This is a genomic window from Zoogloea sp. (assembly GCF_041904905.1).
Taxonomy (GTDB): domain Bacteria; phylum Pseudomonadota; class Gammaproteobacteria; order Burkholderiales; family Rhodocyclaceae; genus Zoogloea.
The window spans coordinates 57,122-97,840 of record NZ_JAYRMI010000005.1 but is presented as its reverse complement, the minus strand read 5'-3'; the positions used below and the strand labels follow the sequence as shown (position 1 = coordinate 97,840).

General features: G+C 67.2%; 24 protein-coding genes and 1 pseudogene (1 of these 25 running past the window's edge). 6 read left to right on the top strand and 19 right to left on the bottom strand.

The features are described from left to right. The coding region (locus tag ACE3N6_RS02840) for a bifunctional heptose 7-phosphate kinase/heptose 1-phosphate adenyltransferase (protein ID WP_374243654.1) at positions 1-539 on the bottom strand (539 nt) is incomplete at its 3' end. A gap of 390 nt (positions 540-929) precedes the next feature. On the opposite strand from ACE3N6_RS02840, the pseudogene ACE3N6_RS02835 reads away from it, so the two are divergent. After that, positions 930-1,025: pseudogene (locus ACE3N6_RS02835) on the top strand (IS481 family transposase); the annotation flags it as partial. Positions 1,026-1,067: 42 nt separating this feature from the next. On the opposite strand, the gene ACE3N6_RS02830 reads toward ACE3N6_RS02835, so the two are convergent. The 8 genes from ACE3N6_RS02830 to ACE3N6_RS02795 form a co-directional block, all read right to left on the bottom strand. Next, the gene (locus ACE3N6_RS02830; RefSeq protein WP_374243653.1) at positions 1,068-2,006 is read right to left on the bottom strand and encodes an NAD-dependent epimerase/dehydratase family protein; all 939 of its coding nucleotides are present in this window, start codon (positions 2,004-2,006) and stop codon (positions 1,068-1,070) included. Continuing rightward, positions 1,994-3,511, bottom strand: coding sequence for a glycosyltransferase family 4 protein (locus ACE3N6_RS02825; RefSeq protein WP_374243652.1), 1,518 nt, complete (start codon positions 3,509-3,511; stop codon positions 1,994-1,996). The genes ACE3N6_RS02830 and ACE3N6_RS02825 overlap by 13 nt, the downstream gene beginning before the upstream one ends. After that, entirely contained in the window at positions 3,508-4,287 is a 780-nt protein-coding gene (locus ACE3N6_RS02820; RefSeq protein ID WP_374243651.1) for a glycosyltransferase family 2 protein, read from the bottom strand. Before ACE3N6_RS02820 ends, ACE3N6_RS02825 begins: the two co-directional genes overlap by 4 nt. Positions 4,288-4,331: 44 nt before the next feature. Continuing rightward, entirely contained in the window at positions 4,332-4,916 is a 585-nt protein-coding gene (locus tag ACE3N6_RS02815; RefSeq protein WP_374243650.1) for an ankyrin repeat domain-containing protein, read from the bottom strand. Between the two features lie 16 nt (positions 4,917-4,932). Further along, entirely contained in the window at positions 4,933-7,914 is a 2,982-nt protein-coding gene (locus ACE3N6_RS02810; RefSeq protein WP_374243649.1) for a methyltransferase domain-containing protein, read from the bottom strand. A 149-nt stretch (positions 7,915-8,063) separates the two neighbouring features. Continuing rightward, a complete protein-coding gene (locus ACE3N6_RS02805) occupies positions 8,064-9,434 on the bottom strand; it encodes an ABC transporter ATP-binding protein (protein ID WP_374243648.1) in 1,371 nt (456 codons plus the stop codon). Continuing rightward, positions 9,424-10,329, bottom strand: a complete 906-nt coding sequence (locus tag ACE3N6_RS02800) for an ABC transporter permease (RefSeq protein WP_374243646.1) — start codon at positions 10,327-10,329, stop codon at positions 9,424-9,426. The genes ACE3N6_RS02805 and ACE3N6_RS02800 overlap by 11 nt, the downstream gene beginning before the upstream one ends. A gap of 24 nt (positions 10,330-10,353) precedes the next feature. Beyond that, positions 10,354-11,256: a glycosyltransferase gene (locus ACE3N6_RS02795; RefSeq protein ID WP_374243645.1), complete on the bottom strand. Its 903-nt coding sequence runs from the start codon at positions 11,254-11,256 to the stop codon at positions 10,354-10,356. A gap of 540 nt (positions 11,257-11,796) precedes the next feature. Between ACE3N6_RS02795 and mnmC the strand changes: the two genes are divergently transcribed. Continuing rightward, on the top strand, positions 11,797-13,710 hold the full coding sequence (mnmC, locus tag ACE3N6_RS02790; protein WP_374243644.1) for a bifunctional tRNA (5-methylaminomethyl-2-thiouridine)(34)-methyltransferase MnmD/FAD-dependent 5-carboxymethylaminomethyl-2-thiouridine(34) oxidoreductase MnmC: 1,914 nt from the start codon (positions 11,797-11,799) through the stop codon (positions 13,708-13,710). A gap of 100 nt (positions 13,711-13,810) precedes the next feature. After that, positions 13,811-14,605, top strand: a complete 795-nt coding sequence (locus tag ACE3N6_RS02785; RefSeq protein WP_374243643.1) for a glycine zipper 2TM domain-containing protein — start codon at positions 13,811-13,813, stop codon at positions 14,603-14,605. 95 nt (positions 14,606-14,700) lie between these two features. On the opposite strand, the gene gltX is transcribed toward ACE3N6_RS02785, so the two are convergent. The 3 genes from gltX to ACE3N6_RS02770 form a co-directional block, all read right to left on the bottom strand. Continuing rightward, positions 14,701-16,098, bottom strand: a complete 1,398-nt coding sequence (gene gltX / locus ACE3N6_RS02780) for a glutamate--tRNA ligase (RefSeq protein ID WP_374243642.1) — start codon at positions 16,096-16,098, stop codon at positions 14,701-14,703. Between the two features lie 125 nt (positions 16,099-16,223). Further along, positions 16,224-16,562: a P-II family nitrogen regulator gene (locus tag ACE3N6_RS02775; protein WP_284187328.1), complete on the bottom strand. Its 339-nt coding sequence runs from the start codon at positions 16,560-16,562 to the stop codon at positions 16,224-16,226. Between the two features lie 90 nt (positions 16,563-16,652). Beyond that, on the bottom strand, positions 16,653-18,272 hold the full coding sequence (locus tag ACE3N6_RS02770; RefSeq protein ID WP_374243641.1) for an NAD+ synthase: 1,620 nt from the start codon (positions 18,270-18,272) through the stop codon (positions 16,653-16,655). Between the two features lie 59 nt (positions 18,273-18,331). On the opposite strand from ACE3N6_RS02770, the gene ACE3N6_RS02765 reads away from it, so the two are divergent. Then, positions 18,332-19,450, top strand: coding sequence for a GNAT family N-acetyltransferase (locus ACE3N6_RS02765; RefSeq protein ID WP_374243640.1), 1,119 nt, complete (start codon positions 18,332-18,334; stop codon positions 19,448-19,450). 9 nt (positions 19,451-19,459) lie between these two features. Here ACE3N6_RS02765 and ACE3N6_RS02760 read toward each other — a convergent pair whose 3' ends face one another. Further along, positions 19,460-20,686, bottom strand: coding sequence for an MFS transporter (locus ACE3N6_RS02760; RefSeq protein WP_374243639.1), 1,227 nt, complete (start codon positions 20,684-20,686; stop codon positions 19,460-19,462). 64 nt (positions 20,687-20,750) lie between these two features. Further along, on the bottom strand, positions 20,751-25,460 hold the full coding sequence (locus ACE3N6_RS02755) for a PAS domain S-box protein (protein WP_374243638.1): 4,710 nt from the start codon (positions 25,458-25,460) through the stop codon (positions 20,751-20,753). Positions 25,461-25,751: 291 nt separating this feature from the next. On the opposite strand from ACE3N6_RS02755, the gene ACE3N6_RS02750 reads away from it, so the two are divergent. Both ACE3N6_RS02750 and fusA read left to right on the top strand, forming a co-directional pair. After that, the gene (locus ACE3N6_RS02750) at positions 25,752-27,491 is read left to right on the top strand and encodes a SulP family inorganic anion transporter (protein WP_374243637.1); all 1,740 of its coding nucleotides are present in this window, start codon (positions 25,752-25,754) and stop codon (positions 27,489-27,491) included. 102 nt (positions 27,492-27,593) lie between these two features. Next, positions 27,594-29,645 carry an elongation factor G gene (gene fusA / locus ACE3N6_RS02745; protein ID WP_374243636.1) on the top strand — a complete coding sequence of 684 codons (2,052 nt, stop codon included), beginning with the start codon at positions 27,594-27,596 and terminating at the stop codon, positions 29,643-29,645. Positions 29,646-29,690: 45 nt separating this feature from the next. Here the strand turns inward: fusA and ACE3N6_RS02740 are convergent, their stop codons facing one another. From ACE3N6_RS02740 to hrpA, 5 genes are all read right to left on the bottom strand, one after another. Continuing rightward, on the bottom strand, positions 29,691-30,902 hold the full coding sequence (locus ACE3N6_RS02740; RefSeq protein ID WP_374243635.1) for a glycosyltransferase: 1,212 nt from the start codon (positions 30,900-30,902) through the stop codon (positions 29,691-29,693). A gap of 78 nt (positions 30,903-30,980) precedes the next feature. Continuing rightward, on the bottom strand, positions 30,981-31,892 hold the full coding sequence (locus ACE3N6_RS02735; protein WP_374243634.1) for a PEP-CTERM sorting domain-containing protein: 912 nt from the start codon (positions 31,890-31,892) through the stop codon (positions 30,981-30,983). Positions 31,893-32,046: 154 nt separating this feature from the next. After that, positions 32,047-33,774, bottom strand: coding sequence for a putative bifunctional diguanylate cyclase/phosphodiesterase (locus ACE3N6_RS02730; protein ID WP_374243633.1), 1,728 nt, complete (start codon positions 33,772-33,774; stop codon positions 32,047-32,049). Next, the gene (locus tag ACE3N6_RS02725) at positions 33,767-36,400 is read right to left on the bottom strand and encodes a GAF domain-containing protein (protein ID WP_374243632.1); all 2,634 of its coding nucleotides are present in this window, start codon (positions 36,398-36,400) and stop codon (positions 33,767-33,769) included. The genes ACE3N6_RS02730 and ACE3N6_RS02725 overlap by 8 nt, the downstream gene beginning before the upstream one ends. A 494-nt stretch (positions 36,401-36,894) precedes the next feature. Further along, on the bottom strand, positions 36,895-40,719 hold the 3' portion of the coding sequence (gene hrpA, locus ACE3N6_RS02720; protein WP_374243631.1) for an ATP-dependent RNA helicase HrpA. 249 nt of this gene lie beyond the right edge of the window; 3,825 of the gene's 4,074 nt are visible here — the last part of the coding sequence; its start codon lies beyond the right edge, outside the window; its stop codon occupies positions 36,895-36,897.

The following is a 40,719-nucleotide window of genomic DNA, read 5'->3' as shown; positions in this document are numbered from 1 at the left end:
AGCTCGGCCCGGTTCGGGGTGATGACCGTAGCCCCCGCGTACTTGCTGAAATCGTCGCCTTTCGGGTCCACCAGAACCGGCTTGCCGGCAGCCCGGGCCAGCCGGATCATCTCGCCGATGTGCGCCAGCCCACCCTTGCCGTAGTCGGACAGGATCACCGCGTCGCAATCCGCCACCCGCTCGGCAAACTCGGCCAGCTTGGCGGCGAGCACCTCGTGGGACGGCGCCGTCTCGAAGTCGATGCGCAGCAGCTGCTGCTGCCGGCTGATGACCCGCAGCTTGACGATGGTGTCGAAGGCCTCGTCCTCGTGGAGCGACGCGTCGATGCCGCCCTCGGCCATCAGGCGCCGCAGGCTCGCCCCCGCCTCGTCGCGGCCGACCACCGACAGCAGCGTCATCCGGGCACCCAGCGCAGCGGCGTTGCGGGCAACGTTGGACGCCCCGCCGGGTCGCTCTTCGGTGCGCGACACGCGAACGACCGGCACCGGCGCCTCGGGGGAGATCCGATCGACATCGCCGAACCAGTAGCGGTCCAGCATTACATCGCCCACGACGAGAACGCGCGGGCCACCTACATTAAGATTAGAAGCGCTTTGCACGCACATCCTTTCACAGTGTCATGTGGCTTGTCGCCCCTTCGGCCTCGACTACCGACGCGCCATTTTAGCGTCGTGAGCATCGCTCCAGCTTTTCAATTACCCAGAATTGTGCCCCTGAGCATACGCAAGGGAGGATTTCCGCACATTTAGCGCCCAAACCCGAGCGTCTGCAGCAAAATCACCGAGTGAATCGCCCCTGGCTTCCTAAATGTGAAGGTTCAATAGGATTTTTCGGTGTATCACCCGGTGCGGGCAGGTGGCTGCACAGCTATCTTGCTACGGGTACTGCCGGCCTGCACTACAGGCTTTTGCGTCGGACCGGGCTCTCGTGACCCACAACCGAAGCAACCCGTCCAGCGCCATGAGCGCAAGACGCCCGGCAAGTTGCTCCACATAGATATCAAGAAACTGGGGCACTTTGATCGATCAGCTACCCACTCAACGTCTTGACTGTTCAAACGAGGCGATTCATAGATCGGGACCACTCGCGACACAGTCGCGCATCCAGTCGAGCGTCTGGGTGAGCCCTTCGTGCAGATCGACGCGGGGGGACCAGCCCAGCTCTGCCCGCGCACGGGAAATGTCGAGCACGCTTTTAGGAATGTCGAACCCCCGCGGCGGATGAACGATCACATCCGCCTTCTTGCCAGTCAGGGATTCTAGCGAGGTAAGGATTTCACGCACAGAGTAACCCTGGCCCGAGCCGATGTTGAACACAGTACGGCGGCCACCATACGCAGCAGCCGCACGCATCGCTGCGGCCACATCCTTGACGAAGACGTAGTCACGCACGACCGAGCCGTCGCCCCACATATCGACGGCATGGTCCCGAAGGATTCGCCCCGAAAACACGGCAATCACTCCCTGAATGGAGTCCGGGCGCTGACCTGGACCATAGGGGTTGGCGATGCGCAAGACCACAGAACTCACACCGTAAAGCTCTCGGTAGAGCTGCAGGTACTTCTCGATGGCCAGCTTGGTGATGCCATACGAGCACAGTGGCTCGGTGGGATGATCCTCACCGACCAATTCTCCCCTTAGCGTTCCGTAGACGGTGCCACCCGACGACGTGAAGACGATCCGCACGTTATGGCGCCGAACAGCCTCAAGCAGATGCAGCGTCCCTACCACGTTTCCCATCACGTCACCGATCGGATCATCGTTGGAGGATTTTGGAACACTGGTGGAAATCAGGTGGTAGCAGACCCTAACCCCTTTTAGAATCGCCCCCCAGTTGGTCTCCTGCTGGAAGTCGCCAGGAATGCACATGACCTGGGGATAATCCTGCGCTATCGCGTGCAACGATTCCGCTCGATCGTAAGCCACGACATCCTGACCACTGGCCAAAAGTTCACCGACCAAATGCCGGCCAATGAAACCACAAGCACCAAGCACTAGGCAGCGCATGATTCGACATCTCCGGAAATAGCTCCTGGATCGCCAGCCGCTGCCGGCATGTAGCCAGGGATGGCCGCGATTGCCTGCGCAAAAGATGCCCCCGAGTGCTCGCTCTTCACATACTCACGCGCCCTCGCAGCCTTGGATTCAGCCCCAACCGGATCGCCGAGCGCCTCGTTGATTCGCGCCACGTAAAGCGCTACGTTGTCGATGTCCGCGATCGGGTAGCCCCGCTCCTCGGTCACGATATCTCCTACGCCGCCGACTCGGGATGCAACGATGGGAATCGACGCCAGCGCAGCAGCAATGACCATCGTCGGCGTACCGTCCCACTGGGACGTGTACAGGAAAGCAGAAAAGGCCCCAAAAGGCAGGCTCTCGACTCCGTCGAACCCTCCCAACATGCGGACATTCTTTAGCTGTCGAAGGCTGTCAACAACACTGGTCTTGTAATCGAGCACGGCATCGCCGTATACATGGAACTCGACGTCGGTGAGCGCTTGCGCAATGGCCAACAGCAGATCAGGGCGCTTCTGGCGATCGAGCCGCCCCGCCCATAGCACCCTGCGCCCCTCGGGCTTACGAACCGAGGGCACCGACAGTGATGCATCCACCGGGCTCTTCAGAACGTGGAACAACTCGGGGCTGTAGCCGTAGGTCTGGCGCAGGAGTTCTGGGAAAGCGTTGTTGTCTGTGAATACACGAGTCAATCGGCGATAACAATCAGGAAGGTACTGACGGGCAAACCCCACTGGCTGACCATAGCGGTCGAAATCGTCGCAATAGATCGACGCAAAGATCTGAGTGCGCTGCGAAACGGCAAGACCATAACGGCACACGATCTCCCAGACATGCCGGGAATTGATGACGTGCAAGGTGTCGATCTGCAACTGAACCACGATTCGCACTAGAATCAAAAGAAGTTCGTCATGGGAGATTTCGCCCACGAACAAGGACGCGTCGACGACATCGACACCGGCGGGAATCCGCGACAACCATGGAGAGTCACCCGGCTCGGTCATTATGACCAACACCTTGCAACCAGGGGTCCGGGCACTCGCTTCTATGTGCTTAAGCGCCACCAAATCGGCACCACCCCGCTTCAGCCAGGGAATCGCATAGCAGTGGGTGTAATGGTCGGCCCTGCAGCATTGCATCAATTCACGATAGATCTTGCCGGGACGCGGCAGGACTGGAAAAGAGTAGTAACGGCAGTTGGCCAGAAACTGATCGGTCGGATAGAGAATGGGGTCGATGTCGCGCGCCAAGTCCTTCATTTCATCCAGCACCCAGCCTGGAATCGCTGGCGGCATCCAGACCACACTTTGCGGAACGGGTCCAATCTCGGAGGGAGTCGGGATATAAGCGCCGTATTCGGGGAACAGGGATGTCTTGATCCTGTAGCTCATCCGAATGTAGTTCTGCCTGAACCGGCTGCCGAAAACAGAAGTCAACGAGCGGTCCAGCGCCAGGTGCACTACCCGAAGGAGCATAAATACGCTTCGCCGGTTCATGGGGTGTCCTTGCAGGGTGAGTTACGCGCAAAAAGGCGAGATGACGGTACGATGGCCCCCGAGGCAGCGGTCGACGTCACGAGGCTAGTCTTCTTACGGCGATAAAAACCCACTGTGCCCCATGCCAGGCGATGCTCGTAGCCGGCGGCAATCGATTCGCAATTCCAGTGCCAGTCTTCGTAACCGAATCCGGTCTGGAGGGGACGGGTCACCGAATAAGGGCAGGCCAGGTACACCGAACGCTTGGCAAAGGTCCACGAGGTCCAGTAATTATTCACGAGAAGGCCATCCTGCTCGTAATACTGTCCAGCCTGATCAACCTGCCAGCAATATGCCGCATGCGCACCGAAGTTCACGACGAACTCAGGATGAAGAATGGCTTGATCGCCATACTCCTTGAGATAGAACCAGGCTCGCTCGATCCAATTCGTCGAAAAGTAATCATCGCCATCGAGGATAGCCACGGCCTCTCCACGCACCACCTGGATACCTGAATTCCGCGACGCCCCGAGATCTCGATGGGCGACCTCGACGATCTGGACGTTGCCCCCGGCTGCCGGGTGGGCCATCAGCACCTCACGGGTTTCGTCATTAATGGCATCCAGCACCCAAACATATTCGGTTGTAATCCCTGCGGCTTCAGCGTATCTGCGGCAACGTTCGATTGAGTTCAGTGTTGAATGCGCGAGCACACCTTCACCATGGAAGGTAATCAACAGACTCACATCAACGGCATTTTCTTTATTCATTAGCCGAATTCTTTCGAGCTTGATCAATCACCTCGACCCGGTGACCAGCGCCTCCGGGCCAAAGCACCTGCCTATTTTGCGGTTTTAGCTTCTAGCATCGCCACCAGTTCAGCGTTGTTCTTCGCCTTGGCCAGGTCCAGGGCTGTATAGCCGTCAGCCTTCTTCATGTTCAGGTCGGCGCCTGCGTCCAGCAGGACCTTGACCAGTTCGTTGTTTTCTTTCCAGACGGCCTCCATCAGGGCGGTGCTGCCCTCGACGGTTTTCGCGTTGATGTCGGCCTTTTTCGCCAGCAGCAGCTTCACAACCTCGGTCTGACCTTGGGAGGCTGCGCCGATGAGGGGCGTCAGGCCAGCCTGAGTCGCCACATTGGGGTTGGCGTTGTTATTGAGCAGCAGCTCGACGACCTCCTTCTTGCCGGCCCAGGCGGCGGTATGCAGCGGGGTGTTGCCAGCATTGTCCCTGGCATTCGGATCTAGACCTGCCTTGAGCAGCAGCTCAAGGCTGTGCTTGTCACCCTGAGACGCCGAATAGGTCAGGCCTTCGGCGGAAAGGGCCACGCCATTCTTGTTCAGTTCGGCGATTGCATCGTCCTTCGAACTGCACGCAGCCAGACCTACACATGCAATGGCGGACAATAAAACGATACTTCTCTTCACGCTATCTCTCCACAAATCAAAAAAAATTGAAAAAACCCAGCTTCCTGAAAAACCGGAACAGTCGGCTTTGCTTCAACCTGAGTGACTTGTCGTGAGCCACGACCAGCTCAGCTTCAAGCCCGGCCTTCTCCGCACCGAGCGCCCCCAACTGTGTCTCTGCCGTTTCGAGCCCAGCCACCAGTCTGGCGATCTCAGCTTGCTGCAAGTGGATGCGACGTTCGCGATTCTCGAGCTCGACGCCCCGGGCAGACCACTGAGATTCGAGCCAATCCTTACCCGCCGACAGGACACCGAGCTCTACATCCTTCAAACGGGCCTGCTCCTGCCACGCCATCCACTGCTGCTCGAGCCAAGTCTTGCTCTCGACCAGTGCAGCGATTTCCGCCAGCTGGCGGGAACATTCTCCCTGCGCGGCTCGCCACTGACCCTCCAGCCAATCCGCTCGATCCGTCAGATTGGCCAGCGCGGCCTTGACCGCCTCCCATTGCCCCTCGAGCCAGCGCTTACTCTCAAGGACGCCCTCCAGCTCAGCGGTCTTGAGACTGATCAAATCCTGCCCCGCCTTCCACTGAACTTCCAGCCAATCCTTGCTGGCCATGAGCGTAGCGAGTTCAGTGCCTTTCGCCTCAAGCTCGGACAGCACATGCGTCCATTGATCTTCGAGCCAGAGCTTGCCTTCCAGCAGCGCTTCGAACTCGGTGCGCTGTTGGGCCAAGGCGTCCTGCCCCACCTTCCACTGTTGCTCCAACCATGCCTTGCCACGTTCCAGTTCGGCAAGTGCCTGCTGCAGGCGGCTGCGCTCAGCCTCCGAAGCTCGCCACTGCGCTTCGAGCCACGCCTTGCCCACCTCGAGCACCGACGCCTCCTTCTGACAGGATTCGAGTGCTTTGTCACTCGCCTCACGCTGACGCACTAACTCGTTCTGCAAGGCTGCCGTCTGCGTCTCTAGCCACGCCTTGGCCCCAGTCAGATGGGCCAGCCCGTCATCGCGGAGCCGAACCTCGTGCTGCAAGGCGCTCCATTGCTGCTCGAGCCACCCCTTCCCAAGGGAAAGCTCTTCGAGGCCCGTTTGCTGATCGAGAAAATCCCGTCGCAGGTTCGCAAGCAATCGCTCCAACTCGCCAAGCGTCCGCGATTGAAACACACTATCCGCGTGACATTCATCGTGGAAAATGCCGGAACGGCTTGCCAAACTGCCCCCATGCGTGGCTGCCGCGAGGAGCCGGCCGCATAACGAAAGGGCCGTGGCGAGCTCCCGGACTTCGAATACCGGTGGCCGGGAGCTGTAACCACGCGTCAGTCTCTCCCCCAAGGCAGCAAGGATTCGCTGGAAGGTATCCCACCAGATACGTTGAGCCTCGGCGCCCTGCCCTTCCGCGGCAAGCAACAACCCGAGCAGGTAAGAGGCCTCCGCCGGCTTGGTGAGCAGGGTGGCACTATACGAAGCGACTGGGGCAGCGAGTACGCGCTCGAAATAGCTGCGAGCCCTGCCCCGCTGACCGCCGGCCAGTGCCAGCAGTCCGCCAACATACAGCAACGACACGTGCCAGCGCAGCACCGTTGGATTCAGCGCGTCCCGTTCGCCAACGATATAACCATCAATCCAGTCGAGCAACGTCGCACTCGGGAGCTCACTCCCCTCTGCCTGGCTCGCGTAAGCCAGAACGCACAACGCAGCCCCCCGGTCGGCGTCACCCGACCTCGGATCACGCCAGACCGCCTCTGCCCATTGAGCACGGAGCGACACGTTATCGGTGCGAAGCCCGATCGAGACCATTGCGCGGATTAGCCAAGGATTAGCATAGTCCCGGGCAAAGGCCAGCGCATTACCGGCCTCCCACTGCTCGTCCGGCGAGAATGCGTTCTCTCGGTACGGAACCTGCCAACCGTCCAATGGACTCTTGGTCGCCACAGCGAGCAACCATTCGGCCTCGATCTCGTCTCGGTCCACCGGAATGTCGCTGAGCGATCTCGGACGTTTCAACCAGACACACGCATCGCCCGGCTGCTTGACGCGATCTGCGGTTTGCGCGACGAGACGTTCGAGTTCGAAGTAGCGCCCCAACTCCGAAAGAAAGCGCGCCTTGTCATACACATGGAAGTGGAAGGGGTTGGGATCCCTTCCGGTTTCGTCACTCCAGTCATGAGGCACGCTGCAGGTCAGGCGTCCACCAGGGGTCAATATCCGCTGGAATTCAGCCAGCAGTCGCACCGGATCCTCGACATGCTCGAGTGTCTCGAAGCACAGTACGTGATCAACCGAATTGTCCGAAACGCTGGCAAGGCACTCCGGCAACATACCCTGACGAAAGGTGATAGCCTCGCCGGCGAAATTGAGCCGGGCGTAGTCGACCCCGTATTCGCTTGCATCGATGCCGATAAAGCTCCGCGCCCGCGTCTCGCTGCGAACGACATATGTGCCATACCCTAGGCCGCACGCCGCATCCAGCACCACGTCGCCCGGACGAACGAAACGGGCGGCAAAATGGTAGCGCCCGACGTGCGCATCGGATCGGCTTCCCGACTCGCGCAGCATATCCATGTGAAGATCGCGCTCTTCCCGCAATGCCGCCATCGGGTAGCACGCCCACGCATTCGCAGGCACTTTCTCGAGCGGGACGAAGATCCACGCGCTGTCTCGCTCAAGGGCCGTGTAGTCGTTACAGCGATAGAAAAGCGGATGCTTTCTGAATCCCGCATCGAAGCAGGCGACCTCCCAGCCGCGACGATTCTTCAGCGCGTCATCCACCGCTCCCGAGGTATCGACGAACAACAGTAAGGCGCGTCGGGTTATCCGCCGGATCTCGGCGAGCACAGCCGGCAGAAGCTCAACCTCAATGGACTCGAGTCCGCCGAAGGAGACAACCGCATCGAAGCTGTCCTCGGCAAAAGGTAAGTGAAACTCCGCACCAACCGCAATAGCCTCGACGTCGAAACGACTCGCATCGAAGCCGACCTCCCACAAGGCGCGCAACAGCTCGTCTGTGTCGCGTCCCACGACCAGCACTCGACAAGGACCGCAAGTCATTGCAACCTGTGTCGCTAGAGCCGTTACATCGACCACGCGTTCACTCCGCTCAACGGACATCGGGCATTCCAAAATCACCTGTGCAAATCGACTGAAAGACGCTCACAACACCCCCCGATTCACCAGCTCGCCCGCATCTTCAGATCGGACACTCCGCCGAAAAAATACTCATCGCGCTTCATGAGCACCTGGAAGAAAGCCGCTTCGTCAATCCAGTGTAAGATTCGCTGCGTCATGTAATCTGGGGTCTCTTCATAAGAGATGGACCCCTGAACCTCGTATAGATTGACCCCCAAGGCACATTGCATTTCCAGGTCGACCTGAAATATCTCTCCAGCCTGCACCGTGTGCGTCCAAAAGAGCGCGTCGCTCTCGTTACGGGCACGACGCGCCATATCCTGATTGAGTGTGCCCCAGGAATAAACCTTGACACCTTCCTTGTTGCGGATACGGACCCCGACATTCAACTTGTCTGTCGTGATCGAGGACTGACAGGTCATCCGTATCCGGACAACGTCACCCGGATAAAAAACCGTAGCCGGCTCGCCGTCCAAAGTAAAGGTTTCCACCTTCAGGATCTTGGCTTCCCCATCACCGAATGACAATCTGTCGGACCTCGAAGCCCCCGTCAGCCCGACGCTCTCCTGCGCCTGCGCCTCTGGCAATGCGGCCGAAACGTCGAGCTTGACGGCATTCGCCTGGGCCGCCTTGTCACCAATGCGTTTTGCGATCTCACCGAAATAGGCCGATTCATCATCATGCAGCTGACGGCGATATTCCAGCACCACCTCCGACGACACACCAAATGCCGCGACGCGCCCCTTTTTCAGCAACACTGCGCGATTCGTAAGCGTTCGCACGCTCTCCTGATCATGGGATACAAAAAGCAATGTAACTCCGTCGCTCAACAAACGCTCGATTTTCTGGAAACAGCGTTTCTGGAACAATGCATCGCCCACGGCAAGCGCCTCGTCAATGATCAGAATGTCGGGCTGAACCTGGACCTGTACGGCAAAAGCCACCCGCAGCAACATACCACTCGAATAGGTCTTCACAGGCTGATCGAGATAATCCCCAACGTCAGCAAAGGCTGCGATGTCATCGAACAGATCGTCAATGCGGGATCGTTCGAATCCCAGCAGCGCACCGTTCAGGTAGATGTTCTCCCGCCCGGAAAACTCGGGATTGAAGCCTGACCCGAGCTCGAGCAATGCGGCGATACGACCATTGGTTCGAACCTCTCCGGACGTCGGCGTTAAGGTTCCGGTTATGATCTGCAGCAGGGTACTCTTACCACTCCCGTTCCGACCAACGATGCCGACTGCTTCGCCTCTGCGGACTTCGAAAGATACATCCTGAAGCGCCCAGTATTCCTTTGCGTACCGCCGGGAGCCCATGCTGAGCATCTGCAGAAGACGGTCACGCGGCCGCTCGTAAATGGAGTAGCACTTGCTTACATTGGCGACTGAAACGGCGAAATCAGAGGACATCTGCAAACCCCTTACGTGTTTTCTGGAACCACGCGAATCCGAACCACGCCGCAAGCAAGCCGAGGATCAGGTTGCCCATATAAGTCTGAGCGTCGGGAATACGCCCCCAGTAAATGACATCGCGCAGCATCTCGATCGACGCGGTCAGCGGATTAATAAGCAAAATGCTCTGAAACTCCGACGGCAAGGCCGAAATGGGATAGAACACGGGCGACATGAACATCAAGACACCGGTGAGCACCGTCACAACCTGCGCAACATCGCGCAGGTAGACGCCGAGCGAGGCTAAAAGCCATGAAAGCCCTAAGGTCAGCAGAACAAGAGGCAGAAAAACGAACGGCAGAAGCAGTGCAGTTACCGGCGGTACGCCAAAAAAAAATAAATAGAAGATGAACCACACCCCAGTGCTGACCAGCCCATGGAACAGGGCTGCCCCCATTGTCACGACCGGCAGCAGCTCTAGCGGAAAAACAACCTTTTTCACGTAATTCGGATTAGAGACGATCAAGATTGGCGCCCGATTGACGCACTCCGAGAAAATTCCGTAGGCAATCAATCCCGCAAACAGCACCAGCGCGAATTCGGTCTTCGACTCACTGGCGACATTCCACCGCGCCTTGAAAACAACACTAAATACGAACGTATAAACGGCGAGCATCAGGATGGGGTTGAAGAACGACCACATAACCCCCATCACCGATCCGCGATATCGCCCCAGCACTTCGCGCTGAACAAGCGCCGCCAGCAACTCTCGGTCTCGCCATAGGCCGCGGCAGGCCCTCCCTGGCGAAACGGAAAAAACATTCGAAGACACGTTAAAGAAAACCCCCAGAAAAATGACGCTAGCAAAACCGCCAAAAAAAACGGACCTACCTCGTAGGTCAGGCTCGATCATGAAATAACTTTGATAAACAAACAGTCAGAGCTTGCCAAGGAAGGCCGAAAGGTAAAGCGACGCATTGCCGGTCCAAGTCTGACGATAGACGCCCGCCGCCCGAATGCCTGCAACCCGCCCCAAAGGCCCCTTACCCCGCCCATCGAGAAAGGACTGAAGTCGTCGGACATTCTCCGGGGTCATGCGATGGCGCAAGCGCTCCAAGGCACGGACATTGCGGTCAATCCAGCCACGATAAACACCCTTCAGATGCGTATGCCAGATACGTTCCATCGAGGCTTTGACACCGTCACCTGCACCGATCAGGTTGTTACCATGTTGCCTGTACCGTAACGACGGTCGCTGATCGAAATGGACTGCGCCGCCGCACCCGGCCACGACCAGATAAACCCACCAGTCATGCACGACGACATCGACATCCCCCCCTGCCTCACGCAACAACTCGCATGCAGCCTTGTTAAATACCATAGTATTTCCCCCGGCGATGCTCTGCACAAGCGCATTCGCGAACCCCGGCTCCCGGGAAAAGGGCGGAGACACACCGAGCTTGATCCTATTCGAATCATCTACCAACAGGGTCCTTGAACAGTAGAGCGCAGGCCGACCCCGACCGACCCCGTTTAACCAGTCAATCGCACGCTCCAACTTATCGCAACCCCAAACATCGTCTTGGTCCGAGAAAGCATAATAATCTGCCGATATTTCATTACTACAAACAAGCGACATGAAGTTAGCCACAACACCGCGCCGACCTCCTCGCACAATCGACATGGCAGGCCCGAGTTGCGACTGCCAATAAGTGAGGCGCTGCCAGGTTTCATCGCGTACCGAATCGTCAGAAACCCACAGCTTCCAATTACGGAAGCTCTGAAAGAAAATGGAACGCATTTGATCGTCGAGATACTGACATCCTTCATATGTCGCCATCAGGATGGCCACTGTGGGCCCGCGCAACACAGGACACTTCAGCGAGTCAAAGGATATGAGAGCCTCCATTAAACACAAACTTCGCTACACAACCCATTATCCACTCGAGACACATTGATTCGAATGCAAAAACAACCTTCGAAGAGAGGTCTCCCCCCCGCCGCCACACTAAGCATCTCCATTAGCGACGCATCCTAAATCGAATTTATTACTGCATCGCAGTTTTCGAATCTGAACAACACAGCAACCAGCGAAGTTGAGTTAACCACAAGACACGATGCCATTTGGGCGGCCGCGAGCTTTTCGGGCCGCAGCCCGCCTCGCGCTCAGATTGAATAAGCGAAGGATTTTACCTCGACCGCCAGCGCTTCGGCCTAGAATCAGTACCACGGATCGCTAGATGACGTCCACGAAATGCAGCGAGCGCTCTTACCTCAACATGCAATAAAATGCGAACTATCGCACGAATCGCTGCGTAGGAGCATCTCAAAGCGCATCATCCGTTCATCTGCCGGCGCCCCAGCCTAGCTATCTCGCCCTATGCCGCCCTCCATCGTTCCCGCCACTCTCGAGTTCAGAGCGGAAAACACCCCCTACTCCCACGCGTATGACGACGTCTATCACACCACCTCGGGCGGACTCGGACAGGCGCGGCAGGTCTTCCTGGATGGCAACAGGCTTCCGTCGCGCTGGATCGGGCGCGAGCACTTCACCATCATTGAAACGGGCTTTGGCCTTGGCCTGAACTTCCTCGCTACCTGGGACGCCTGGCGCAGCGATCCGGCGCGCTGCGCGCAGCTCCATTTCGTCTCGGTTGAAAAACACCCCTTCTGCGCCGACGACCTGGCACGCCTGCACGCTCCCTGGCCTGAGCTCGCCCCGCTGTCCGGCGAACTGCGCCGCCACTGGCCGGCGCTCACGCCGGGCATCCACCGGCTCCATCTGGACGACGGACGGGTCGTGCTGACGCTCATTTTTGGCGATGCCGTCGATGCCCTGCCGCAGGTGCACGCGGCAGCCGACGCCTTCTTTCTCGACGGCTTCTCCCCCGTGCGCAATCCAGACCTGTGGTCGCCGGCCGTGTTCGCCCAACTCGCCCGCCTTGCCGCATCAGGGGCCACGCTGGCAACCTGGTCGGTCAGCGGCAATGTCCGCCGAGGTCTTGAGACGGCCGGCTTCACGCTGGAGCGGCGCCCTGGCTTTGGCGGCAAGCGCGAGATGCTCACCGGCCACCGTGCGGATGCCCCAGTTGCCAACCCGGACCAACCCCGCCGGGCGCTGGTGATCGGCGCCGGAGTCGCCGGAACATCGGTGGCCGAACGCCTCGCCGCCCGCGGATGGCAGGTCACCGTGATCGACGAAGCCGACGGTCCCGGACAGGGCGCCTCGGGCAACCGGGCCGGCGTGTTCCGCCCCCTGCCCAGCCTCGACGACAACCGCCTCGCCCGCATCACCCGGGCCGGCTTCCTGTACGGCCGGCATCACCTCGCCCGCCTCGCCGAAGCTGGCCACCCGGTGCGCTGGGCGCCCACCGGCGTGCTCCATCTGGCCCGCGACGACAAGCAGGCCGCCAAGATGCAGGCCGTCGTCGACACCCACCAGTACCCCACCGACTACCTGCGCTTCGCCGATCGGGACGAGGCCTCACGCCTCGCCAATTGGCCGGTGGCGCAGGGGGGTTGGTGGTTTCCGCAGGGCGGGTGGATCCAGCCGCCAACCCTTTGCGCGGCCAATCTGGCGGCGGGCGGCGACCGCATCACCACTGTGTTCGGCCGCCGTCTGGCCCGGCTCGAAAGGCGCGGCGACGACTGGCTCACCTTCGACGAATCCGGCGCCGAGATTGCCCGGGCTGCGGTGATGGTGCTCGCCAACGGCGTCGGCATCCGCGCCATCCCCGAAGCCGCCAGCCTGCCCGTGCGGCCGGCCCGCGGCCAGGTGTCGCATCTGCCCGCCACGCCCGACAGTGCGCCGGAGGTCGTGGTGTGCCGACTGGGCTACGTGAGTCCCGAGGTGGACGGCGTCCGCTGCGCCGGCGCCACCTTCATCGCCGACGACGATGGCACTGAACTGCGTGAGGCCGAGCACCGCGAGAACCTCACCAAGCTGGACTTCATCCTGCCCGGCTTCTCAGCCCCCTTCGATCCGGCCAGCCTCGACGGCCGGGTGGGCTTCCGTCCTGCCTCACCGGATCGCCTGCCGATGGTCGGCGCGGTGCCGGCGGTGGCAAACGCCGAACGGACCACGCCACTGGCCGACATCCCCCGCCAGCCCGGGCTGTTTGCCGCGACAGGCTTTGGCGCCCGCGGGCTGGTGTGGGCAAGCCTGGTCGGCGAGCTGCTGGCCAGCCAGATCAATGGCGATCCGCTGCCCCTTGAGCGGGATCTCGTCGACGCACTCGACCCGGCCCGCTACCTACTCAAGCCGCCGCGCCCCGGCGCCGGCAGCGAAGACTAGGCCCGCACGTCATACCGGATGATTTTGTAAGCGGCCTTTGCCACGGCGCGCCATACCCGGGTTGCAGCGTTAAGCTGTCAACTCGAACGGAGAACCCACCATGAGCACGACCCCGAACAAACCCGGCCTGCACCCGATGTTGTGGGTGGCTGCCGCATCCGTCACCGCCGTCAGCCTGGCCGGCGTCGCCAAGCTGGCGGGCGTCCTGCCTGACTTCAGCAAGTCTCCCGCACCCGAGAGCGTGGCGGTCGCCCCCCCGACGCCCATCAAATCGATTGAGGCGCCCCCGCCCATCGCAGCCGCTGAGCCCACTCCGGCGCCCGCGCCCGCGGCCGAGGCGAAGGCCGAGCACAGCGCCCCGGCCCCGGCCAAGACGGCGCCTCCGAAACCCAAGCCCCATCCCAGACCGGCCCAGGCGGCTGCCGGTAACCCGCCGCCTGACGACGCAGTGCCTGCGCCCCGCGACGCACCGCCCCCGGGCGAACACGCCAGCCGTCGGGTGGCGGATGCGCCCCCCGCCCCGCCCTCCATCTGCCGCGACTGCGGCGTGATCGAGAACATCGAGGCGATCCAGCAGAAGGGCGAAGGCTCAGGCCTTGGCGCGATCGGCGGCGCCATCCTGGGCGGGGTGCTGGGCCATCAGGTCGGCGAAGGCTCCGGCAAGCAGATCGCCCGCATCGGTGGCGCCGTGCTGGGCGGTTTTGCCGGCAACGAGGCCGAACGCCGCTACCGCACCGTCAGCCACTACCAGATCACCGTGAAGCTCGAAGACGGCACTCGCCGGGTGATCGAGCAGCAGAGCGCGCCAGTCTGGCGCGTGGGCGACCCGGTGCGGGTCCGCAACGGCCAGATCGTCGCCGGCGCCGAACAACCCCGCCGCAGCGCCGACTTCTGATCCAGCCGGCCGGCTGGCAAGCCAGCCGCTCCAAACAAAAAGCGCGACCCACGGGCCGCGCTTTTTGTTGTTCGAAAGCCTGCCGATGGCCGGACTTACAGCACCCGATCCAGCCGCGCCAGCACCAGCTCGCGCCCCATGGTCTCTAGCACGGCGTCGATGGACGGCGTCTGGGGCTGGCCCAGCAGCGCAACGCGCAGGGGAATCGCCACCTGGGGCATCTTCATGCCGTGGGCGGTGCAGGTTTCCTTGATCGCGCCGCTCAGCAGCGCCTTCTCCCAGGCCACGTCGGCCAGCTTGCCGCGCAGGGTGGCGAGCGCAGTGCGGGCGGCGTCGGTGAGGTGCTGGGCGATGAGTTCGGGCGCCGGGTGCAGGTCGATGTAGAAGGGCTCGGCAGCGTCGGCCAGCTCGACGAGGGTGGACACCCGATCCTTGTACAGGGCGATCAGCGCCTCCAGGGCCGGGCCGGCCTCGGGGTCGACGCCGCGCAGGGCGAGCCGGCGCGACACGTCGGCGGCCAGCCGGGCGTTGTCGGCCTGCTTGATGTAGTGGGCGTTGAGCCACTTGAGCTTTTCGGTATTGAACTGGGCGGCCGACGGGGTGATGTGGTCCAGGTCGAACCATTCCACCAACTGCTCGCGGGAGAAGATCTCGTCGTCGCCGTGGCTCCAGCCCAGGCGGGCCAGGTAGTTGATGACGGCCTCGGGCAGGTAGCCGTCGTCGTCGTACTGGGTGACGCTCACCGCGCCGTGGCGCTTGGAGAGCTTCTGGCCGTCGTCGCCGAGGATCATCGAGAGGTGGGCGTACTGGGGCACGGTGGCGCCCAGGGCCTGGAGGATGTTGATCTGGCGCGGGGTGTTGTTCACGTGGTCGTCGCCGCGGATGACCTGGGTGATGCCCATATCCCAGTCGTCCACCACCACGCAGAAGTTGTAGGTGGGCGTGCCGTCGGCGCGGGCGATGATGAGGTCGTCCATCTCGGCGTTGGCGATCTCGATGCGGCCCTTCACCAGATCGTCCCAGGCCACCACGCCATCGGTGGGGTTCTTGAAGCGGATCACCGGTTGCACGCCGGCGGGCGGCTCGGGCAGCACCTTGCCCGGCTCGGGGCGCCAGCGGCCGTCGTAGCGGGGCTTCTCGCCGCGGGCGCGCTGGGCCTCGCGCAGGGCGTCCAGCTCTTCCGGCGGCATGTAGCAGGGGTAGGCGGTGCCGACGGCGAGCATCTGCTGGATGACTTCCTTGTAACGGTCCATCCGCTGCATCTGGTAGAACGGGCCTTCGTCCCAGTTCAGGTCGAGCCAGCTCATGCCGTCGAGGATGGCCTGGACGGCCTCGGGCGTGGAGCGGGCCACGTCGGTATCCTCGATGCGCAGGACGAAGGTGCCGCCGTGGCGACGGGCGTAGGCCCACGAGAACAGCGCCGTGCGCGCCCCCCCGATGTGCAGGTAGCCGGTAGGGCTGGGGGCGAAGCGGGTGCGGACGGTAGAAGCCATGGCGGAATTCCGAGTGAAGACGAAAGCCGCGATTCTATCAAAAGCCCCATCGCCACCGGCCCGCCGGAAAGCAGAAGGCCCGGTGCATGACCGGGCCTTCTACCTTGGGCTGATCTGTGTGCGGATCAGATCGCCGATTCGTTGGTCTCGCCGGTGCGGATGCGGACGACCTGCTCGACCGGCATCACGAAGATCTTGCCGTCGCCGATCTTGCCGGTGCGGGCGGCCTTGATGATGGCGTCCACGGCCTGCTCGACCACGTCGCCGGCAACCACCACCTCGATCTTGATCTTGGGCAGGAAATCCACGACGTACTCGGCGCCGCGGTAAAGCTCGGTGTGGCCCTTCTGCCGGCCGAAACCCTTCACTTCGGTGACGGTAAGGCCGGTGATGCCGACTTCGGACAGGGCCTCGCGGACTTCGTCGAGCTTGAAGGGCTTGATGACGGCTTCGATCTTCTTCATTGGCGGTCTCCAGGAAACGATGCGGCATTCTAGCCGGAAAGGCCGGCCCGGGGCGTGCCGGGCCAAACCGTCGGGGTGCGGACAGCCGGGTCAGGCGTCGCGGTAGCGGGAGGTGATCGGGTAACGCCAGTCCTTGCCGAAGCCGCGCTGGGTGACGCGCACCCCCGGCGGCGACTGGCGGCGCTTGTACTCGTTGCGGCGCAGCATCGCCACGGCGCGGTACACGTCCACCTCGGGGTAGCCCTGGGCGACGATCTCGCGGGGCGAGCGGTCGTCTTCCATGTAGGCGGCGATGATGGCGTCGAGCACCTCGTAGGGCGGCAGGGAATCCTGGTCGCACTGGTCGGGTTTGAGTTCGGCCGAAGGCGGACGGGTGAGGATGTTGTCGGGGATCACCGGGCCGCCGGGCTGGGCGTTGCGCCAGGCGCACAGGCGGTAGACGAAGGTCTTGTAGATGTCCTTGATGACCGCAAAACCGCCGGCCATGTCGCCGTAGAGCGTGGCGTAGCCGGTGGCCATCTCGCTCTTGTTGCCGGTGGTGAGCACGATGGCGCCGGTCTTGTTGGAGAGCGCCATCAGGATCATCCCGCGGATACGCGACTGGAGGTTCTCCTCGGTGGTGTCCTCGGGCAGGCCGGCGAACTGGGGCGCCAGCATCGCGGCGAAGGTGTTCATGGCCGGTTCGATGGCGATCTCGTCGTAGCGCACGCCGATGCGGCGCACCATCTCGCGGGAGTCGTCCAGGCTCATCTGGGCGGTGTAGGGCGAGGGCATCATCACCGCGCGCACCTTGTCGGCGCCCAGGGCGTCGACGGCGATGGCCAGCGTCAGCGCCGAATCCACGCCGCCCGAGAGGCCGATCAGCGCCCCGGGGAAGCCGTTCTTGCCCAGATAGTCGCGCACGCCCAGCACCAGGGCCTGATACACGTCGGCCTCGACGGGGCGGGCTTCCGGCACCTTGCGCTCCTGCCAGCGGCCATCGGCAAAGTGCAGCAGCGACAGCGCCTCGGCGAACATCTCGCCCTGCCAGGCCAGCGTGCCGTCCTCGTCGAGGGCGAAGGAGCCGCCGTCGAAGACCAGTTCGTCCTGCCCGCCCACCAGGTTGCAGTAGGCCACCGGGAGCCCGGTGTCGGCGATGCGCTCGCGCAGCACGTCGTAGCGCAGCTGCTGCTTGTTCATGTGGAAGGGCGAGGCGTTGAGCACCAGCAGCAGCTCGGCGCCGGCCTCACGGGCACCGTCGGCGGCGCCGGCTTCCCACACGTCGGCGCAGATGTTCACGCCGATCTTCACGCCCTTCAGCTCGAACACGCAGGCTTCCACGCCGGGCTCGAAGTAGCGCTCCTCGTCGAACACCTCGTAGTTGGGCAGGCGGTGCTTGAAGTAGGTGTGGGTGATGCGCCCGTCGCGGATCACCGCCGCGGCGTTGTAGCGTTCGCCGCCAAACAGCGCGGGATAACCCACCAGCGCGGTGATGCCCTGCACCTGGGCGGCGAGGGCCGCCAGCTCGTCGGCGCAGGTGTCGATGAAGGCCGGGCGCAGGAGCAGATCCTCGGCCGGGTAGCCGCACAGGGCGAGTTCAGGGGTGAGGACCACGTCGGCGCCCGCGGCCTTGGCCCGGGTCACCGCTTCCAGGATCCGGCGCGCATTGCCGGAGATGTCGCCCACGACCGAATTGATCTGGGCAATCGCGACGCAGAGTGGGGTTTTCATGGGGCGACACTATACCGCCAACGTGTAGCATCCGGGCTGACCGAACCGCTTCCACGCCCATGCCCGACTTCCGCCTCCACCCTGCCATCGCCGAGATCCCCGCCGACCCGTGGGACACCCTCGCGGGCGGCCAGCCCTGCCTGTCCCACGCCTTTCTGGCGGCGCTGGAGAGCAGCGGCTGCGTGGCGCCGGGCACCGGCTGGGTGCCGCAGCACGCGGCGCTGTGGGATGGCGAGCGGCTGCTGGCGGCGATGCCGCTGTACCTCAAGCATCACTCCTACGGCGAGTACGTGTTCGACTGGGCGTGGGCGGATGCCTACCGGCGCCACGGGCTGGATTACTACCCCAAGTGGCTGGCGGCCCTGCCCTTCACGCCGGTGCCGGGCCGGCGGGTGCTGGGGGTGGATGCGGCGAGCCGGCGGGCGCTGATCGCGCAGGTGATCGCCCAGGCGGAGGATTCCGGCGCGTCGTCGCTGCACGTGCTGTTCCCCACCGAAGAGGAAACCGGCTGGCTGGCCGAGGCCGGGCTGGAGATCCGCCACGGGGTGCAGTTTCACTGGCAGAACGCCGGCTACCGGGATTTCGACGATTTCCTCGCCCGCCTCGCCCAGCCCAAGCGCAAGAAGATCCGCCAGGAGCGGCGCAAGGTGGCGGATGCGGGGGTGAGCTTCCGGGTGCTGCAGGGCGCGGCCATCGGCGCGGACGAGTGGGCCTTCTTCCACGCCTGCTACCGCCGCACCTACGCAGAGCACCGCTCGTCGCCCTATCTCACACTGGGTTTCTTCGAGGGTTTCCACCGCGCCCGGCCCGACGCCTGCGTGCTGATGATCGCCGAGCGAGGCGGCCAGCCGGTGGCGGCAAGCTTCTTCCTGCAGGACGCCGAGGCGCTCTACGGCCGCTACTGGGGCGCGACCGAGTTCATCCCCTGCCTGCACTTCGAGGCGTGCTACTACCAGGCCATCGACTACGCGATCCGGCAGGGCCTCACCCGCTTCGAGGGTGGCGCCCAGGGCGAGCACAAGCTGTCGCGGGGGCTGGAGCCGGTGCGCACCGCGTCCGCCCACTGGATCGCCGACCCGCGCTTTCGGGATGCGGTGCGGCGCTTCCTGGCCCAGGAGCGCAACGGCGTCGACGGTTATCTGGACGAACTCACCGAGCACCTGCCCTTCAAGCGCTAGCCCGACCGATCAGCGGACGCCGCAGGCGGCGGGCTGGAGCTTCTCCTCGCGGATCGGCAGGTTGACCAGCGCGGCGAGGCTGGCCAGCACCATGTCGGCGTACCACATCCAGTCGTAGTTGCCGGACTCCACCAGCGCGATGCCGCCCAGCCACGCGCCGAAGAAGGCGCCGATCTGGTGCGACAGCAACGTGAGCCCGAACAGGGTGCCCAGGTAGCGCAAGCCGAACAGCTTGCCCACCAGCCCGGCGGTGGGCGGCACGGTGGCGAGCCAGGTGAGGCCCAGCCCGATGGCGAAGACGTAGAAGGTCAGGTCGGTCTTCGGCGAGACGAGGTAGATGCCCACCATCGCCGCCCGCGAGCCATACATCCACACCAGCAGCCACTTCATCCGGTAACGCTGCCCGAGCGCGCCGGCCGACAGGCTGCCGACGATGTTGGCCAGCCCGATCAGCGCCAGCGACAGGGCCGACACGTTGGCCGGCAGGCCGCACAGGTCCACCGCGCCGGGCAGGTGGGTGACCAGGAAGGCGATGTGGAAGCCGCAGGTGAAGAAGCCCGCGTGCAGGCACCAGTAGCTACGGTCGCGGAAGGCGATGCCAAGCTGTTCGGTGAGGCGCATGCTCACCGCCGCGCCGCCCGCCGGGTGTTCGGCCTTGTGGCGCAGCGGCCACGACAGCGGGATCGTCAGCAGGGTGATGGCGGCGAGGCTGAACAGGGCCGTGGCCCAGCCGAAGGCGCCGATCAAGAACTGCGACAGGGGCGCGAAGACGAACTGCCCGAACGATCCCCCGGCGTTGATGAAGCCCGACGCGAAGGCTCGCCGCTCGGCCGGCAGGCGCTGGGCCACCGCCCCCAGCAGGATCGAGAAGCTGCCCGCCCCGGCCCCGGCGGCCACCAACAGGCCGACAGTGAAGGTGAGGGCGAACTCGCTGTGGGCGAAGGGCGTGAGGGCCAGCCCCAAGGCCATCAGCACGGCGCCGCCAAACAGCGACCCGGCCGGGCCGTAGCGGTCGGCCAGGGCGCCGAACACCGGCTGGGAGGCGCCCCACACGAACTGCGACACGGCCATCGCAAAGCTGATGCCGGCGATGCCGATGCCGGTGGCCGTGTTGATCGGCGACACGTAGAGCCCGAGGGACAGGCGCACGCCGACGGTCACCATCAGCACCGCGGAGGCGGCGAGGATGAGGGGCCAGCAAGACGCCGGCGACGGGTTGGCGGAGGTCGGGGTCATCGGGAGATGCGGGGCGGACGAAAACGGGGCTGGCCAGCATCCACCGAAAGCCCGGCCCGGTCAATCAGGGCGTGTGCGCGGCAAGGATGGCCCGGGCGGCGGCAAAGTCATACTGCTCGACGGCGCCCATGAAGCGCTCCAGGTCGGGCCCCAGGCGGGCCGCCAGCAGCCCGGCGACGTCCCGGGCGATGCGCTGCACCGCCACGTTGCCGTCGGCCAGCAGGGCGTCGATGCGCGCCACCGCCTGGGCCACGGCGGCGGGGTCGGCGGCCACGGCGTCGGCCGGCGCATCGGCCGGCAGGGCCGCGATGGCCGCCACCAGCGCGGCCTGGGCGGCGGCCACCGCATCGAGCCGGGCGGTCACGGTGGCGCGGTCCAGCCCCTCGCGGATCGCCGCCTCCAGCTCGGCGGCCAGCTGCTGGACCCCCGTGGCGCCGATCATCCCGGCCACGCCCTTGAAGGAGTGGGCGAGCCGCCGCAGCTCCACCTGATCGCCCCCCGCCAGCGCCGCGCGGAGGCGCGCCGGATCGTCGGCGTGGCCGGCGGCAAATTTGTGGAGCAGGCGCAGGTAGTTGGGAATCCGCCCGCGCAGGTTCTTGAGCCCGTAAGCCGCGTCGAGGCCGGGCACCTGCGCCAGACGGCTGCGGATGTCGGCCGCGGGCACGGGCGCGGCGGGTGGCGCGGCCTCCACGGCGGCCCCGGCTTCCGGCGCGGCGACCTGCGGGGCCGGCCGGGGCGCCGCCACGGGCTGGGGCCGGGGCAGCCACTGGATGAGCTTGGCGTAGAGGGCGGCCGGGTCCACCGGCTTGGAGAGGTGGTCGTTCATCCCGGCGTCCAGGCAGCGCTGGCGATCCTCGCCGAAGGCATTGGCGGTCATCGCCACGATGGGCACGCTGCGCTGGCCGGCGCGGCGGATCGCCCGGGTGGCCTCGACGCCGTCCATCACCGGCATCTGCATGTCCATCAGGACCAGGTCGTAGGCGCCGCGGAGCACCCGCTCCACCGCCTCCACGCCGTTGCCGGCCACCTCCACCTGCAGGCCGACGCCTTCGAGCAGCGACAGGGCGACCTCCTGGTTGATGGGGCTGTCCTCCACCAGCAGCACCCGGGCCCCGGCGTGATCCCGGGCGAGGATCGCCTCGCCGGGCAGGCGCTCGGGTGCCGCCGCGGCGGGCGCGGCTTCGTGGTTGAAGATGGACTGGATCGCGTCGTGGAGATCGGACAGGCTGACCGGCTTGGCCAGCACGCCGGCCGCCCCGCCCGCCAGGGCCTCGTCGCGCCGGCCCAGGCTGTCGCCCACGGTGAGCAGGAGGCAGCGCGGCGCCGGCTGGGCGGCGGGCTGGGCGACGAGCCGGGCCACCACCTCGCCCCCGCCCATGCCCGGCATGTCGTCGTCCACCAGCACCAGATCGAAGGGGTCGCCGACGGCGCGGGCTTCGTCCACCCGGGCCAGGGCGTCGGCGCCCGATTCGCTGCTGGCGCCCCGCATGCCCAGGGTGGTGAGCATGGTGCCCAGCACCTGACGGGAGGCGGCCAGATCGTCCACCACCAGGATGTGCAGCGCCGGCAGCGGGCGGGCGCCCCAGGCGTCGCTGGCGACCTTGGCCAGGCGCACCGTGAGCCAGAAGTTGCTGCCCCGGCCGGGCTCGCTATCCACCCCCGCGTCGCCGCCCATCAGGCGGGCCAGATGGCTGGTGATGGCCAGGCCCAGCCCGGTGCCGCCGAAGCGCCGGGTGGTGGAGCCGTCGGCCTGCTCGAAGGGCCGGAACAGGCGCTGGCACACCTCCGGCTCGATGCCGATGCCGGTGTCGATCACCTCGAAGCGCAGCAGCACCGAGTCGGGGTCTTCGTCCTCGATCCGGGCGCGCAGCAGGATCACCCCCTGCTCGGTGAACTTCACCGCGTTGCCCAGGTAGTTGAGGAGCATCTGCCCGAGATGGGTGGCGTCGCCGCGCAGGCGGTCGGGCACGTCGGCCACATCCACCACCAGCTCGAGCCCCTTCTGGTGGGCCCGGTCTGCCACCAGGGCGCAGGTCTTGCGCAGCACGTCCTCGAGCCGGAAGTTCACGTCGTCGAGGGTCAGCTTGCCGGCCTCGATCTTGGACAGGTCGAGGATGTCGTTGATGACGGTGAGCAGGTGGCCGGCGGCGTCGCTCACCTTCTGCAGGCGCACCTGCGCCTCCTCGTCGGCGACGCTGCGGCGCAGCAGGTGGGTGAGTCCGATGATGGCGTTCATCGGGGTGCGGATCTCGTGGCTCATGTTGGCGAGGAAGGCGCTCTTGGCCCGGTTCGCCGCGTCGGACTGCTCCTTGGCCTCCTGCAGCTCGGTGGAGCGCTGGGAGAGCACCTCGTTGGTCTCCTCGAGCTGCCGGGTGCGCTCGGCCACCCGCTGCTCGAGCTGGTCCCGGTAGCGGGCCAGCTCCGCCTCCACGTGCTTGCGCTCGGTGATGTCCTGCTGGATGCTGAGGTAGTGGGTCACCCCGCCGCCGGCCTGGACGATGGGCGACACCCGCGCAAACTCCACCCAGGTCTCGCCGTTCTTGCGCCGGTTGATGAACTCCCCCTCCCAGGGCTGCCCGGCCTGCAGGGTGGCCCACAGGCTGGCGTAGGTCTCGGGCGGGGTCTGGCCGGATTTCACGAAGCCCACCCGCTGCCCCACTGCCTCGGCGGCGGTGTAGCCGCTGGTGCGCTCGAAGGCCTGATTGACGTACTCGATGGTGCCCGCGGTGTCGGTGATGATGACGCTGGCCGGGCTCTGCTCCACCGCCAGCGACAGCTTGACCAGCTGCTCGGCGGCGCGCCGCTTGTCGGTGGAGTCCCGCCACACGCCGGCCAGATACTGCCGGCCGCGGATCTCGACGGCCCGGTAACTGAGTTCCATGTCGCGCACGCTGCCGTCGGCCGACCGGTACTGCTGCTCGATATTGACCGAGCGCTTCTGCTGGACCAGATAGCGGATCTGGCGCTCCACCTCGGCCGGGGTGAGGGTGGCCTGGATGTCCGCCGCGGTGAGCCCGGCGAAGGTCTCCCGCGAGTAACCCAGGCCCTGGCAGGCCGCGTCGTTGAACTCCACGAAGCGCCCGGTCTCGGTGTCGAGCAGCACGATGCCGTCCGCCGCCTGGCTGACGATGGCGCTGAAGATCTCCTCCCGCTCCCGCAGCGCCGCCTCGTCGCGGCGCTGCTCGGTGATGTTGCGGGCGATCCCGAACATCCCCACCACCGTGCCGTTCTCGTCGTGGAGCGGGCCCTTGGTGGTCTGGAAGACCGCCGGGCCGTCGCAGGTGGTGAGCGCCTCCTCCCACATGGCCACGGAGTCGGTCTCCATCACCACCCGGTCCTGGCGGCGGATGCCGGCCGCCTCGTCGGGCGGAAAGAAGTCGTCGTCCAGCCGCCCCACCAGCCCGGCCGGGGTGGTGCCCATGACCCGCGCCACCTCCCGGTTGGCGAAGAGATACCGGCCCGCCGTGTCCTTGGCGAAGATCGCATCGGTCGAGCCGTTGGCCATCGCGTCGAGCAGGCGCAGCTCCTGCAACTGGCGGCCCTGCACCTCGGCCCGCTCCCGGGTGAGGAGCAACTCCCGGCGCTGGGACAGGAGCAGCGCGGCCACCCCGACCGCCAGCAGCGCGAAGCCCGCCGCCAGGGCCACCGACCACACGTAGCCGCTGGTCGGCGCGCGCACCTCGTCGGCATCGATCTTGACCAGCAGCAGCCAGTCTGTGCCGGGCACCGCCCGCGCCATGCCGATCGCCGGCACGCCCCGATAGTCGCCCCCCTCGATGGGCACGCCCAGCATCGCCGGGCCTCGGGCAAGCTGCGCCGACAGGGTGTCCGCGTCCGCCGCCGGCATCGACCGGCCGAAAGCCAGCCCCGGGGCATGGCGCACCGGCGAGGCCAGCCGGAGCTGGCCCTCCTCCTGCTGGAACAGCAGCGTCTCGGCGGAGGCGCTGGGCACCGGCCAACGCTTCAGGCTATCGAAAAGGAAGCTGGCCGGATCGGCCCGCAGCACCACCGCCACCGGCGCACCGCCCGGCACCGGCAGGCGCACGATGAAATCCGCCAGCACCCGCGTCGCCCCATCCGCCCCCGGCTGCCCGTAGAGCCGCACCGGCGCTGCCCCGAGCCGAAGCGCCACCCGCTGCGCGCTGCTGCGGGTGACCGGGGCGAGGGCGAGATCGCCGCTACTGAGCAGCACCTTGCCGTCCCCGTCCAGCAGGGCCACCTGGGCGTAGCCGTAGGCGCTGCGGATCGCCTCCAGCGCCGACAGCAGCGAATCGCGGGCCGCGCCATCCTGGCCACGCTGCCAGCGCTCGAAGAGCAGCCCCAGGCTCCGGTTGCGCTCCACGGCGAGGGCGTCGCGCCGGCGCTCGTCGAGCCACAGGGCGAGCTGATCCACCTTCAGGTCGGCAATCGCCTCCAGGCGCCGGAACGCCTCGGCCCGGTGCTCCCGCACGATAAAGCGTGCGCTCAGGTAGCCCAGGGCAAGCACGCCGATGGCCAGCAGCGCCACCGGCAGCACCAGCGAGCGCCAGCGCCCGGGGGCAGGGTCGGGCCCCGCCGACGCGCCGGCCGCCGGCACGCCGCGGGTCAGCCGCCGGAGCAGCCCCCACAACAGCAGCGAGGTGACCGCCACGAAGGCCCAGCCCTTGACCGTACTGGCCCGGTGGATCGAATCGGGATCGGAAAACAGGCTCGTCACCAGCAGATCCGAAAACAGGATCCACCCCGATGCGAACACCGCGTAGATCAGGACGACGCGGAGGATGCGGCTACCCACGGGTCGGCCATCCTGCGTCGAGGCGGCCTGCGCGCGCCTTCGGGCGACCGGCGGCAGGCAGGGAGGGGGCGGATCGAAGGCGGGTCACGGCGTGGATCAATCCTGTGGGAGGAGCGGTGAAACAATACCGGGGATGCGCCCGTGTGCGACGTTATCGTCCCCGAAACCGGCTTTCTTGAGCAAGGCAGGCACCGCGGGGCGGGGCCCGTCGTGCAGCGGCGTGACCGGCGCCATGCCCTCAGGCTAAACTTTTGAATTCCCGACGATCCGCCCACCCCCAAGCGCCCGCCGATGCCCCCCGCTCCGCCCCCGTTACTCTACCGCCTGCTGCCCTTTCTCGGGTGGCGCGACCGGCTCGATGCCCGCACCCTGCGCGCCGATCTGCTGGCCGGCTTCACGGTGGCCCTGGTGACGATCCCCCAGGCCCTGGCCTACGCCCAGCTTGCCGGCCTGCCCGCCTACGTGGGGCTCTACGCCTCGCTGCTGCCCTCCATCGTCGGCGCCCTGTGGGGCTCGTCGGCCCAGCTCAACACCGGCCCGGTGGCCCTCACCAGCCTGCTCACCGCCGCCGCCCTGTCGCCCCTGGCCCTGCCCGGCTCCGAAACCTGGCTGCTGCTGGCGGTGCAGCTGGCGCTGCTGGCCGGGCTGCTGCAGCTCGCCTTCGGGCTGCTGCGCCTCGCCCACTTTGCCGATCTGCTGTCCCACCCGGTGCTCCACGGCTTCATCAACGCCTGCTCGCTGCTCATCATCGCCTCCCAGCTGCCCACCGTGCTGGGCCTGCCCTCGGCGGGCCAGCGGCCCTTCGTCGAGGCCATTGTCGACCTCGCCCGGGCGCTGCCCGACGCCCACCTGCCCTCGGCGGCCCTGGGCGGGCTGGCGGTGGCGCTGCTGCTGGTGCTGCAGCGCCTCAAGGTGGGCGGGCCGGGGGTGCTGGCGGTGGTGGCCGGGCTGTCCGCGGTGGGCTGGCTCAGCGGTTTCGAGGCCGCTGGCGGCCGGGTGGTCGGCCCCCTGCCCGGGCAGCCCCTCGCCTTCGCCCTGCCCAAGGCCGACTGGGCCCAGATCACCGATCTCCTGCCCGCGGCCCTGGTGCTGGCGCTGGTGAGCTTCATCGAGGCCATGTCGAGCTGCAAGCTCGCCTCGGGGCGCACCGGCCAGCGCTGGGACGGCAACCGGGAGCTGATCGGCCAGGGGCTCGCCAAGCTCACCGCGTCGGTGTGCCAGGCCTACCCGGTGAGCGGCTCCTTCGGCCGCTCGGCCTTCCTGCTGGCGGCCGGCGCCCGCACCGGGCTGGCCTCGGTGGTGGGGGCGCTGGTGGTGCTGGGCGCCCTGCTGCTGGTGCCCGAGCCCATCGCCCACATCCCCCGGCCGGTGCTGGCGGCGGTGATCCTCGTCACCCTGGCCCGGCTGTTCTCGGTGGCCCCGCTGCGCGAAGCCTGGCAGGCCGGCCGGGACGACGGGCTGGCCGGCACCGTCGCCTTCGTGGCGACGCTGGCCTTCGCCCCCCACGTGGAGATCGGCATCCTGGCCGGGCTGTTCCTGTCCCTGGCGCTGCTCATCTACCGCAGCATGACGCCCCGGGTCGCCCTGCTCGGCCGCCACCCCGACGGCACCTGGCGCGACGCGGCGCGCTTCAACCTGCCGCCGCCCCATCCGCGGCTGGCCATCCTGCGCTTCGACGGCCCGCTGCACTTCGTCAATGCCGCCACCTTCGAAGACGCCGTGCTCGCCGCCTGCCGCGATCAGCCCCAGATGGCGGTGCTGGTGCTCGCCTGCGCCGGCATCAACGCCATCGACGCCAGCGGGGTGGAGGCCCTGCGGCGGGTGCGCCGCCAGCTGCTGGCCGACGGGCGCACCCTCGCCTGCTGCGGGCTCAAGAAGCAGGCGATCGACGTGCTGGAGCACACCGGCCTGTGGGCCGACCTCGCCCCCCACGCCGCCTTCCGCACCGAAGACGACAGCCTGCGCGCCTTCCTGCCCGGCCTGGGCGGCGCGCCGGATCGACCGCCCCCGCGCCGCGGGCTGGAGTGGTAGCGCGGCTTTGTTGACCTGGATCGTTGTTCTACGGGGCTTGCAGGCAGATACTTCCGGAATCTCGTGTTTCGGCTTTCAAAAATAACTGCAAAGGGAGCAAGCATGACACCCACCTCGGTCCGCGACATCCGTAACCTCTGCCTCCTCGGCCAGTCCGGCAGCGGCAAGACCACGCTGCTGGAAAAGCTGCTGGCCGCCGCGGGCGCCATCGGCGCCGCCGGGTCCGTCGAAAAGGGCGACACCGTCAGCGACTACGACCCCCAGGAAAAGGCCTTCGGCCACTCCCTCAACAGCAGCCTCGCCCACCTGGAGTGGGCCGAACATTGGGTCAACATCCTTGACACACCGGGCCTGCCCGACTTCCTCGGCCGCGCCCTGGCCACCCTGCCCGCCGTCGAGACCGCGGTGGTCGTCATCAACGCCGCCGCCGGCGTCGAGACCGTCACCCGCAAGGCGATGGACGCCGCCGCCGGCAAATGCCGGATGATCGTCGTCAACCGCATCGACGCCCCGGGCGTGGATTTCGCCGCCCTGATGGAACGCATCACCGCCAGCTTCGGCCGCGAATGCCTGCCGATCAACCTGCCCACCGCCGACGGCAACCGCGTCATCGACTGCTTCTTCAAGCCCGACTACGACGCCCAGCCGGCCTTCTCCAGCGTCCGCGCCGCCCACGACCACATCGTCGATCAGGTGGTCGAGGTGGATGAAGACCTGATGGCCCTCTACCTCGAGCAGGGCGAAACCCTCCAGCCCGAGCAGCTCCACGACCCCTTCGAGATCGCCCTGCGCGAAGGCCACCTGATCCCGGTGTGCTTCACCTCGGCCCGCAGCGGCGCCGGCCTCACCGAACTGCTCGACATCATGGGCCGCCTGCTGCCCGACCCGACCGAAGGCAACCCGCCCCAGTTCCTGAAGGGCGAGGGCCCGGCCGCCGAATCCGTCTCCGCCACCACCGACGCCGACAAGCACGTCATCGCCCACGTCTTCCAGGTGAGCAACGACCCCTTCCGCGGCAAGCTCGGCCTGTTCCGCATCCACCAGGGCACCGTCACTCCGAGCACCCAGCTGTTCATCGGCGACGCCCGCAAGCCCTTCAAGGTCGGCCACCTGCTGCGCATCCAGGGCAAGAACCAGACCGAGATCGACGTGGGCATCCCCGGCGACATCTGCGCCGTGGCGCGGGTGGACGACATCCACCGCGACGCCGTGCTGCACGACTCCCACGACGAGGACCACTTCCACCTCGTGCCGCCGCGCTACCCGCAGGCGGTGTTCGGCCTGGCGCTGCAGCCCGAGAAGCACGGCGACGAGCAGAAGCTCTCCGAAGCCCTCCACCGCCTGCTCGACGAAGACCCCTGCCTGTCGGTCGAGCACAACGTCCAGGCCAAGGAAACCGTGATCCGCGGCCTCGGCGACGTGCACCTCAAAACAGTGCTCGAAGCCCTCAAGACCCGCTGGAACCTCAGCCTCGGCACCCGCCCGCCGGCCATCCCCTACCGCGAGACCATCGCCGGCACGGCCGAAGCCCGCTACCGCCACAAAAAGCAGAGCGGCGGCGCCGGCCAGTTCGGCGAGGTCGCCCTGCGCATCGAATCGCTCGAACGCGGCGCGGGCATCCAGTTCGCCGACGAAGTGAAGGGCGGCACCATCCCCTACAACTTCATGCCGGCCGTCGAGAAGGGCGTGCATCAGGCCATCGCCGAAGGCGTGATGGCCGGCTTCCCCCTGCAGGATCTGAAGGTGACGGTGTTCGACGGCAAGCACCACGCGGTCGACTCCAACGAAATCTCCTTCGTCACCGCCGCCCGCCACGCGGTGCAGGAAGCGGTGAGCAGCGCCCGCCCGGTGGTGCTGGAGCCCCTCATCACCCTCACCGTGCGGGTGGCCGACGAGCACTTCGGCGGCATCAGCGCCGAACTCTCGGGCCGCCGCGGCCGCGTCACCGGCACCGACAGCCCGCAGCCGGGCTGGACGGAAATCACCAGCCAGGTGCCGATGGCCGAGATGGAAGGCTTCGAGTCGCGCCTCAAGTCGATCAGCGGCGGCGACGGTAGCTGCAGCATCGCCTTCAGCCACTACGAGCCGGCCCCCAACGACGTGCAGCAGCGCCTCGCCCGCGAACATCAAGGCAAGCGCGGCGGCGAGCAGTAAGCCCTCGCCGGCCCCATCGACCCGCCCCGCCCCGTGCGGGGCTTTTTATTGCGGACGGGAGGCGCCGGCCAGCAGGGCCTCGCAGCCGCCGATCATCCGCTCCATCGCGAAGGGCTGGGTGAAGCCGGCGTTGCGCTGGCCGTAGGCCGCCGCGGCGGCGGCGAAGGCCGGCGTGCCGAACACCCGCCTGAGACCCTTCTCCAGCTCCCGGGGCGGCTGCTGGGCTGGGTGGAAGAGCCCGCAGCCTGTCGCCTCCACCCGCCGGGAGGTCATGGTCTGCTCCATCTGCATGGGCAGCAGGAACACCGGCCGACCGGCCTGGAGCATCACGTCCACCATCCCGCCGGCGTGGCACACGGCCATCTCCACCTGCTCCCGCACGCTGCGCATCCGCAGGGGCTCGGCACTGAAGGCGAGGTTTGCCGTCTGCAACCGGAGCATGGTCTGGCGGGCCAGGCCGGGGGCGAACACCAGCACGCTCGCGTCCAGCCGGGCAAGCGCCGCCACGGCGGCCTCGAACTGGCCGTAGTGGGGCTTCAGGTAGGCGAACACCCGCCGCTCGGGGCCCGCCGGCCAGCGGGGCTCGACGCCCTGATCGAGCACGTTGATGGCGCCCACGTAGCACGCCGCGTCACGCGGGCCATACACGTCAAGCTCGGGTGCGCCGGTGATGAGCGTCGCCTCCGCGTCGTACAGATCGGCGACGCAGCCGATCGGCGGGGCGCCCAGCGCGGCCAGCGCATGGTTGGCGTTGCGCACCAGCCGCTCCTCGCAGTCGCGCTCCCGCTGGGGCGCGCCGGCCTTGGGGTTCCACCACTCGTAAAGGGGCAGCGGGGTGCGCCGCGGCGGCACCGCAAAGCTGTTGCCGGTGACGATGCGCGGCAGGCCCAGCCCGCGGCTGGCCAGCAGCGCCGTGGGCGCGTGGTCGAAGATCAGCAGCCCGGGCTGGAGCAGGGCCAGCAGGGCGCGCCAGGCGCGCAGCACCGACAGCAGCCCCGCCGGCTGCAGGAAGCCGAACAGGAACAGCGACTCGGTAAAGTTGATGGGCGCCGGCAGCCCCTGCACCGGCGGCAGCCACAAGGGGGCCTGCAGGTATTCCAGCCCGTGCCGGCCGAGCATCTCGTCGGCCCGGGAGATGTCGCGCAGGATCATCACCGGACGGTGCCCGCGGGCCTTCAGCTCGAGGGCGATCGGCAGGAAGCGGCCGATGTGGCCGTAGTCGGAACCCAGTTCCCAGATGAGTGCAATCGTGGCCATGATCGGTGGTGGTCGGTCGAAGTGAAACGGGCCGCCCACAGGCGGCCCGCACAGGCTAACCGAAGCGCTTGCGGCGGATCAACGCCGACGGCGACGGACGACACCGAGCGCAGCGAGCCCGATGCCCACCAGCGACAGGCTGGCCGGGTCCGGCACCTGATTGACCAGCGAGCCGGTGATCTGGAAGTTCGCGCCGCCCGGCGGGAGGGTGCCGCTCGCATCGGCCGGATCGCCCAGGCCACCGCCGACGGAGGCGGTGCGGTAGCAGGTGCCGCCGTAGCCGCCGTAGCCGTCCACCACCGCAGCCAGCGCCACCGGCTCGCCGTAGCCCCACTCGCCGCAGGCGTAGCTCTCGAGGGCGAAGGTGCCCATCGCGGTGGAGACCAGATCGAAGTCGATGGTCTTGCTCGCGCCGGCGGCCAGCACGCCCAGGTCGAGGGTGACGTAGGTGCCGTCCCAGGAGAACGACAGGGAGCCGCCGCTGCCGTACAGGGTGGCGTTGTTGAGGGGGTTGGTGGCCGAGACGACGCCGCTCGAATCGAGCACGGCCGAGCTGGCGTAGAGGCTGGTCATGCCGCTGGTGAGCTTGAGGTCGTAGCCCACCGAACCGCTGCCCGCCACGCCGGCGTAGTTGTCGATGTAGAGGCCGCCGTAGTAGATGAAGAAGTTGAGCGCGAAGCTCGCGTCGCCGCCAAGGCTATTCACCACTTCGAGGGTGCGGTGAAAGTGCGACATGCTGGAGAAGGTGCCGTCGCCGTAGGCGGACGCGCGGTAGGTGCCGTGGTCGTTACCCCAGGCCGACGCGGAGGCGCTGCTGCCCGCGCCGTCGAAGATGAAGGCGCCGTCGCTGACGTAGGTGGTGTTGGCGGTGGGGCCGAAGGCCTGGGTGTTACCCGGCACGGTGACCGAGCCATTGACCGACAGGGAATCGGCCTGGGCGGCGCCCATCGCCATCAGGGAGACGGCCAGAATCGCAAAATTTCTTTTCATGAGTAGCTTCCTCGGTAAGTCAACAAAACCAGACTCGCCAAGCAAGCTTTACGCCAAAAACAATAAGCCCATGAAGAAAATAGCAAAAAGATTCAAATTCGGCCACCAGATTGGGTCTTTGTAAAATTTTCCAGAAACCCTGTCTGGCGGAGGGCTACAGCAGGCGGTCGAAGGCTGCCAGATCGACCGGCGGGGAGAACAGGTAGCCCTGCCCCTGGTCGCAGCCCAGGCGGCGCAGGGCGTCAAGCTGGGCCTCGGTCTCGATGCCTTCGGCCACCACCGAGCAGCCGAACAGGTGGGCGATGACGACGATGGTCTCTACCAGCTTCTGGTCGTCGGCGTCGTGGCCGATCTCCCGCACGAAGCTGCGGTCGATCTTCAGTTCGGAGACCGGCAGCGACTTGAGGTAGGAGAGCGAGGAGTAGCCGGTGCCGAAGTCGTCGATGGACACGCCGACGCCTGCCGCCCGCAGCGCCCCCAGGCGGGCCTGGGCCTCCTTCAGGTCGTGGATGAAGCCCGATTCGGTCACCTCGATCTTGATCCGGCCGGGCGGCAGGCCCGCCTCGGCCACCCGCCGCAGCACGCTCTCCACGAAGCCGTCGTGCTGGAGCTGGCGGCTGGACACGTTGAGGGCCAGGGCGAAGTCGTCGGCCAGCCGGCCGGCCGCGTGCCAGCCGCGCAGGTGGCGGATGCCCTCGTCGAGCACCCAGTCGCCGATGGCGAGGATGTCGCCGGTCTCCTCGGCCAGGGGGATGAACAGATCCGGCCGCACCGCCCCGACGCTGGCCGAATGCCAGCGCAGCAGCGCCTCGGCGCCCACCAAGCGGCGGCTGACAAGCTCGACCTTGGGCTGGAAGACCAGCGCCAGCTCGCCGCCGGGCACGGCCTGCTTGAGCGCCCGACGCAGCTGGCGGCGGTGGGCCAGGGCTTCGTCCAGCCCCGGGCCGTAGCGCCCCACCCCACCTGCGAGCCGCCCGGGGATGGCCGCCGCGGCCTTGCGCAGCAGGTCTTCGGCGCCGGCGATGGCGTCGCCGGAGTGGGCGATGCCGATGCGGATCGGCGTGGCGAGGAGCAGCTCGTCCACCCGGTGGTCGCCCTCGAGCAGACGCAGCAGGCGATGGGCGGTCTTTTCCAGCGCGGCGGGGTCGTCCGACGGCTGGACGAGCACCAGCTCGCTGCTGCCCCAGCAGCCGACGATGCCGCCCCGGGCCACCGGGCTGCCGGCGGCCAGCTCGCCCAGGGACTGGAGCAGCTTCTCGGCCACCGGGTAGCCCTGCAGGCGGGCGATGTCCTCCACCTCGTCGGCCACGATGAAGAACACCGCCACCCGCCGGCCGATGGCCAGCAGGTCGCCGACCCGGGCGAGCACCGCCCGCCGGTTGGGCAGGCCGGTGGCGCTGTCGGTGAGGGCGATGCTGCGCAGCTCGGCGGTCTGGCGATCCACCAGGGTCTGGAGCAGTTCGGTCTGGCCACGCAGGTCGCGGGACTGGCAGTGGGCCGCCAGGATGTTGTGGATGCGCTGCTGCACCTCGCCCTGGTCGAAGGGCTTGTTGAGGAAGTCGATGGCGCCCAGTTCGAGCGACTCGGAGCGGGTTTCCCGGTCGGTCTGGGCGGTGAGCACGATCACCGGCGGCGCCATCACGCCCAGCTGCCAGCGGATCTGGCGCAGCACGTCGAAGCCGGAGAGCTGCGGCATGCGGATGTCGAGCAGCACCAGATCGGGCAGGCAGCGGGCGATCTCCGGCGCCACCGCGCGGGGGTCGGTGAGCCCCAGGGTGTTGCGGTAGCCGGCATCGTCGAGGATGTCCAGCAGCAGCTCGACGTTGGCCGGGGTGTCGTCGACGACCAGGATGCGGGCGTCGGCCAGGTGGTCTTCAAGCATCGGGCGGGTTCCCCAGGTGGTGTTCGAGCACGGCGTAGAGCCGGGTGAAATCCAGCGGTTTGGTGAGGTAGTCGGCAAACCCGGCGGCCAGCCCCCGCTCGATGTCGGCCGGCATGGCGTTGGCCGACAGGGCCACCACCGGAATGGGGCGGGTGACGGGGTCGGCCTTGAGGGCCGCCAGGGCGGCGTAGCCATCCATGCCCGGCAGGTTGATGTCCATCAGGATCAGCGCCGGCCGCTCGGCGCGGGCCAGCTGGATGCCCAGCGCGGCCTCGTGGGCGCAACTGAGCCGGGCGGCGGCGAAGTCCTCGAAGATGTCGGTCATGAGGCGCTGGTTGGCCGGGTTGTCCTCCACGTAGAGCACCTGCAGGCGGGGGACGTCGGCCGGCACCGGCGGCGGGGCGACCGCGCCCGCGGCGGCCGGCAGGGCGTCGCCCCCGGCGGCGAGGGGCAGCTCGAACCAGAAGCAGCTGCCCGCCCCCTGGGTGCTGCTCACCCCCACCCGGCCGTCCATCTTCTCGACCAGCTGCTTGGTGAGGGCCAGCCCGACGCCGGCACCTTCCACCCCGGAGTGCTCGGCGCCGATGCGGTTGAAGGGCTGGAACAGCTCGCCGATCCGCGCGGCCGGAATGCCGATGCCGGTATCGCACACCTCCACCCGCAGCCGGCCGCCTTCGACCGGCGCCCAGCCCAGCTCGACCCGGCCGCCGTCGCGGTTGTACTTGATGGCGTTGGACAGGAAGTTGATGAGCACCTGCTTGGTGCGGGTGAAGTCGGCCAGCACCCGGGGCCGCCCGTCGGCCGACGGGCGCACGCGGATGGCGACGCCCCGCGCCTCGGCCAGCGCGCTCACCGAGGCCACCGACTCGTCGATCGCCCCGGCGATCTCCACCGGCTCGATGGAGAACACCAGCCGGCCGGCCTCGATGCGAGCCAGGTCGAGGATGTCGTTGATGAGGGTGAGCAGGTGCTGGCCGCTCTTGAGGATCTGCTCCACCTGCCCGGCCTGGCGCTCGGGCAGCGGCTGGCGGCGGTTGTTGAGGAGCAGCTGCGAGAAGCCGATGATCGAGTTCATCGGCGTGCGCAGCTCGTGGCTCATGGACGACAGGAACTCGGTCTTGGCGCGGCTGGCCTGGGCCTGCTCGGCGTGGGCGATCTCCAGCTCGCGGGTGAAGCGGGCCTGCTCGTTGATGCGCCGGTACAGGTTGATGAGCAGCGCGCAGGTGGCGGTGAAGGGCTCCAGCCAGGCCAGCAACTCTTCGTCCACCTTGTGGCGGGAGTTGGCGATGGCGTACATGCCGATCACCTGCCCCTGGTCGTGGATCGGCACCCCCAGGTAGTTGTGCAGCGGCGGGTGGCCGTGGGGGAAGCCGGTGCGGCGGGTCTCGGACCCGAGGTCGCCGGTCATCACCACCTCGCCGCCGGCGAACACCCGCCCGAGCATGGAATCCGGGTTGGTGAGCATCATGTCGCCGGAACGCAGGCGCTCCATCAGCCGGCGGGAGTCCTCGTTCCACGACAGGTCGGTGATGGCGTGGATCTTCAGCCCGGGCTTGCCCTCCACCGGCACCACCTCGCCGATCAGGGCGTAGTCGCTGCCGGTCAGGTCGCACAGGGCGTCCTGGAGGAAGGACCACAGCTGGTCGCTGGACATCAGGGCGGCAAAGTCGGTCATGCCCCGGTGCAGCACCTGGAGCAGGCGGTGCTGGGCCTGCTCGCGCTCCCGGGCGCCGTAGAGTTCGGACAGGTCGGAGAGGATGCCGATGAACTCCACCTCCTCCTGGCCGGGAATCGTCACCTCGCTCACCGCCAGATGCACCGGAATCGTCCGCCCCGACTTGTGCAGGGCCTGCACCTCGCGGCCGCTGCCGATCACGCTGGGCGGGCGGCCGTTGAGGTAGCTGGCGAGGTAGCCGTCGTGATGGGCGGCCCAGCGCTCGGGCATGATGACCCGCACGTTCCGCCCCAGCAGCTCGTCGGCCGAATAGCCCAGGATCTGCTGGGCGAAGGGATTCACCTGCTCGACGATGCCCCGCGAGGTGATCCGGACGATCCCCACCGCCGCCTGGTTGAGCAGGGCCTGCTTGCGGGCGACGGCCCGTTCGAGAGCGTCGTGCTGGCGGCGGGCCTCCAGGCCGGCCCGGTGGTGGCGGATCAGCGCCTCTGCCTGCCGGGCGAAGCGGGTCAGCGTGTCGCGCTCGGCGGCGCCGAACGCGCGCGGCTGCACATCGGCGATGCACAGGGTGCCCACCGGCTGGCCATCCAGCGGCCGCAGCGGCACCCCCGCGTAGAAGCGGATGCGCGGCCCGCCGCAGACCAGGGGGTTGTCGCGAAAGCGCGGGTCGGCGGCCGCGTCGCCCACCACCAGGGGCGCGTCCTGGCAGATGGCGTGGGCGCAGAAGGACACGTCCCGCGGCGTCTCGCGGAGGTCCGCGCCCGCCACGGCCTTGAACCACTGCCGCTCGGCATCCACCAGCGAGATGAACGCGGCCGACACGCCGAACACCGCGCGCACCAGCTCGACGAGGTTGTCGAAGGCGGGGTCGGGCGGGCTGTCGAGCAGGCCGATGGCGTGAAGGGTGCGCAGCCGGGCGGCCTCGTCGGCCGGAACGGGGGGAGTCTGCATCGGGGCGAACCTGTCTGGAATTGGGCGGGCGCGGCCCTGCCGGGGCATCGCCCGCGTGAGAGGCCCGCGTACGGGCGAGCGCAGCGGGCTCACCGTCTTATCGACGGCGGCGCCGGGCGCTTGAGGGCGGGCGCCGAAAACCGTCGCCGAAAGGGAAACGGGGAGGCTTGCGCCTCCCCGTCTCCCTCGCCCCCACTGCCAGTCGATCGTCTCCGACTGGATCAGCGGAATTCCTGGCGGCCCGGGCAGCCATCCGCCGCCGAACCCCCGTGATTCACCTGTTTACGGCCGCCGGCCGCGGCCCTTGAAGCTTCCGCCTCGCGCCTGCGCGGAGCGCCGGCCAGCCACGACAACTCACATTCCAGATTCCGGCCCCGCACACCTGAAGTTAGTCCTTTTGAATCGGCGCTGCAAAAGCCGCCCGCAGCGCCGCGCCAACTCGGTCACGCCCGCCATGCATCCGGCCTGCCGCCCGCCAGCCGGATGGCATCGGGTCAGCGCGGCCGGCTCTCCCAGATCTTCTGCAGGCGCTTCACCGACACCGGCATCGGCGTCTTCAGCTCCTGGGCGAACAGGCCCACCCGCAGCTCCTCCAGCAGCCAGCGGAATTCCTCCAGCTGGGGGTCGGTGACGCCGGCCTTGGCCTTGGCGAGCCACTCGCGCTCGAAGGGCTGGGCGAGCTTCTTCCAGTCGCCCATCAGCTCGGCGTCCCGCGCGGGGTTGTTGCGCAGCTTGTCGATGCGCACCGTGGCGCCCTTGAGGTAGCGCGGGATCTGGGCGATGCGCTCGTAGGGCAGCGCGACGAGGAAGTGCTTGGGCATCAGCCTGGCCACCTGGGCGTTGATGTCGGCCACCACGTCGGGGAAGGTCTTGAGGCCGGCGAGGCGTTTGGTGAGCGTGGCGTGCTCGACGATCAGCTGGCCGGTGAGGCGCATCAGCTCCTGGGCCACCAGGGTGATGCGCGGCTTGGCCTCCTGGCAGCGCTTGTCGAAGGCGTCGGCGTCGGCGGGCAGCGGTTCGAGCAGGCAGCAGCGCGCCAGGGTAGCGGTGACGAGCTGGGCCTTCAGCTCGGCCTCGCTGCCGTAGCCGATGAACTGCAGCGCCAGCTCGCGGATGCCCGGCAGCTTCTCGATGGCCTTGACCTGGGCCGACAGGGCCAGCGCAAAGAGCCGCGCGAGGCCGCCGCGATGCACCTTGGCGGCTTCCTCCGGCGTGTCGTAGGGGCGCAGCGAGACGCTGGCGCCGTCGTCGTGGAGCGCCGGGAAGCCGACGATCTCGCGGCCGGCCACCTTCACCTCCAGCAGCTCGGGCAGCGGGCCGAAGCTCCACCCTGTGAAACCGGCGAGTTGCCTGTCGGCGCTGGGCGCGGGGGCCGCAGCCTTGGCGGGCGCTGGATCAAGGCCCTTCTTCGGCGCCGGCGCGGCGGGTTCGGCCGCCGGCACGATACGCGCGCTCTGGAAGCGCTGGGCCACCTGGTCGCGGAATTTCGTGCGCAGCTCGGCCAGGTGGCGCGACTGGCCGAGGATGCGGCCGTGCTCGTCCTGCACCCGGAAGTTCATGAAGCAGTGGGGGTTGAGGTTCTCGGGCCGGAAGCTCTCCATCGGCAGCTTGAGGGACACCCGCTCTTCCACGAAGCGTTGCAGGGCCTTGATGAGCGGGTCGTCCAGATCGAACTCGCCGGCCTCGAACTTCGCCATGAAGTCCGCCGCGCTGTCGGCCATCGGCTGCAGGCGGTGGCGGTGCTTCTGCGGCACGGTGCGCAGGAGCGCGGTGACCTTCTCTTCGAGCAGGCCGGGCACCAGCCACTCGCAGCGGTTGGCGGGGATCTGGTTGAGCATCGCCAGGGGCACGGTGAGGGTCACCCCGTCGTCGGCCTCGCCGGGCTCGTGGAGGTAGGCGAGCTTGAGCTTCTGGCCCAGCACTTCGAGGCTGGACGGGAAGCGGTCGGTGGTGATGCCCTCCGCGTCGTGGCGCATCAGCTGGTCGCGGGTGAGCTGCAGCAGCTTGGGCGCCTTCTTCTCGGCGGCCTTGCGCCAGGCCTCGAAGCCGGCGAGGTCGAGCACGTCGGGCGGCAGCTTGGCGTCGTAGAAGGCGTAGATCAGCGCCTCATCCACCAGCACGTCGGGGCGGCGGGATTTGTGCTCCAGCCGCTCGATCTCGGCCATCAGCCGGCGGTTGTGGCCCAGGAAGGCCATGCCCCGGGCCGGGCCTTCGGCGATCTCGCCCTGCACCAGCCCTTCGCGGATGAACAGCTCGCGGCACAGGGCCGGGTCGATGTCGCGGTAGCTCACGCCGCGGCGGGGATACACCGTGAGGCCGTACAGCGTGCCGCGCTCCCAGCCGCGCACCGCGCCGCTGGCCTTCGACCAGTGGGGCTCGGAGATGTGGCGCTTGAGCAGGTGGCCGCCCACTTCCTCCAGCCACTCGGGCTCGATGCGGGCGAGGCAGCGGCCGAACAGCCGCGAGGTATCCACCAGCTCGGCGCACACGATCCACTTGCCGGCCTTCTTGGCGATGGCGGAGCCCGGGTGCGGCCAGAACTTGATGCCGCGGGCGCCCAGGTAGCTGCCCGCCGCCGGGCCGGAGGCGTCCTCGATCTTGCAGCCCACGTGGCCCAGCAGGCCGGTGAGCAGCGCCTTGTGGATGTCCTCGAAGCTGGCGGGCTTGTCGTTCTCCTTCCAGCCATGCTCGGCGCACAGGGTGTGGAGCTGGGTGAACACGTCGCGCCACTCGCGCAGGCGCAGCCACGACAGGAAGTTGTTCTTGCACCACGCCTTCTGCTTGCTCGATGTCTCGTGGCGTTGCACCTCTTCCCAGGCTTTCCAGAGGTTCCAGTACCACAGGAACTCGGATTTCTGCTCCTGCTCCGGCCCGCGGAAGCGGGCGTGGGCCTGGTCGGCGGCGGCCTGACGCTCGGGCGGGCGCTCGCGCACGTCTTGCGTGGAGAGCGCCGCGGCGATCACCAGCACCTCGGCGAGGCTGCCGCGATCCCGCGCGGCGAGGATCATCCGGCCGATCTTCGGGTCCAGCGGCAGCTTGGCCAGCTCGCGGCCGATGGGGGTGAGGTTCATCGCCGCCCCGCCATCGGCCTCTTCGACCGCGCCCAGCTCGGCCAGCAGCTGGTAGCCGTCGGCCACCATGCGCGGCAGCGGCGCGTCGATGAAGGGGAAGTCGGCCACCTCGCCCAGCTTGAGGGATTTCATCCGCAGGATCACCCCGGCGAGGGACGAGCGGAGGATTTCCGGATCGGTGTGGGCCGGGCGCTTGTTGAAGTCGTCCTCGTCGTAGAGCCGGAAGCAGATGCCGTCGCTCACCCGGCCGCAGCGGCCGGCGCGCTGGCGGGCCGCCGACTGGGCGATCTTCTCGATCTGCAGCTGCTCCACCTTGTTGCGGTGGCTGTAGCGCTTGACCCGCGCGAGGCCGGTATCCACCACGTAGCGGATGCCCGGCACGGTGAGCGAGGTTTCGGCCACGTTGGTGGCGAGCACCACCCGGCGGCCCTTGGAGGGCGCAAACACCCGCGCCTGCTCCTGGGCCGACTGGCGGGCGAAGAGCGGCAGAATCTCGGTGCCGGCGGCGTGGTGGGCCTTGCGCAGGGCTTCGGCGGCCTCGCGGATCTCGCGCTCGCCGGGCAGGAAGACCAGCACGTCGCCGGGGCCGCTGCGCTGGGCTTCGTCCACCGCATCGACCAGCGCGTCGTAGAGGTCGCGGTCGGGGCCGCGGCTGTCCTGGCGCGGGGTGGGCTCGCCGGGGCGGGCCGGCTTGGGCTCGTCGCGCTCGACGGGCCGGTAGCGCATCTCGATGGGGTAGAGCCGGCCCGAGACTTCGATCACCGGCGCGGGTTTGTCGGGCGTGCCGAAGTGGCGGGCGAAGCGCTCGGCGTCCAGCGTGGCCGAGGTGACGATCAGCTTCATGTCCGGCCGCTTGACGAGCAGCTGGCGCAGGTAGCCAAGCAGGAAATCGATGTTGAGGCTGCGCTCGTGGGCCTCGTCGATGATGAGCGTGTCGTAGGCCGACAGCAGCGGGTCGCCCTGGGTTTCGGCGAGCAGGATGCCGTCGGTCATCAGCTTGACGTAGCTCTGGGGGCCGATGCGGTCGGTGAAGCGGATCTTGAAGCCGACGGTGGCGCCCAGCTCGCTCTTCAGCTCTTGCGCGATGCGGGTGGCGGTGGCGCGGGCGGCGATCCGCCGGGGCTGGGTGTGGCCGATCAGGCCGGCGACGCCGCGCCCCAGCGCCAGGCAGATCTTGGGCAGCTGGGTGGTCTTGCCCGAGCCGGTCTCGCCGCACACGATCACCACCTGGTGGTCGCGGATCGCCGC

Coding starts and splice junctions, on each gene's coding strand:
- ACE3N6_RS02785 (WP_374243643.1), top strand. CDS start 13,811: ATGAGCACGACCCCGAACAAACCCGGCCTGCACCCGATGTTGTGGGTG.
- gltX (WP_374243642.1), bottom strand. CDS start 16,098: ATGGCTTCTACCGTCCGCACCCGCTTCGCCCCCAGCCCTACCGGCTAC.
- ACE3N6_RS02825 (WP_374243652.1), bottom strand. CDS start 3,511: ATGAACCGGCGAAGCGTATTTATGCTCCTTCGGGTAGTGCACCTGGCG.
- ACE3N6_RS02795 (WP_374243645.1), bottom strand. CDS start 11,256: ATGGCGACATATGAAGGATGTCAGTATCTCGACGATCAAATGCGTTCC.
- ACE3N6_RS02730 (WP_374243633.1), bottom strand. CDS start 33,774: ATGCTTGAAGACCACCTGGCCGACGCCCGCATCCTGGTCGTCGACGAC.
- ACE3N6_RS02760 (WP_374243639.1), bottom strand. CDS start 20,686: ATGACCCCGACCTCCGCCAACCCGTCGCCGGCGTCTTGCTGGCCCCTC.
- ACE3N6_RS02805 (WP_374243648.1), bottom strand. CDS start 9,434: ATGTCCTCTGATTTCGCCGTTTCAGTCGCCAATGTAAGCAAGTGCTAC.
- fusA (WP_374243636.1), top strand. CDS start 27,594: ATGACACCCACCTCGGTCCGCGACATCCGTAACCTCTGCCTCCTCGGC.
- mnmC (WP_374243644.1), top strand. CDS start 11,797: ATGCCGCCCTCCATCGTTCCCGCCACTCTCGAGTTCAGAGCGGAAAAC.
- ACE3N6_RS02750 (WP_374243637.1), top strand. CDS start 25,752: ATGCCCCCCGCTCCGCCCCCGTTACTCTACCGCCTGCTGCCCTTTCTC.
- ACE3N6_RS02800 (WP_374243646.1), bottom strand. CDS start 10,329: ATGATCGAGCCTGACCTACGAGGTAGGTCCGTTTTTTTTGGCGGTTTT.
- ACE3N6_RS02765 (WP_374243640.1), top strand. CDS start 18,332: ATGCCCGACTTCCGCCTCCACCCTGCCATCGCCGAGATCCCCGCCGAC.
- ACE3N6_RS02735 (WP_374243634.1), bottom strand. CDS start 31,892: ATGAAAAGAAATTTTGCGATTCTGGCCGTCTCCCTGATGGCGATGGGC.
- ACE3N6_RS02830 (WP_374243653.1), bottom strand. CDS start 2,006: ATGCGCTGCCTAGTGCTTGGTGCTTGTGGTTTCATTGGCCGGCATTTG.
- ACE3N6_RS02770 (WP_374243641.1), bottom strand. CDS start 18,272: ATGAAAACCCCACTCTGCGTCGCGATTGCCCAGATCAATTCGGTCGTG.
- ACE3N6_RS02740 (WP_374243635.1), bottom strand. CDS start 30,902: ATGGCCACGATTGCACTCATCTGGGAACTGGGTTCCGACTACGGCCAC.
- ACE3N6_RS02725 (WP_374243632.1), bottom strand. CDS start 36,400: ATGCAGACTCCCCCCGTTCCGGCCGACGAGGCCGCCCGGCTGCGCACC.
- ACE3N6_RS02775 (WP_284187328.1), bottom strand. CDS start 16,562: ATGAAGAAGATCGAAGCCGTCATCAAGCCCTTCAAGCTCGACGAAGTC.